This window comes from Streptomyces lancefieldiae, from assembly GCF_031845825.1.
Lineage (GTDB): Bacteria > Actinomycetota > Actinomycetes > Streptomycetales > Streptomycetaceae > Streptomyces > Streptomyces lancefieldiae.
On the sequence record NZ_JAVRFH010000001.1, the window covers coordinates 1 to 57,671 of the forward strand.

Here is a 57,671-nt window from a genome sequence, read left to right on the forward strand (position 1 = left end):
TCCACCGCAAACCCGGCTACGACCCGGTCGAGCTGTTCATGGACCCCCTCGACCCCTACGTCAAGGTCAAGGCGGCCGGCGCCCTGGCCCGCAAGAAGCTCGGCATGCGCTACCGCATGGCGGTCGTCCCCCTGGACCCCTCACCTATTCGCGGCAGCCACGGCCGCCTCCCCGCGAGCGACGACGACGGTCCGCTCCTCATCTGCTCCACCCCCCGCGCTGTCGGCGACCGCGTCGCGGCCACCGATGTCAAACAACTCCTGCTCCGGCTGGCCGGACTCGGCTGACGCACCACTCGGTACGCCCTCCCAAATCCAGCTACTGAGAGTGAAACACACGGCACTGACAACGGCCCGCCCGAGCCGCATCGGGGCAGGCCACGACACAGAAGGCAGGCACCCGTGACCCCGTTCACCGACCCCTCCCGCACCGACGCCGGCACGGACCCGGCCCTCGACGGCCCGGGCGAAGGCCTGCGCCGCTCCCTCGGCGTGGACCGGCGCCGCTTCCTCAGCACCTGCACCGCCGTGGCCGCGGGAGCCGTCGCGGCGCCCGTCTTCGGCGCCGCCCCCGCCCTCGCCCAGGACCGGGGCAGAGACCACGACCACGGTCATGGGCACGGACACGGCGGGCAGATCCTCGTCCCGGCCGACAAGCGCGGCATCATCCTCTACACAGTCCGTGACGCCACCGCCCGCGACCCCCTCGCCTCCGACCTGCCCTCCGGCTTCCGCGAGGTGTTCAAGCAGTTGGCCCGTCACGGCTACCGCCAGGTGGAGTTCGCGGGCTACCGCCAGCACGCCAACGCGCCCGGCGGCGCCGACCTGGAATCCGTCCAGGGCGCGAAGCTGCTGCGCGGCTGGCTCGACGACCACGGTCTGCGCGCCCAGGGCAACCACGGCTTCATCCCGTCCTCCTGGCCGCTGACCACGGCGGACCTGGACACCTTCAAGAAGCACCTGGAGATCGCCAACATCCTCGGCATGGACCACATGGGCACCGGCGGCGACCCCACCGGCAGCTCCTACCGCGCCGACTGGGACGTGGCCGCCGACAAGTGGAACGCCCTCGGCGCGACAGCCCGTCGCGAAGGCATCAAGCTCTACACCCACAACCACGACGGCGCCTACGGCTTCCTGCTCGACGGCGGCCCGCTGGACGACCAGGGCCGGCCGACCCGCAGCTCGGGCATCCGGAAGCTGGAGTACTTCCTTCAGGTCACCGACCCGAGGCTCGTCTGGCTGGAGATGGACATCTTCTGGGCGCACGTCGCCCAGTACAAGTTCCACACGTACACCGCGCACGACGGCTCCACCCGGAAGAACGTCTTCGACCCGGCCGGGCTGGTCGCCCGCAACAACAAGCGCTACCCGCTGTTCCACGCGAAGGACGGCGTCGTCAGCACGACCAACGGCATGGGCTACGACATGGTGCCCTTCGGAACCGGCGTCATCGACTACACGACGTTCTTCTCCCGGGTCGGGCAGCGGAACTACCACAACCCGATGATCGAGGACGACAACTCCCCGAGCGCCACCGATCCCGCGCAGTCGCTGCGGGAGGCCAAGATCAGCTACGACAACCTGGCCGCCCTGCGCAAGCGGCGCCACTGACCCGTGGCACGGACCGGGCGGCCCTCCCACGTGCTGTGGGAGGGCCGCCCGGTCCGTGCGAAGAAGACTCCGTCAGGTCATCCCTCACCGAGCGGCCGGGGATTCGGCGTGATGCGCTTGCCCTTCGGGCGTCCCGGCGGGTGCAGGAACAGGGCCACGAACCCGGCGAAGATCGAGATGCTGCCCGCCAGGCTGAAGGCGCCGTTGTAGCCCCAGACACCGACGACCACGGAACCCAGGCCCGCGCCGAGACCGGAGACGAGCTTGGAGCTGTAGACCATCCCGTAGTTGGTGGCGTTGTTGTTCTCGCCGAAGTAGTCCGCCGTCAGCGCCGCGAACATCGGGAAGATGGCACCGCCACCGAAACCGGAGACGGCGGAGAAGAGCAGGAACAACGGCAGGTTCTTGATCTCGGCCGACCAGATGATGCCGAACTGGGCGAGGCCCAGGATCGCGCACACGTAGAGCAGGCACTGCTTGCGGCCGTAGAGGTCGGAGAGCCAGCCGATGACGCCGCGCCCGGTGCCGTTGACGATCGCCTTCAGCGACATCGCCGCGGCCACGATCCCGGCCGCGAAGCCCGCCTCCTCGCCGATGTCGACCTGGAAGGCGATGCCGAAGATGTTCACGCCGGAGGTGCAGGCGAGACAGAACCACATCAGCGCCACCCGGCCGGTCCGCCAGGCCTCCATCGGAGAGTACTGCTTGACGGCCGGGGGATTCTTCTCCAGCGAACGCCGGGCCCGCGGGTCGGCCGGCGGGTTCAGCGGGTCGACGGCGGCCGGCCACCAGTTCTTCGGCGGGTCCCGGAAGTAGAAGCCGGCGAGAGCCACCGTCGCGGCGAGGAACACCCCCGCCGAGACCAGCACCCAGCGGAAGTTGGAGCCGTCCATGTAGCCGTGGAAGATGAAGACGAACGGCACCGAGCCGTAGGCGAAACCGCCGTTGACGAAGCCGGTCTTCCCGCCCCTGCGCTCCGGGTACCACTTGCCGACCATGTTGACGCAGGTCGCGTACACCATGCCCGCGCCCATGCCGCTGAACACGCCGAACCCGATGAAGGCGAGTGAGACGTGCGGCGCGAACGCCAGCGACAGATAGCCCAGCAGCGTGCCGACCGACCCCAGCATCATCGCCCAGCGCGCCGGCAGTTTGCCGCTCTCACGCAGCCGCCCCGCCGGGAACGCGACCGCGGCCTGACAGAACACCCAGGCGGTCATCATCCAGTAGATGCTGCCGCTGGACCAGTGGTGGGCCTCGTGGAGCGTGTCCTCGGCGGACGCGAACGCATACTCGGCGGAGGAGATGCCCATCATGCCGACCCACGGCAGGATCACCATCCACTTGCGCTTGCGCCCCATGATGTCGATGTCGGACTCGCCCACGCGAAAGACGCGTCCGTTCCTGTCGGTCACCTCCCGGTAGGCGGCGACCCGTGTGACATCAGTGGTTGTCATGTCGTCTGTACCCCTAGCGTCGAAAGTTCTGGCCAGCGCCCCCTGTCCATTTCCTTTCGTGCGCGCGCGGGTCCTGGGGCCGGCCGACGCGCACCGTCGGCCGGTCCCGTGCTCCCTCAGCTCATGAACCGCCCCCCAACAGACCCGCCGCTCGCGCCCAGCGGTACTTCGCGCCGAGCACCGCCACCGGTTTCTCGGTCGTGTACGGGTACGCCACGACCCCGCGTTCGAAGAGGTACTGGCACGCCTCCTCCACCTCCACGTCGCCCGCGAGGGAGGCCACCACGGGCTTCTCGACGCCCCGCTCGCGGAACTCGGCCACCACGCGCGCGGTGAGTTCGGCGAACACCATGGGAGGCGTGACGATGGTGTGCCAGTAGCCGAGGACCAGCGCGTGGATGCGCGGGTCCTCCAGCCCGAGCCGGATCGTCGCCTCGTACGTCGACGGCGGCTCGCCCCCGGTGATGTCCACCGGGTTGCCCGCCGCCCCGAACGGCGGGATGTACGCGCGGAACGCCGCGTCGAGGTCCGGCGGTATCTCCATCAGCGACAGCCCGTTGTCCGTCACCGCGTCCGAGAGCAGCACCCCGCTCCCGCCGGCCCCGGTGATGATGACCACGTTGTCGCCCTCGGGGGCGGGCAGCACCGGCAAGGCGCGCGCGTACTCCAGCATCTCGTTGAGGCCGGGCGCCCGGATGACCCCGGCCTGCCTGAGGACGTCGTCGTACACGGCGTCGTCCCCGGCGAGCGCCCCGGTGTGCGACCCGGCGGCCTTCGCGCCCGCCGCCGTCCGCCCCGCCTTCAGCACCACGACCGGCTTCTTCGGTACGGTCGCCCGCGCGGCCTCGACGAAGGCGCGCCCGTCCTTGAGGTCCTCCAGGTGCATCGCGATGCACTCGGTGTGCGGGTCCTCGGCGAACCAGGTCAGCAGGTCGTCCTCGTCCAGGTCCGACTTGTTGCCGAGCCCGACGATCGCCGACACGCCCGTCTTCGTGGTCCGCGCGAAACCCAGGATCGCCATGCCGATGCCGCCCGACTGCGAGGTCAGCGCGACGCCGCCCTTGACGTCGTACGGCGTGCAGAACGTGGCGCACAGGTCCTGCCACGTCGAGTAGTAGCCGTAGATGTTCGGGCCCAGCAGCCGGACGCCGTACCGCTCGGCGACCGCCACGATCTCGTCCTGGAGCGCGTGCTCACCGGTCTCCGCGAACCCGGAGGGGATCAGTACGGCGTTGGGGATCCTCTTGCGCCCCACCTCCTCCAGGGCAGCGGCCACGAACCTCGCCGGGATCGCGAAGACCGCCACATCCACCTCGCCGGGAACGTCGGTGACACTCTTGTACGCCTTGCGGCCCAGAATGTCATCGGCCTTGGGGTTCACCGGATGGATCTCGCCCGCGAAGCCGCCGTCGACGAGGTTGCGCATCACCGAGTTGCCGATCTTGCCGACCTCGGCCGAGGCACCGATCACGGCGACCGACGAGGGCTGCATCAGGCGGCGCATCGAGGTGAGGATCTCCTCGCGCGTGTAGCGGCGGCGTTCCCTGGGCGGTTCGGCCGCGAGGATCACCCGGATGTCGGCGGCGAGGGCACCCTCAGGGGTGGCGATCACCGGATTGAGATCCACCTCGGCGATCTCCGGGAAGTCCGCGACGAGTTCGGAGACCCGGCGGATCTGCTCGGCGAGCGCCCACCGGTCGACGCCGGCCTGCCCGCGCACACCGCGCAGCACCTCCGCCGCCCGGATCGAGTCCAGCATGGACAGCGCCTCGTCGGCGTCCACGGGCGCGAGCCGGAAGGTGACGTCCTTCAGCACCTCGACGAGCACCCCGCCCAGCCCGAACGCCACCACCTTCCCGAACGTCGGGTCGGTCACCGCGCCGACGATCACCTCCTGGCCCCGCGGCAGCAGCTCCTGGATCTGCACGCCCTCGATCCGCGCCCCGGCGTCGTACGCGCGCGCGTTGTCGACGATCCGGCAGAACGCGGCCCGTACGTCCGCCGCCCCCGCCACCCCGACGACCACACCACCCGCGTCGGTCTTGTGCAGGATGTCCGGCGAGACGATCTTCATCACGACCGGCCCGCCGAAGCGCGCCGCACACGCCACCGCCTCGTCGACGTCCCGCGCCAGCTCCTCGCCCGGTACGGCGATCCCGTAGGCGTCGGCGAGCACCTTGCCCTCGGGGGCGGTCAGCGCGGTGCGCCCCTCGGCCCGCACGGAGTCCAGGAGCCGGCGCACCCGCTCCACCCGGTCCTCGGCCATCACGTCAGATCACCCCGTTCGACTTGAGCAGGCGCAGCTCCTCGTCGCCGAGGCCCAGTTCGCCGACGTAGATCTCCTCGTTGTGCTCGCCGAGCAGGGGTGAACCGGTCACCTGCACGGGGGAGTCGGACAGCTTCAGCGGGCTGCCGACGGTGACGAACTCGCCGCGCTCGGGGTGGGGGACGGTGACGACCATCTCGTTGGCGACCAGCGAGCTGTCCTCGATGATCTCCCTGGTGGAGAGGATCGGCCCGCACGGGATGTTGTGGGCGTTCAGCCGCTCCAGCACCTCCCACTTGGGCAGGGTGGACGACCACTCCTCGATCAGCTGGAACATCTTGTTCAGCTTCGGCAGCCGGGCCTGCGGCGTCGCCCACTCGGGGTCCTCGGCCAGCTCGGGCCGGCCGATCAGCTCGCACAGCGGCTGCCAGCCGACCGGCTGGACGATGACGTACACGTAGTCGTTCGGGCCGCCCGGCGCGCACTTGACCGCCCAGCCGGGCTGCCCGCCACCGGAGGCGTTCCCCGACCTGGGAACCTCGTCGCCGAAGTCCTCGTTGGGATATTCGGCGAGTGGACCACGGGCCAGGCGCTGCTGGTCGCGCAGCTTCACCCGGCAGAGGTTGAGCACCGCGTGCTGCATGGCCACGTTCACCCGCTGACCACGTCCGGTGTGCTCCCGCTGGTACAGGGCGGCGAGGATGCCCGCCACGACGTGGACGCCCGTGCCCGAGTCCCCGATCTGGGCCCCCGTCGCCAGCGGTGGTCCGTCCTCGAAACCGGTGGTGGACATCGATCCGCCCATGGCCTGTGCGACGACCTCGTACGCCTTGAAGTTGGTGTACGGGCCTTCGCCGAACCCCTTGATGGAGGCGTAGACGATCCGTGGATTGATCTCATTGACGCGGTCCCAGGTGAAGCCCATCCGGTCGACCGCGCCCGGTCCGAAGTTCTCGACCATGACGTCCGAGCGCCGGATCAGCTCGGTGAGGATCTCCTTGCCGCGCTCGGTCTTGGTGTTGAGGGTGATGCTCCGCTTGTTGCAGTTGAGCATCGTGAAGTAGAGGGAGTCGACGTCCGGCAGATCGCGCAACTGCCCCCGCGTGATGTCACCGCTCGGCGCCTCCAGCTTGACGACGTCCGCGCCGAGCCAGGCGAGCAGCTGGGTCGCGGAGGGCCCGGACTGCACATGCGTCATGTCCAGGACGCGGATGCCCTCGAGGGCCTTGGCCGGCGTTCCGGTCGTGCCAGTCGTTCCACTCGTGCCAGTCATGGGGGTACCTCACTTGTACATCGTCTGGTTCATGGTTCCGGGGGCGTACGCGTCCGGGTCCACCCAGACGTTGATCAGGGACGGCTTGCCGGACTCGCGGGCCCGGCGCAGCGCGGGGCCGATGTCGGCCGGGTCGCGGACCTCCTCGCCGTGACCGCCGAGCATCCGCGCGAACTGGTCGTAGGGCACGTCGCCGAGGGTGTTGCCGACCCGCTCGCGCTCCTTGCCGTACTTGGCGGCCTGGCCGTAGCGGATCTGGTTCATGGAGGAGTTGTTGCCGACGACGCCGACGAAGGGGAGGTCGTAGCGGACGAGGGTCTCGAAGTCCCAGCCGGTGAGGGAGAAGGCGCCGTCGCCGAAGAGGGCGACGACCTCCTTGTCGGGCCGCGCCTGCTTGGCGGCCAGTACGAAGGGGACACCGACGCCGAGCGTGCCCAGCGGTCCCGGGTCCATCCAGTGGCCCGGCGACTTGGGCTGCACGACCTGCCCGGAGAAGGTGACGATGTCGCCGCCGTCGCCGATGTAGACCGAGTCCTCCGTGAGGAAGTCGTTGATCTCGCTGACCAGCCGGTACGGGTGGATGGGGGAGGCGTCCGACCTCAGCTGCGGTAGCCGCTTGTCCAGCGCGGTCTGCTCGGCCGCACGCAACTCGTCCAGCCACTCCTTGCGCCTCGACGCGCCCCCGTTGATCCGTCCGGACGCCGCCTCGGTCACCGACTTCAGCACGAGGCCCGCGTCGCCGACGATGCCGAGGTCGATGTCCCGGTTCTTGCCGACGGTGCGGTAGTCGAGGTCGATCTGCACGACGGTCGCGTCCGGGGAGAGCCGCTTGCCGTAGCCCATGCGGAAGTCGAAGGGCGTACCGACGATGACGATGACGTCGGCGTGGGAGAAGGCGTACCGGCGCGAGAGCTGGAAGTGGTGCGGGTCGCCGGGCGGCAGGGTGCCGCGTCCGGCGCCGTTCATGTACGCCGGGACGTTCAGCGCGCGGACCAGGTGGACGGCCGCCTCCGTCGCGCGGGTCGTCCACACCTGGCTGCCGAGCAGGATGGCCGGTTTCTCCGCATGGACCAGCAGGTCGGCGAGCTTCTCGACGGCCTCCGGGTCGCCGGCCGAGCGGGTCGAGGCGCGGTAGGCCCCGGCCTTGGGCACGCGCGCCCGGTCCGTCGGCACCTTGGCGTCCAGAACGTCGCGCGGGATCTCGAGGAAGGAGGGTCCGGGCGCCCCGTGGTAGCACTCGCGGAACGCCATCGACACCATGTCCGCGGCCCGCGCGGTGTCCGGCACGGTCGCCGCGAACTTCGTGATCGGCGTCATCATGTCGACGTGCGGCAGGTCCTGGAGGGAGCCCATCTTGTGCTGGGTGTGCGCGCCCTGGCCGCCGATCAGCAGCATCGGGGACTCGGCGCGAAAGGCGTTGGCGACACCGGTGACGGCGTCGGTCGTACCCGGTCCGGCGGTGACCACCGCGCAGCCGGGCTTCCCGGTGATGCGGGCGTAACCGTCGGCGGCGTGCGCGGCGACCTGCTCGTGGCGCACGTCGACGACCTCGATGCCCTCGTCGACGCAACCGTCGTAGATGTCGATGATGTGGCCGCCGCACAGTGTGTAGATGCGGTCGACCCCCTCGGCCTTGAGTGCCTTGGCGACGAGGTGACCGCCGGAAATGACGTCCTGGGTGTCGTCGGGCATGGCGAAGTCCTGTCCCTTCACGAGGGGTTGGGGCATTCTCCGTACATTGCATACAGTCGACGAATACTGTATGAAGCTTGTTATCCCGCATCCGGTGGGTGGTGTCCAGGGGGCGTGCGGCACTTTCAGACAGGAGCCGAAAATGGACCTGTACGAACACCAGGCAAGGGAACTCTTCGAGGAACACGGCATCGTGGTGCCGCGGGCGGAGATCACCGACTCGCCCGCCGAGGCGCGGGAGATCGCCCGCCGGCTCGGCGGACGCGCCGTCGTCAAGGCACAGGTGAAGACCGGTGGGCGCGGCAAGGCGGGCGGAGTGAGGCTCGCCGCCGACCCGGCCGCCGCCGAAGAAGCCGCACGCCACGTCCTCGGCATGGACATCAAGGGCCACCCGGTCGAAACGGTGATGCTCGCCGAACCGGTCGACATCGACCGGGAGTTCTACGTCTCCTACGTCCTCGACCGCGCGGCCGGCCGGTTCCTCGCGATCGCCTCCGCGGAGGGCGGCACGGAGATCGAACAGGTCGCGGCCGAGCGGCCCGAGGCCGTGGCACGCATCCCCGTCGACCCGGCCGTGGGCGTGAACACGGCCACGGCGGTACGCATCGCGGACGCCGCAGGCCTGCCCCCGCAGACCGTCGACACGCTCGTACGGCTCTGGAAGGCGCTGGTCCGCGAGGACGCCCTCCTCGTCGAGGTCAACCCGCTCGTGCGCACCGCACAGGGCAGGATCGTGGCCCTCGACGGCAAGGTCACCCTGGACGACAACGCCCGCTACCGCCAGGCCCGCTGGGGAGGCGAACAGACGACGCCCGCCGATCCCCTGGAGGCGCGGGCCGCGGCCAAGGGCCTCGACTACGTCAAACTGGACGGCGAGGTCGGCGTCATCGGCAACGGCGCCGGCCTGGTCATGTCGACGCTCGACGTGGTCGCCGGCTGCGGCGCCCGGCCCGCCGACTTCCTCGACATCGGCGGCGGCGCCTCCGCCCGGGTCATGGCCGACGGCCTGTCGGTCATCCTCTCCGACCCCGCCGTGAAGTCCGTCCTCGTCAATGTCTTCGGCGGCATCACCGCCTGCGACGCGGTCGCCGACGGCATCGTCCGGGCCCTGGACGAGGTCCGCCTGACCAAGCCGCTCGTCGTACGCCTCGACGGCAACAACGCCGCCCGGGGCCGGGCAGTCCTCGACGCCCGGGCCCATCCGCTGGTCGAACAGGCCACCACCATGGACGGCGCCGCCCGCCGTGCCGCCCGACTCGCCACCACGGCATGAGGAGACAGGACGACATGGCGATCCACCTCACCAAGGAGAGCAAGGTCCTCGTCCAGGGCATGACCGGCGCCGAGGGCATGAAGCACACCCGCCGCATGCTGGCCGCCGGCACCGACGTGGCCGGCGGCGTCAACCCGCGCAAGGCGGGCCGCACCGTGGACTTCGACGACCGCGCCGTGCCGGTCTTCGGCTCGGTGCGCGAGGGCGTCGAGCGCACCGGCGCCGACGTCACCGTCGTCTTCGTGCCGCCCGCCTTCGCCAAGGCAGCGGTCACCGAGGCCGCCGACGCCGGCATCGGCCTCGCCGTCGTCATCACCGAGGGCATCCCCGTCCACGACACCGTCGCCTTCACCACGTACGCCAGGACCAGGGGCACCCGGATCATCGGCCCCAACTGCCCCGGCCTGATCACCCCCGGCCAGTCCAACGCGGGCATCATCCCGCCCGACATCACCAAACCCGGCCCCGTCGGTCTCGTCTCCAAGTCGGGCACCCTCACCTACCAGCTCATGCACGAACTCCGCGACATCGGCTTCTCGACCTGCGTCGGCATCGGCGGCGACCCGGTCGTCGGCACCAGCCACATCGACTGCCTCGCCGCCTTCCAGGACGACCCCGACACCGAACTGATCGTCCTCATCGGCGAGATCGGCGGCGACGCCGAGGAACGCGCGGCGGCCTACATCCGCGACCACGTCACCAAGCCGGTCGTCGGCTACATCGCCGGCTTCACCGCACCCGAGGGCCGGACCATGGGGCACGCGGGCGCGATCGTGTCCGGCTCGTCGGGCACGGCACGGGCGAAGAAGGAGGCCCTGGAGGCGGCCGGCGTGCGGGTCGGGAGCACCCCGACCGAGACCGCGCGGCACGTCGTCGCCGTACTCGCCGGCGAGGCACGGGACGGAGCCCCCGCATGACGGCCGGTGCCGAGGGCGCTGCCGCCCTCACCCTCAAGTCCGGCACCTCCTGGGCCGACGCCTGGCGGCGCTGTCGCACCATCGCCCCCGAGGCCTTCCGCGACGACCGCGTCCTCAACCTCTGGAACGCGGGGTGGCGGGCGGACGGCCGTGTCCTGCCCGCCACCAGCCCCGTGGACGGCACCCCGATCACCGGCCCGCCCCGGCTGGACGGCGCGACGGCCCACCGAGCCGTACGCGCCTCGCTCGACCAGCACCGCGCATGGCGTCACGTCCCCCTGCCCGAACGCCGTGCCCGCGTCGCCGCGACCCTCGACGCCCTCGCCCAGCACCGCGAACTGCTGGCGCTGCTGCTCGTCTGGGAGATCGGCAAGCCCTGGCGGCTCGCACAGGCCGACGTCGACCGGGCCGTCGACGGCGTGCGCTGGTACGTCGACGGCATCGACGACATGCTCGACGGGCGAGCCCCCCTGGACGGCCCGGTCTCCAACATCGCGAGCTGGAACTACCCGATGAGCGTGCTCGTTCACGCAGTGCTGGTGCAGGCACTGGCGGGCAACGCGGTCATCGCCAAGACCCCGACCGACGGCGGCGTCGCCTGCCTCACCCTGGCCTGCGCACTCGCCGCCCGCGAGGGGATCCCCGTCACCCTCGTCAGCGGCAGCGGAGGCGAGCTGTCCCAGGCGCTGGTGCGGGCGCCCGAGATCGGCTGCGTCTCCTTCGTCGGCGGACGCGACACCGGCGCCGCCGTCGCCACGGCCGTCGCCGACCTCGGCAAGCGGCACATCCTCGAACAGGAAGGACTCAACACCTGGGGCATCTGGAACTTCACGGACTGGGACGCGCTCACGGCGGTGATCCCGAAGCTCTTCGACTACGGCAAGCAGCGCTGCACCGCCTACCCGCGCTTCGTCGTCCAGAGGCAGTCGTTCGACGCGTTCCTCGCGGCGTACCTCCCGGCGGTCCGCACGCTGCGCGTCGGCCACCCGCTGGCCGTCGAGGAGCCCGGCGCCCGCTGTCCGGAGCTGGACTTCGGGCCGCTGATCAACGCGGCCAAGGCCAAGGAGCTGCGGGACCAGGTCGCCGAGGCCGTCGATCGGGGCGCCGTACCCCTGCACCGGGGCAGCGCGGCCGACGCGCGGTTCCTGCCCGGCCAGGACACCTCCGCCTACGTCCAGCCGGTCACGCTCCTGAACCCGCCCCGGTCCTCACCGCTGCACCACGCGGAGCCGTTCGGCCCGGTCGACACCATCGTCCTGGTCGACACCGAGGCCGAGCTGCTCGCCGCGATGAACGCCTCCAACGGCGCGCTGGTCGCCACGCTGTCCACGGACGACCGGGCGACGTACGACAGGCTGGCACCGCAGATCCGCGCGTTCAAGGTCGGGCACGGCGTCCCACGCTCGCGCGGCGACCGCGACGAGCTGTTCGGCGGACACGGCGCCTCCTGGCGCGGAGCCTTCGTCGGCGGCGAGCTGCTGGTGCGTGCCGTCACACGGGGCCCGGCGGGGGAGCGGCTGCCCGGGAACTTCCCGGACCACCACCTCATGCCGCAGGAGCCACGGACACTCCCGATCACGGACCCTGGGTAACCGGCCGGTCGCTCACGGTGTAGCCCCGGACGCGGCGCTGCCGCCGTGCCCGGGACCACCCCCCAGGGGAAGGAAACGCAGGTGAAAGGCACTGCGAAACCTTGGTATGGTTGTCCATGTCGCCGCGGGGAACACCCCGCACGGCGACAGACACCTAGTCCGGGTGGCGGAATGGCAGACGCGCTAGCTTGAGGTGCTAGTGCCCTTTATCGGGCGTGGGGGTTCAAGTCCCCCCTCGGACACAACCACCGTGATGCGGTGACAAGGGCCCCGACTTGATGGTCGGGGCCCTTGTCAGTGCTGTGGTGGCTGATTGTCATGACCAGCCCGCTGGCCGACGACGAACGCGCGCTGTCGCGGGCGGTCGGGCCGCCCGCGACGCACTCCCGCGCTTATCCGCCTGGTTCGCTTGTTCCTTACCCCGGTCCCTCGGCCCGAAGGGTGCCGTCGCGCAAGGCCTTGTCGGTTGCCCGCCCGATGACGGCGGTCGATCCTGCGTCCACCGCCCCTCCGACCAGCCCACCCAGGATCGGGATCCCCTTGGCGAGCGTGATCGCGGCGCGCTTGGTGCCGTACTTCGCAACGAGATGGAACCCGGCCTTCTTGTTGATCGCGTGGATCACTGCCACCGGGAGCTTCTTGATCATCTGCTGGCCGATCTTCTGGCCAACCTTCACCCCGAGGGCTGCCATCGCGCTCTGTGCGCTCATCCCGATCGCGAGCATCATCACGACGGAGCGCACGTGCGGATCACGGATGTCCCAACCCCGTAGGTGCGCGATGGCACCAGCCATCCGCATGTTGACGGTGAAGGACGCGGCCACGTTCGCAGGGATCGTCACGCCCGCGGTGAGCAGGCCCCCGAGCCCGGTGACGAATCCCTGTGTCCCGGCCGCGGCCACGGACTCCTTGATGATGCGGGCGACGACCGCATCGATGTCGTCCTTCATGTCCTCGGGAGAACGCCGCTCATCGTCACCCGGCTTCCGGTAATCGGCGCCCTGTCGACGCGCAAGACGGTCCTCGGCGTAGGCCGCCGACCCGGTGAACGGCCCCACGCCGTTCACCATGACCTTCTCCGCGAGGTCGGCAACCCACCGGCCGGCCTTCTCGACCGCTCCCTTGTTGGGCACCTCGGATTCCTCGTCAGGTACCTCTTCGGGTCCTTCGGTGGGTTCCTCGTCAGGCCTCTTCCCGGCTTCCTCGTCGGGTTTTTCGTCAGGATTCGTCGTGACGGCCATCACACGCCCTTCCGCGAGCGCCCCGTCGAGGGCATCCCGCATTGTTGCCGGGCAGGAGAAGGGGTCGGTCGCAGGCATGCCCATAAGCCCGTCGGCGGCTCAAGCCGCACCCCCCCTCGCTACCGCCCGTCCACCCCTTGCTCCGCGACGTGATGTGCCGCGGAGCCTTCACGAGCTGAAGCGATGACATCCTTCCATGTGCGTGAAAGCGCCGTCAAACTACCAGTCCGGTCGCATGTGCCTCGTGGCGAGGGAGGCCGGACGGTGTCGGCTACCGCGCCTCGCAGCCTGCCTCCACCGGGAACGGGCCCGGCTGCCCGCTCCATGAGACGTCCAGCCCGTCCCCGGGCCCGGGTGCAGGCGACGAACAGCAGGCGGCGTTCCACGGCGAGGCCGGCCTTGTGCTGGAGCCTGTGGACCCCCTCCGCAGTGATGGCCGAAGGGTTCGGCAGGGCGCGGTCGTTGCTGGCTGATGAGGGGCTGGCCCAGCAGGTGCTCTACGGGTTCTCGTCCTTGGGACTGCCCCTTGACTCGTGGGTGGGGAGGCAGTGCCCGGGCGTGGGCCAGAGGAGAAGGACGATCTTCTTGGAGCCAAGTGATGAATGGCGTGTCGAGTGTCATGTCTGCGGGGTGAAATGGTCCGGGGGGAGTGACACGCTTTCGGAGCACGAAGACCGGCGGTACGGCTTCTGGTGGACCGTCCGGTGAAGCTCGGCAGCTGGCGTTTCGGACAGGGCCGTCCCGGTGGTCGGCCCAGACGGCTTCCGACTGACGACCCAGCGGAATCCCAGCCAGGGGGCGGGCTCTGTCTCGGCGCCCGAAGTCGCGTGTTCGGTTCCGGAGATGATGTGCGTGGCGGCTGGAGTGCGCGGTGCGCGCCCGCGGAACGGTCCTGAGAGTGGGGCGGCTGGGAAGCGGCGGAAGACCGGCTCCGGGACGTCGACGAGTTTCGCCTCTCTGTAGGCATTCATTGGGCGGCGGCAGCAGGGGCCGCAGCCGTTCGTACACCTGCTTGCACATCTGTCGGCCGCGCTTCGAGGAAATGGGATCTGTTCGTCCAGCCGGATCCTACGAGGGCGCAGAGGAAGGGCCGTGTCGCGCAACCGTGTACGCGGCCCAGGTTGTCTCGCCGGGGCCGTCTGGGCGTGGTTCAGAGTCCCAGCGAGCGGCGAGGGTCCCGACGAGGAGCAGACCGCGTCCGCCGGCACGAGCAGAACCGGGGGCAGGGGTGGCAGTGGGCGTGGGGAGCTTGTCGCCCCGCGTGCCGGTGACCTCCGCGCGGACGGTGAGGGATTGGGCGGCGGATGCTGAGAGGTCGAGGAGGGCGACCACCGGGAAGCAACTCGCCGAGTGCGAGATCGACTCCTGCGGCCCCGACGGCCCCCCACTGCAGCACGGCCTCGACAAGGAACTGACCCGCCTCTTGGCCCACATCATCCTCCCCGTTCGCCGAAGGCTCCTCCGACGTCCGACACATCTCGGCCATGGCCGCCGACAACGGTGCGCATGTCCGGACGCTCGTCGCCGCCCGGTCGACGCCCGCCCCATTGGGCGACCTCGCGGTGCCGCATCGCTCACGAGAGGACGGCGAGGCCGGAGGCGGCTGTGCGTCCTGAGCCGCTCGGAGCGGCGCAGTGGAAAAAGCCGTGCGCCACCCCTCCCGGCTTCCCTACACTCACCACGACATCGAGATCGAGTGAGGGGAGCCGGGCCGTGCGTACCCGCACCGCTGCCGTCGTTCCCCCCTCCCGGTACGAGGTGATCCTGGTGTCCTGGGCCGCCCGGTGTCCGCTGCGCGGCCGGCACCGGATGCCCGCGACGAGTATCTGACGTCCCGTCATACGGCCTGCCTCACGCACGGCAGGCCGTGTCACCGCTCCGTCCTCGTCCCGGCAATCGCGCCGCCCTGTTCACAGACCAGCGAAGGGCCACGGGCCGTGCGCACCCACACCAACCCCCTCACCACCGTCCGCAACCTGGGCATCCTCGCCCACGTCGACGCGGGCAAGACCACCGTCACCGAGCGGATCCTCTACACCACCGGCACCACCTACAAGCGCGGCGAGGTCCACGACGGCACGACCGTCACCGACTTCGACCCGCAGGAACGCGATCGCGGCATCACCATCTTCGCCGCGGCGGTCAGCTGCGCCTGGGACGGTCACCGGATCAACCTGATCGACACCCCCGGACACGTCGACTTCGCCGACGAGGTCGAGCGCTCGCTGCGCGTGCTGGACGGAGCGGTCGCCGTGTTCGACGCCGTGGCGGGTGTGGAACCGCAGAGCGAGTCCGTGTGGCGGCAGGCCGACCGGCACGGCGTGCCGAGGATCGCGTTCGTCAACAAGATGGACCGGGCGGGCGCCGACCTCGACACGGCCGTCGCCTCCATCCGTGAGCGGCTGCACCCGGTACCGCTGGTGGTGCAGTTGCCCATCGGTACGGAGGACGGCTTCACCGGCGTCGTCGACCTGCTGCGCATGCGCGCCCTGGTGTGGGCCGACGGCGCGGAGACGGCCGAGGAGGGGCCGGTGCCCGACGCCCTGAGCGAGGAGGCGGCACGCCGGCGGCGACTGCTGGAGGAGGCGGTGGCGGAACGCCATCCGGCCGCGCTGGAGGAGTTCTGCGACCGGGAGACGCTCACCGCGGCCACCCTCGCCGGCGCCCTGCGAGACCTGACGCGCGGTGGCGACGGCGTGGTCGTGCTGTGCGGCTCGGCCTACCGCAACCGCGGTGTCGAACCGCTGCTGGACGCCGTCGTGACCTACCTGCCGTCCCCGCTGGACGTACCGCCGGTGCGCGGCACCCACGACGGTACGGAGCAGGAACGGTGCGCGGACCCGGCGGCGCCGATGGCGGCACTGGCGTTCAAGGTGAACGCCACCCCGACGGGACGGCTGACGTACCTGCGGGTGTACTCGGGCACGATCGAGAAGGGGGACACCGTGTGGGACGCGGGTACGCGCCGCACCGAGCGGATCGGCCGCATCCTGCGGGTACGGGCCGACCGCCACGACCCGCTGGAGCGGGCGGTCGCCGGGGACATCGTCGCCGTGGTCGGGCTGAAGTCCGCCCGCGCCGGCTCGACCCTGTGCGCTCCGGGCGCCCCTCTGGTCCTGGAGCCTCCGGGCGTGGCCGAACCGGTCGTGCACGTGTCGGTGGAGGCCCGGCGTTCCACCGACACCGACCGGCTGGCCTCGGCGCTCGCCCGGCTGACGGAGGAGGACCCGTCGCTGGCCGTGCGGACCGACCCGGAGACCGGGCAGACCGTCCTGTCGGGCATGGGTGAACTGCATCTCGAGGTCGCGGTGGAGCGTGTCCGGCGCGAGCACGGCCTCGAGGTCGGCGTGGGCCGTCCCGGCGTGGCGTACCGCGAGACCGTCGGCGAGGGCGTGACGGGCTTCGTCCACCGGCACGTCAAACAGGACGGCGGCGCGGGGCAGTTCGCGCACATCGTGCTCGACGTGGAGCCGTGGGAGGAGGACATGGAGGAGGACACGGAGGTGGGATCGAAGGTGGGCTCCAAGGAGGGCGGGTTCGTGTTCCGCTCGACGGTGGTCGGCGGGCGCGTGCCGCAGGAGTTCGTGCGGGCCGTCGAGGCCGGCTGCCGGGACGCCCTGGCCGAGGGCCCGCTGGGCGGTCACCCGGTGACCGGCCTGAGGGTCACGCTCACCGACGGCCAGACGCATGTGAAGGACTCCTCGGACACGGCCTTCCGCACCGCAGGCCGGTTCGGCCTCCGCGACGCCCTGCGCGCCTCGGCGATGGTCCTGCTGGAACCGGTCGTGGACGTCACGGTCACCGTGCCCGAGGACGCGGTCGGCGGCGTACTCGGCGACCTGGCCGCCCGCCGCGGCCGGGTCACCGGCTCCGACACGCGGGGCGGCGCGGCGGTCGTCTCGGCCACCGTGCCGCTGGCCGAGCTGTTCGGCTACGCGACCCGGCTGCGCAGCCGCACCCAGGGCCGCGGCACCTTCACCGCCCGGCCCACCGGTTACGCACCGGCGCCGGCCGGGACACCGGCCCGATAGCGTGCCGGGCTGCCCCCTCCCGACCGGAGACCGGAGACCGAGGGAGGGGGCAGCCACCCTGCGGCGCCGGTCAGGGTTGGAGGGACAACACCGTCGACGGCACGGCCGGGGTCCCGGAGTGACGGGAGTACCTGCCCTGGGGGCTCGGACGGGGGACTCCGCGCCCACCACGATCGGCCTCGCGCCGCTGGGCCCGCAGGCTTGGTCAGCGCCGGTCAGCGCCGGTCAGCGCCGGTCAGGGCCGGTCAGGCGTTCTTCCTGGCCACCCCGCCGTAGATGCCGATCGGCGGGGCGTCGCGCCGCGGCGCCTCGTCGGGGCGCCAATCGGTGACCCGGACCAGTCCGGGCTCGACCAGCGCGAAGTCACCGAAGAGGTCGAGGACCCTGGCGTGCGGGCGCAGGTGCAGGGACGCGGTGGCGTCGTTGTAGACGGCCGCCGCGTCCTCGCGCCGGTCCTCGTGGACGTCGCCCGTCGCGTGCGACAGCACCAGGTAGGAGCCGGCGGGCAGCGCGTCGCGCAGGGTGGCGACGACGCCGTCCGGGTCCTCCGCGTCGGAGACGAAGTGGACGACGGCCACCAGCAGCAGGGCCACCGGCCGGTCGAAGTCGATGACCCCGCGCACCTCGGGGTGGTCGAGGATCGCCCGGGGGTCGCGAAGGTCGGCCAGGACGACGGAGGTGTCGGCGCCGTCCGCCAGGGTCCTGGAGTGGGTGCTGACGATGGGGTCGTTGTCGACGTAGGCGACCCGCGTCTCCGGTGCGACGGCCCGCGCGATCTGGTGCACGTTGGGTTCCGTGGGCAGGCCCGTGCCCACGTCGAGGATCTGCCGGACGCCGCCCTCGGCGACCACGTGCCGGACCGCGCGGTGCATGAAGTGCCGGTTGGCGAGGACGCCCGCCCGTACCTCGGGGGCCGCCTTCATGAACTGCTCGGCCGCCTTCTGGTCGACCTCGTAGTTGTCCTTCCCGCCCAGGAAGTAGTCGTACATGCGGGCCGGATGGGGCTTGCTCGTGTCGATCAGGTAGGGGTGGGCGGTGCTCTCGCCGCCGCTCAGGGAGGTCATGCTGCCTGACTCCGTCCTCAACTCGCTTGCCACCCACGGGAAAAGCGCGGCGAGTGACTGTCGGAGCATCATCTTGGCATGGCCGCGGGCGTCCGGCAGGGCAGACCACGGACAACGCCGCCCGCGCGCTCGCGCACCGTGCGGCCTCGCCGCTTCAGCCCGTGACCGGGCCGGATAGGGTGGCGGCCCCGGCCCGTGGAGCGGGTTCTGCAGGCATGCGGTGTTCGGTGGCATGCGGTGTTCGGTTCTTCCACGCCCGGCCGAGAACTCAGTTGCCCGTGGTTCCGTTTACGGAGGAGCGTCCTGTGACCGCCGGAACACCCCGAGTCCACATCGACACCAGCAAACCCCACCCCGCGCGCGTCTACGACTGGCTGCTGGGCGGAAAGGACAACTATCCCGTCGACCAGCAGGTCGGGGAGACGCTGCCCGAAGAGGCGCGGGGCAACGCGGCGCGCAACCGGGCGTTCATGCACCGCGCCGCCGCCTGGCTGGCGAAGAGCGGCGTCGACCAGTACCTCGACATCGGCACCGGCATCCCCACCGAACCCAATCTGCACCAGATCGTGCAGGCGATCACGCCGGGCGCCCGCATCGTCTACGCGGACAACGACCCGATCGTCCTGCGGCACGCGGAAGCCCTGCTGACCAGCACCCCTCAGGGCGCCACCGGCTTCCTCCACGTGGATGTGCGGCAGCCCGCGACGATCCTCGAGCGCGCCGGTGAACTGCTGGACCTGGAGCGGCCCGTGGCCCTCTCGCTGATCGCACTCCTGCACTTCCTGCCGGACGACGAGGACCCGTACGGCGTGGTCCGCACGCTGGTCGACGCGTTGCCGACCGGCAGTTTCCTGTTGCTTTCGCACGGGACGGCCGATCAGCACCCGGAGCTGAAGCAGGAGACCGAGGCCGCGTACAAGAAGGGTGCGATTCCGCTGAGGATGCGCACCCGGAGCGAGGTCGAGCCCTTCTTCGACGGACTGGAACTCGTGGCGCCGGGCCTGGTGTTCGCCACCGAGTGGTACCAGGAGGAACCGGCACCGGTGCAGGAGCGCAGCGGCTTCTACGTCGGCGTCGCCCGGGTCCCCTGAGCCGGACTCTCCGCCGACGGTGGGCAGTTCTTGACGTGAGCCGGAACCGGTCGATACTTGTGCGCAGCGTGGGTTGGCGGGTGTCCATGGTCGGCACGGGGCGGGGCGGATGAAGAAGAGACTGTGTGCCACGGGTGCCGTTCTCGGCGTCCTCGCCACCTTGGGCGCGCTGCCGGCTCAGGCTTCCCCGCAGCCGCAGCCGCAGCCGCAGCCGCACCCACACCCACCCTCGAGCCGCCCCGCCCTGCCCCTGGGCCCCGCCGGCCTCCCCGAGAGCCGCACCACGACAACCCTCCAGCCGGGCGTCACCCTCACCCGCATCGTGCGCGGGAACGCCGCCGACCCGGCACTCCACTGGACGGTCGAGGTCTCCATCCCCGGCGGCGACACCTCACCGGACCCCGACGCACCGCCGACGGCCCTCAAGGACAGGGCGAGCGCCGACGAACTGACCGCCGAGCTGCGGCAGGACGGCTTCGAAGCCCGGGCGGAGGAAGTGACGACACCGGCAACGGCCGACCACCCCGGTGGCACACTCGGCTGGCGGGTCCGCGTCGGAACGTTCGCCGCGCAGTCCGCCGCGACGTCCGAACGCACACGCCTGAGGGCGGCCGGACACACGGGTTCCGCCGTGTACACCGGCTGGGACGGCGAGGCCGCGGACCGCGGCCCCTGGCACGTCGACGTACTCACCATCGACCCGCGCACCTTCCGCGGCAGCCTCGACGCGTCGTACGGGCCGAACCTGGAGAACCGGGAGACGACCAGCGCACTGTCGGCGTCGGCGCACGCGACCGCCGCGGTCAACGCGGGCTTCTTCGTCCTCGACCCCAAGGCGGGCGCACCGGGCGACCCGGCCGGCGTGGGCGTGTACGACGGACGCCTGCTGAGCGAACCGGTGGCCGGGCGCCCCGGCCTGGTGATCCAGGACAACGCCCGCGGGACGGAGGTCACCCGCCTCACCTGGCAAGGCCGGGTCAAGGGCCGCACCTCCTCCCTCCACCTGAACGGCGTCAACCGCGTACCGGGCCTGGTCAGGAACTGCGGCGGGAGCAAGGGCGACGCCCCCACCTCGCTGCCCCTGCACGACGTGACCTGTACGAACCCCGACGAACTGGTGACCTTCACACCGGACTACGGCCGGCACACCCCGCAGGGCGCGGGACTGGAGGCCGTACTCGACGCCCACGACCGGGTGGTCGAGTTGCGCTCACCACGGGGCGGGTCACTCCCGCCGGGCGGCAGCTCCGTCCAGGCGACCGGCACCCGCGTAGCGGACCTGACCGCCCTGGCCCGCGTGGGCGTCCGCCTGCGCGTCAGCGCAACCCTGCTGGACGAGCACGGCCACCGGGTCTCCCCCTCCCCCCGGACCGACATCCTGAACGCCGGCCCCGAACTCGTCCGTGACGGGCGGATCCACGTGACGCCCGCCACCGACGGCATGGTGCACCCCGGCGACCCGAGCTGGTACTACGGCTGGGTCCACAAACGCAACCCCCGCACCCTGGCCGGGGTGGACGCGGCCGGCCGCACGGTACTCGTCACGGCCGACGGACGCAGCACGGCGTCCCTCGGGCTCAGCATCGGCGAGAGCGCCGAGGTCGCCAAGTCACTGGGACTGCACGACGCGGTCAACCTGGACGGCGGCGGCTCGACGACGATGGTGACGGACGGCACCGTGATCAACACCCCGTCGGACGCCGCCGGCGAACGCCCCGTCGGAGAGGCGCTGTTGATCCTGCCCCGCGCGCACCACCAGCGACCCGCACCTGCCACCCACTGACGTACGAAGCCCCGCACCACAGCACGACGAACAGCAACCCACCCCAGGGAGCCGCCGTGTTCGCGAACGTGCCCACCGCCCTGACCCTACGAGCCCGAGTCCTGCTCGTCCTGTCCGTACTGCTCGCCACCCTCACCCCGACCGCCCCGGCCCTGGCCACGGGGAAAGCGGGCAACCCCCGTCCCGGCGCCGAAGTCGTCGCCGTCACCCAGGTCGCGGACCGGCAGGTCGACCTGTCGGTACGGTCAACGGCCCTGGGAGGCCGCACGGTCAACGTCCGCCTGCTCACCCCGGACGGCTGGAACCCGGACGACCGACGCCGACAGCACTGGCCGACCCTCTGGCTGCTCCACGGCTGCTGCGGCGACTACACCTCGTGGACCGCGAAGACCGACGTCGCGCGGACCGAGAGCCTGCGCGACGTCCTCGTCGTCATGCCCGAGGCCGGCTGGAACGGCTGGTACAGCGACTGGTGGAACCACGGCAAGGGCGGCGACCCCGCCTGGGAGACCTTCCACACGGTGGAACTGCGCCGCCTCCTGGAACGTGACTGGGGCGCCGGCAGCAACCGCGTCGTGGCCGGCCTGTCGATGGGCGGCCAGGGCGCCCTTCTCTACGCCGCCCGCCACCCCGGAATGTTCAAGGCGACGGCGGCCTACTCCGGCTCCGCGCACCCCCTCCTGAACGACGAGTCCATCAACCGCATCCTGGGCTTCTTCGCCGGCCAGGACAACGACCCGCTCCGCGTCTGGGGAGACCCGGTCGCCCAACGCCGCATCTGGCAGTCCCACGACCCGTTCCACCTCGCGAAGCGCCTCCGCTCCATCCCGGTGTACCTGTCCTGCGGCGACGGCACCACCGGCCCCCTGGACCCACCGGGCAGCACGAGCGCCCTCGAGGCCGACTTCTACCGGCAGAACCACGCCCTGGCGGCGGAGCTGCGCCGGGTGGGGGCCAGGCACCTGACCACCCACTTCTACGGTCCGGGGACGCACGGGTGGGCGTACTGGGAGCGGGAGTTGCACGCCTCGCTGCCGATGTTGCTGGGGGCGTTGGGGGTCGAGGGCTGACCATCTCGCGGTGTGGATCTCGAAAATACGTACCCCTCTTCCCCGCGGCCTGGCACCATGAGGGGCTGCACCGACGTGTCTTTTTGCGGGCCGAGTGGCCCTGATCGAGAGGGATTTCATGGCGGACTGGATCTACATCCTCAATCCGCTCAAGGACACGCTGGACGGGGAGCCGTCCGACAAGGAGACGATGCGCCAACTCGCCGAGGAGGAGCCGGAGCTGGATTTCTGGCTCAGCCGCCGCAACCGCATGCGGCCGGGCGACCGCCTCTGGTTCTTCTTCACCCACCCGGAGTCGGCGGTCGCGGCGGTGGCCGAGGTCGACGAGGAGCCCTGCGAGGACCCCGACGACCCCGCCAACTCCTACCTGGTCGCGGTGTCCTTGCTGCCCGAGGCGACGAAGGCGCTGTACCGCGACCCGGTGGGCCGTGAGGAACTGGCGCTGGGGCAAGTGCGGTCGGTGCAGAAGGTCAAGCCGGAAGCCCTGCCGGTCCTGCTGGCGCGGGCGGGTCTCTGAGACCGCGCCGACAGGCTGGTGGGCGGTCTTTCGTGGAGGCTCCCGCCCGGAGCTTTCCGGCCGGGCTCCGTTCCGCGACAGCCTCGTCCGAGGGACCTGGTACCGCGGTTGTCGACCTTCCACGGTCCACTGGGGGGTATCGCGTGCCGGCCTGGGCCCACAGGCCTACCGCCGCAGGCGGTCCGTGACGGTTCCGGCCACTCCCTCGAGCCACTGTCGGACACCGACCCCCGAGAGGTACCGGCCCTGCATGGCGCCCCTTAGTGAAACGTGCATTGACAGTGCTTTCAAACTCTGCTTGCCTGGGAGGGCTTTCAGGTGGGTGCTTGCGGCCTGCCGGGAGCGAGCAGGGGCTCTGCCCGGTGAATGAGCCGGGCTGTGAACTGGGGCGCGCAATTGCGGCGCGCGCCCCTGTTGAGTGCGCATACCACCGGAAGGGCCGTCGCGAGGGCTGACGCCCCGTCACGCCGTTGCCACCATGGACGCGGTGAGCCCCGGACCGTGCGCCGGTGTTCAGCGATCGTGTCCTTGGGGGGACCATGGGTGGGGATCAGTACGGGTGGCTTCGTGCTGCCGTGTCGCGGTTCGGTGGAACGTGTAAGGACAAACTGGCGGGGGGTGGCGGACAGGAGGCTGCGATTCGGGGCCCGCTGGAAGTCCTGTTGCGAGCGGTGAGCGAGCACCACGAACAGCACCGGGTGAGCTGGTACGACGAGTACCCGCTGCCGGACCTCGGCGTCCGGCCCGACTACGCGGTGAGTGTGAACGGGAAGATCAGCGGCTATGTCGAACTCAAACGTCCAGGGCTGTCCGTCGATCCGGACACCTTCGGCCGCGGCAACCGGGAGCAGTGGGACAAACTCCGGGACCTGCCGAACCTGTTGTACTCGAACGGCACGGAGTGGCGGCTCTTCCGTGGCGGCAGGCAGGTCGGCGAGACCGTGTTCTTCGCCGGTTCGCTGGGCAGTGCGGGCGACAAACTCGCCGTACCCGACCCGCTGGCCTTCGACGCGCTGCTCCAGCAGTTCCTCGGGTGGAAACCCTCGCCGATCAGACACGTCGACCGTCTGGTGCAGGAGATCGCCCGCCTGTGCAGACTGCTGCGCGCCGCCGTGCAGGAACAGTTGTCGGCGGAGGCCAGATCGTCCGCACCCGACGACGACGTGCGCGCACGGCCCTTCACCGGCCTCAAGAACGACTGGCGCCGCTACCTCTTCCCGTCTGCCGACGACGCCACCTTCTCCGACGGTTTCGCCCAGACCGTCACCTTCTCGCTCCTGTTGGCTCGCACGGAAGACATCCCGCTCGCGCCCGACTCCTTTCACGAGATCGGCCGCCGCCTCGACGACGGCCACGCCCTCATGGGCAAGGCACTCCAGCTCCTGACGGACAACGTCAACGCGCGCTTCACCATCACCCTCGATCTGCTGACGCGTACGGTCGAGCAAGTGGACTGGCCGGCAGTCCGCAGCGGGAACCGGGACGCCTACCTCCACCTCTACGAACACTTCCTCACGGTCTACGATCCGGCCCTGCGCCAGCGGAGCGGCTCCTACTACACACCGCGCGAAGTGGTCGAGGAGATGATCCGTCTCACCGAGGACGTCCTACGCACCCGACTCGGCCGGGAACACGGCTTCGCCGACGACGACGTACGGATCGTCGACCCCGCCATGGGCACCGGTACCTTCCTGCACACCGTCATCGAGCGCGTCGCCGAACAGGCCGCCGAGTGCCACGGGCCCGCGATGGCCCGCGACGCCGTGCAACGGCTCGCCTCTCGCCTGTACGGCTTCGAACTGCAGACGGGCTCCTTCGCCGTCGCCGAACTGTGCGCCTCGGACCTGCTCAAGAAGTACGGCGTGTCGGTGCCGGAGGGCGGCCTCAACCTCTTCGTCACCGACACCTTGGACAACCCGTACGCCGAAGAGGAGTACCTGGCGTCCACTTACGAGGCGCTCGCTCAGTCGCGTAGACGCGCCAACAAGGTCAAGGCGCACACCCCGATCACCGTCGTCGTCGGCAACCCGCCGTACGACGACAAGGCCGAGGGGCGCGGCGGCTGGGTGGAGAAACGCGCGGACCGCGGAGAAAGGCCACTGCTCGACGACTTCCGTCACGCGGGCAACGGCCGCTACGAGCACATGCTCAAGAACATGTACGTGTACTTCTGGCGGTGGGCGGCCTGGAAGGTGTTCGACGCCCATGCCGAAGACCGGCACGGAGTGGTCTGTTTCATCACTCCGTCCGGGTGGGCCACAGGTCCCGGCGGACGGGGGATGCGTGACTATCTGCGGCGGACCTGTGACGAGGGCTGGATCGTCAACCTCTCTCCGGAGGGCCAGCGTCCCGATGCAGCCACTCGCGTCTTCCCAGGCGTCGCACAGCCGCTCGCCATCTTCGTCTTCGCCCGCCGGGCGGGAATCGAGCGAGGACCGGAGCACCGGGCACACGTGCACTACCGGGCCTTGTCGGGGATGCGTGCGGACAAGTTCCGCCGGCTGCGGGCGATCCGGCTGGACGACGACGGATGGCGGGACACCCACACGCACCCGACACGGCCGCTCACGCCCGTGACGGAGTCGGGCTGGGAGGACTACCCCGAGCTCAACGATCTGTTCCCCTGGGGCAGTCTGGGCATCACGTCGAACCGTTCATGGGTGAGCGCCCCCTCGGAGGAGACCCTGCGCCGCCGGTGGGCGACGCTGATACGCGAATCCGACCCGGCCCGCCGGGCGGAACTCTTCAAGGAGACAGGGGACCGGACGCTGACCGGCAAGCGAGACCCGTTGCCCGGCCAGACCGCCCGCAGAAAGCCGCTTGCCGAGGAAGGCGACACCACCCCGCACCTCGTACGCATGGCCCTGCGCAGCTTCGACCGGCAGCACATCATCGCAGACAACCGCGCACTCGACCGTCCCCGCCCCGACCTGTGGGCGGCCGCCCAGCGTGACGGGCAGCTCTTCCTCAACCAGCAGTCATCGCACTCGATCGACTCGGGCCCCGCGCTGATCGCGACGCACCTGATCCCCGACACGCATCACTTCAACGGCCGCGGCGGCCGCATCATGCCCCTGCTGCACCCCGACGGTTCCGCAAATACCGCGGTCGGCCTCCTGCCGTACCTCGCACGGGCACTCGGCCGCGCACGGATCGTGGCCGACGACCTGGCGGCGTACGCCGTCGCCGTCGCGGGGCATTCGGCTTTCACCCAGAGGTTCACGGAGGAACTCCTGACGCCGGGCACACGGCTCCCGCTCACCCGTGACGGCGCACTCTGGGACGAGGCCGTCACCCTCGGCCGCCAGGTCCTGTGGGCGTCCACATACGGAGCCCGGTGCGCCGACCCGGCGCAGGAACGCCCTGTCGGCAAGGTGGAGTTCCCGCCCGGGGACCCATGCAGGGTGCGGTACGTCAGCCACATCGGCGACACGCTTCCCGAGCGGATACGGCACGATGCCGAGTCGGCGACGCTGCACGTCGGCGAGGGGGAGTTCGCCCCCGTGCCGGAAGCGGTGTGGACGTACGACGTCGGCGGAATGCCCGTCATCAAGAAGTGGTTCGGCTACCGGAAGGCCTCACCCAACAGCAAGAAGACCAGTCCCCTCGACGACATCCACGTCGAGGCCTGGCCTTCCGAGTGGACGAGGGAACTCATCGAGTTGCTCTCGGTCCTTCGCCGCCTGACCGACCTCGCCCCCGTTCAGGATGCCTTGTTGTCCGCGTTATTGGCCGGCCCGGTGGTGACGGAGGAGGAACTGGTGGCGGCTCGGGTGCTGCCCGTGTCTCCCGCGGCACGCAAGGCCCGGCATCCGGCGGTTGACGGGCTCTTCCCCGAGGGGTGAGGGGAAGCCGAGCCCCGCTTCAGCCGTACTGCTGCTCCGAGGAGCCCACATCAGCGACCGCTGCCCGCAGAGTGATGTCGCCCTGTGCCAGCAGACGAAGCGTCCGGGCGATCCGGGGATGCTCGCTCTCGACGGCACCGGCGAAGCGGATCACGTCCCCGAGGCGGGCGTGCGCGTCGCCGAGCTGTACCTCATAGTGCACAGCCGTCCCGAGGTCGGTGATCTGCGCGGAGTGGGCCTCCCGTACGACAAGCCCGAGGACGGCAAGGAGGGACAAATCCACAAGCGTCACCTCGTGATCAAGACCTCGCGCCGCCGTCACCTCCTGGTCCACGGCGAAGTCGCTCCCCTCCCGGACGGGGAGGGGAGCGAGTACGAGCTCCGCCAGCAGGCGAAGCTGTGACTCCGTGAGCACGATGTGCGGCAGCGGCATGGGAACATGCCTAGCACACCCGGGCAGCGTGGGGCCGTATCGCGGTGGCCGCTGTCTTCCCGTCCTCGACCCGCGCGTCGATTCGCAACGCAACGACTGGTTGACTGCTTTCGTTCGGGCTGTCGACGGCGGGCCCACCGGGTGGGTGGCGCACCGGCATGCCACTGGGTGCGTCGAGGGAAGTGAACGTGGAACAGTTCGCCGCGGGCAAGGTTCTGCGCAACAGGTACCGGCTGGACCGGATTCTGGGCAGAGGGGCGATGGGGCATGTCTGGCAGGGGACGGACGTGTACCTGGAGCGTCCTGTCGCGGTCAAGACCGTGGCTGCCGACCTTCTGGCTTTGCAGGACTGGCGTGCCACAGCCCTGGCACGCTTCGAGAGGGAGGCCAAGGCCGCAGCTCGTCTGGATCACGCCAACATCACCACCGTGTACGACGCCGCCGTCACCGAGGACGTCTGCTGCCTGGTGATGCAACTCGTCGACGGGACGACTCTCGACAATGTCATCGACGGTGCCGACGACGGGTGCCTGCCCGTGCCCGCCGCGGTCTCCGTGGCCGCGCAGCTGTGCTCGGGGCTGTCGGCAGCGCACGCGGCCGGTCTCGTGCACCGCGACCTCAAGCCGCAGAACGTCATGGTCGGCTCCAGCGGTCTGGTGAAGATCCTCGACTTCGGTCTGGTGAAGGTTCTCTCGGACACCGACCCGCAGCTCACCATGACGGGCGAGACGCTCGGCAACGTCGCCTACGCCTCGCCCGAACTCCTCGCCGGCGAAAAGTTGTTGGACGGGCGGAGCGACTTGTACGCCGTGGGGTGCCTGCTGCACCACATGCTCACCGGCCACCCTCCCTTCCGCAGCGAGCGCCCCGCCGAGCTGGTCACCCAGCACCTCACCGCGCCCCCGCCCCGGACGGCCGAGTGCGGTGTCGAGGTCCCGACGGCTCTCCAGGACCTGGCGCACGCACTGCTCGCCAAACGTCCGGAGGACCGCCCCGGCGACGCGGCGGAAGTGTACGCGGCCCTCGCCCCGTATCTGCCGGCCCCCGATCCGGCGCTGGCGATCCGCAGGATGCCACCGGAGGATCCCCGACGGCCCTTCCTCGTGCCCCAGGGACCGATCGCGCCCCGGGGGCCGATCGTGCCGCGTTACTAGCCGAAGCCGTCCGCGGCACGATCGCGTGGCGGGTCATGCCGCGGCCGGGGGCCTGACCCTGATCAGCGCTTCGAGGAACGGGCTGGGCTCCCCGTGCCAGAAGACGTCCAGGCTGTCCCGGGCCCGCGTGGCCGCCACGAAGAGCAGGGACCGCGCGCGCTGCATCTCCGTTCGGTGGCGCGCCGGGTTCGTGGTCCGCCGCTGCTGGACGTCCGCGCGGGGCACCAGCCCGTCGGTCACCCCGGCGATGATCATGCGCTGGTACTCGAGTCCCTTGAACCGGTACATCGTGCCGATGTGGACGCCGCTGTCGTCGCGGGGCCCGTCCGGGCCGATCTCCAGAGCGTGGATGCCGTGCTGCATCAGTGTGTACGCGACTTCGGTCGCCATGCGGTTGGTGGGTACGGCGATCGCGATCTGCTCGTGCGGCACCTGACCCCAGGACTCGATCAGCGCGGCGATCGCCTCGCGTTCCTCCACCCAGTCGTTGCGCCGGTGCAGATCCGGGACCGCGCCACTGAGTACGGAGCGGTACCCGGCCAGCGTCTCGCCACCGCCGTCGAGGTCGTCGTACGTCTCGTCACCGAGCACGTTCAGCGCGGAGCGCAGGATCTGCCGGGTGGTGCGGTAGCTCAACGACAGCTTCGACGACCGGCCGCGGATGTTGATGCCGAGGCTGCCGAGGGTCACCTGGTTCTTGTAGATGCGCTGGTGTGTGTCACCGACCAGGAAGAGGTCGTTGCGGTCCGGGGCGGTCATCGCGCGCAGCATCTTCCAGTGGGCGGGCCGCAGGTCCTGGGCCTCGTCCACCACGATGTACCGGTACCGGTAGCGCAGCCAGCCTCCCGAGCCGTCGGCCACGTGGACGTTGTCCAGGCCGCCCGCTTCCTCCCGGCGGCGCTCGATGGCCTGGATGCGCCGGGCCCGTTCCGCCTCCAACTGTGCTGCCCGCTCCGCGATCTGGTCCCATGTCTGGACTCCGAGCCGGTCCAGGCGCTGGGTGAACCGCTCGACGAGCTGCCAGATCTCGGCGCGCTCGGCACGGGTGACCGTGCCTCCACGTCCGGCGCGGCGCGCCCGGAAGTAGTCCGTGCGTGAGGTCACGGCCTGGCCGAGGACCACCTGGGTCCACTCGTCGTGCAGGAACTCCGCGTCCCAGCTGTCCTCGCCGAGCTCGTCGAGGAGCGAGCGCCATTCCCGGACCGCCTGTGCCTCGTCGACGATGCGCTTGCGGTTGCCCGGTTCCGCCTCGCGGACGGTGCGCAGCGCGAGCTGGTCGACGTGACTGATCTCGACGCGCGACAGCAGCGTCTCGCCGCCCAGGGCGAGCAGCCGTGAACGCAGGTCCGCCGCGAGGTTCTTGTTGTACGTGGTCAGCAGGACCGGCTTGCTCCGGCCTGCCGGGAGCCGCTCGACCAGGTGCTTGACCCGGTGCAGCGCCACGATCGTCTTGCCGGTGCCGGGTCCGCCGCCCACGCGTGCCGGGCCGCTGTAGTCCCGGGTGACCAGCTTGGCCTGAGTGGGGTGCAGGAACACCTTCCAACGGCCGAAGTCCTCACCCTCCAAGGCCTCGCGCAGCGCGTCGTCCGTGGTGGTGACGATGGTGGCAGGACGTTCGACGGCGGCACGGAAGTCCTCGACGTCCACCGGCTCCGGCGTCGCGACAGGCGCGGTGACCTGCTCCAGGACGTCGGCGTACGCCTTCCCGTCGTAGAGGGCCAACAGGACCTCGCCGGTGAGCTGCGGCGCGTACTCGACGAGTCCGAGGAGCTGGTCCTCGGTGGTCAGCGCGGCGACGACCGGAACCAGGGACGGAGCCACACCCAGGTCGGTGAGCTCCTGTTCCGACCACTTCGCGAACAGCGGCTCGGGGCCGGTCGGCTCGGCGGGAAGGGCAGGTTCGACGGGCTGAGCGGGCTCTGCGGGCGTGGCCGCCCGCGGTGCCCGGGCACTGAGTACCTCCTCCTGCACCACCTGCAGGTCGACGTACTCGATGCCGCCGGTGACGCGGTTGACCGAGTACGTCAGCCGGTCCAGATGCGCGTACACGTCCTTGCGGTGCTTGACCGAGACGATCAGCCAGTCGTCGTCGGCCAGGCGCAGCAGCAGCGCGCGGTACTCGTCGTTGACGCGCGCCGAGTACAGCTTGTCGTGCCCCTGTAGCTGCTTGAGGCGCAGCCCCGCGGAATCCGGATTGGTCTTGAATTTGTGCTGGAAGTCGTAGATCGCGCCCTTGACGGGTCGGGGGAGCTTGAGGATCTCCCGGTCCGCCTTGTCGAGCAGGCGCAGCGTCACGTTCTTGCCGGTCACGGCTGTGTGTTCCCCCCGTTTTCCGTGGTGGTCCGATCAGGCTGGTCAGGTGGCCTCCGGCTGCCGGCCGGTGGTGCGCCGCCGAGGCGGTCCGCGAGGGCGTCGGCGGTCCAGCCGGCGGCGGGTCGTACCTCCCAGCCGGCCACGGCGAACGCGCGGTCGCGGTCGACCGCCTCCGGATCCTCGTCCTCACCCTCCGGCGGGCGCGGGGCGAGCACGACGCCGACCCGTGCGGCGGGCCACGCCAACTCGGCCAGCCAGCCGTTCTCGTCGAGTTCGTAGCCGTCCTCGGGCACCGCGACGCCGCGCGCCGCGAGGGCTTCGGCGAGCGCGAGCAGGCCGGGCTCGTCCGGGTCGAGGTATTCGATGACCCGGTCCCACTTCCCGCCCCGGACAGGAGGGGGAATGTTCACGGGGGGCGCTTCGGCGGTTGCGGGGGCCGGTGGCGCAGGCGTGGTGGTCTTCTCCGTCGCGGGTGTGCCGTCGGCGGCGGCTGTGCGGGGGAGGGTGGTGCGGACGCTCTCCAGGACGCCACTGCCGCCCGTGACCGCCAGGGCCTCGACGGGGAACCCGTGGAGGCGGCCAGTCGTGAGCTGGACGGCGTCTCCGCCGCCGGTGTCCAGGAACTGCAGCAGGTTGGACCAGTACAGCCAGGCCCGCCAGCGGCGCTTGTGTGCCTCCTCCTGCGTGTGGGCGCCGGGCGCGTCGTCGAGGAGGACGATGCCTGTCCACGCGGGGGGCTTGGCCCGGCCGTCCGCGGCGAAGACCAGCGGCAGCCCCGCGCGGTCCGTCACCGTGAACAGTTGCACGGGGCCGCGCGGTCCTGCGGGAGTCCTGCCGCGCAGCGCCGCCGTGATCTGCTCGCCCAGCACATCCGGTGGCAGCGCGACGGGGCGGGCCCCGGCCCCCATGAAGCCGGCCAGGGCGGCCTCCGCCCGCCACCGCCAGCGCTCCGCGTCCGGGCGGCGCAGATACTCCACGAGCTGTACGGCCGGATTGACCCACACCGTCTCCGCGAGTTCACCGGGCAGGGCGTTCCACACCGTGGCGTAGTAGCCGCGTGCCTTGCCGCGGGCCTGGTCGCCGTACGGCTCCCACACCGGGTCGGCCGGTCCCGCGCCCGCGTGGCCGATGTCCCGGACACGGCGCTGCCAGTCCCGCACGTCGCCGTAGGTGAGCTGGAAGACCCTGAGCCCTTCCGCGCGCAGCCGCGTGCGCTTCTCCGCGTCGTCAGCGACCCGGTTGTGCTCCCGGCCGGCGTGGAATTCGTAACCGTCCAGGTAGAGCGCGACACGGGGGCCGGGCGCGTCGACCCGCTCGAAGAGGACGTCGGGGCGGGTGCCGTCGAAGACGCGCTGCTGCGACACCCGCCAGCTCAGTGTCGTGCCGTCGGCGGCGGTGAGTCGCAGGTCCAGCGCATGGGTGCCGGCCGGCGTGATGTAGGCGTCACCGCTCGCACGGCTCTCCGGCAGTTTGGCCCATTCGCGCAGCGTGTCGATGAACAGGACCTCGAGATCGCTCTCGGCCTGCTGGTGCATCGGGATCTGCTGGGTGGTGGCGATGGGCGAGGTGCGCCAGCGTTCACCTTCCGCGCCGAGCAGCTCGTCGAGCATCTGCCGGACCTCGTTGCGGCTGACCTTGTCGTAGTCGGCCGGCGGCACGCGGCGCAGCAGGCAGCGGTGACAGCCGTCGAGACCCTTCTCCCGACAACCGCAGCCCTCGATCACCTCGCGAGCCTTCAGCAGGACCTCGCGGAAGCCGTCGGACGTCGCCAGACGATGCAGGTAACCGGTGCCCCCGGGCAGCCGGTCGTAGACGACGAGGAACCGGCGCGGCCAGTCGCGGTCCTCGCCGTCCGGCATGGACGCGGCGGTGATGTCGATGTGGTCGGGGTCGCCGCCGTAGCGGGCCGCTATGCCCGCGAACAGCGCGGCGGTGAACGAGGCGAGCCGCTCCTTGGCCCGTGCCACGGACGCCGGCAGCAGGATACGGACGGCCTCCGTCGTCAGCTCGTGCGCCAGCAGCAACGGCACGTCCTGCCCGGCGCCCTGCTCCTCCCCGCTGCCGCGCAGCCGTCGGCGCGGACACCACAGCTGGTGGTGGGCGCTCGCGCGGGTGGAGCGGGCGAGCGAGGCGGTGAGCGCGTGCTGCGACTGGTCGACGACCGGCCGCCCGTCGGCCGTCGCCCCACCGCAACTGGCGCACACGTAGAACGGGTTCAGCCGCACGTCGTCCCCGGCCAGCGGGACCGTGCTGCTGCCGTCCTGCCGGTCGACGCCGAGATTCAGGGTCCGGACGACGGCCTTGCGCGTGAAGTCCGCGCCGAAGACCGCGCTGTCGTGCCGCCACGACCCGGTCGCCAGATGCGCCGGATCGATGTCGACGGTGGTGAGCACCGCGTACCGCTTCCGGTCCCGCTCGTCACGGTCGTCCCGCACCCGGGCGTCGTCCCGCTTGTCCCGGGCCATCACGCGCCGCGGCTCCAGCACGTGGTGTACGCACCCCGCGTCGGCGATCTCCCGGGAACCGCACCGCGGGCACGGCGAGGTGTCGTTCTTCGGATCGCCGTGCGTGCGCGCGTAACCGCAGGCCGGGCACAGGCGCCACACCGCCCAGGCGCGCCGTTCCGGGCTGCCTGTGTCGAGGGCGCGCACCACGTGCCGGTAGCCGTTGACGTAGAAGGAGTTGCCGGGCGCGAGTTCGGTGAGCGCCAGTTTGCGGGACCGCTCGTAGTCGCGCACCTCGCTGCGGTAGGTCCACTCCCGGCGTTCGTCGTCGCCCTGCGGGCTCTCCGTGCCCTCCTCGTCCCCGGCGGCCTCCTTCCAGTAGAGGGTGGCCTCCAGCGACGTGGTCGTGTCGGTGAGGCTGTAGTTGGGCAGCAGTCCCAGTTCGACGAGGGCGCCGTGCGCGCTGGTCTGGCTCAGCTCGCGCAGCAGCTCGCCCGTGGCGCGCCGTTCCGCGAGCAGCTCGCGCCGCTCGGCGCCCTGCTCACGGTCGTCGGCGAGCAGCCCGTCCACCGCGGTGTCGATGGCGGCGATACGACGGCGCAGCTCCTCGCGGCGCGCCGTCCACTCCTCCTCGGCCTCCTGCAGGGTGCGCGCGATGCCGCCGGTGGCGTAGGCACGCAACTCGTCCGCGGCATGGGCGGACACTCCCCGGCCGTCCTCCGCGCCGTCGGAGGCCTGCGGGAACAGTGCCAGGAACTCCTCCACCAGCCGCGCCCCATGGGTGAGCGCCGCGTCCGAGAGGTCCTGGCACCAGCCGGTCGAACCGAACAGCGCCGACGACAGGCGCGGCACCGGCATGAGCAACTCTCCGTCGGCGGTGGTGAGCTCGCCGCGCGCCGCCCGGTCCAGCAGGTGCGCCGTGTACTGGCGGCGCAGGATCTCGACGGCCGACAGGTAGCAGCCCGGCGGCACGATGTCACCGGCGATCATCTCGGTCGGGGCGTCCAGGTAGTAGCGGTCGCGGGCCCGTCGCCCACCGAAGGCGACCACCAGGGCGTTGCCCGTCCGGCGTCCGGCCCGCCCCGCACGCTGCACGTAGTTCGCCGGTCCGCCCGGCAGCGAGCCGAGCAGTACCGCCGACAGGTCGCCGATGTCGATGCCCAGCTCGAGGGTGGGCGTGCAGGAGAGCACGTTGGGGTCGGTGTAGTGGGTGCCCTGCCGGAACGTCCGCTCCACGCGCTCCCGTTCGGGCCGGGTCAGCATGCCGGTGTGCTCGGCCGTGACGACCCGGTAGGTGCCACCGGTCAGATACAGGCGGCGGTAGTAGTCGGTCCGGTAGTCGCGTTCCAGTTTCCCGCCGAAGCCGCCGCTGCCCGCGCCGGTCGACGACACGCCGGGCTGGGGAGGGGTGAGAACGCCGGTGCAGCGCCAGCGCGGACAGGGATGCCCGTACCAGCGGGTGCGCCGCTCGGGCGGCACCACCTGCTGCCAGCCGCACTCCTCGCAGGACACGAACGCCTTGTTGACCAGGTCGTCCGCCAGGAGCCGCACCTGGATGTGGCCCGGCTGCAGCCCGTACACGCGGGTGGTGCGGTCCTTGGCGGTGCGCACCGACAGCACGCCCTCGTCCGCGAGGACCGGCAGCAGCCCGCGCAGGTACTCGGTCGCCCGCGCCGCGTCCAGGCCGAGGCAGCGCCGTGTCCAGTCCTGGTACCAGTTGCCACGACCGGTGATCGTGTCGAACTTGGTCTTCTCCTTGGGACCGGCGAGCAGGAACCTCGGCGGTGCGACGTACCCCTCGGGAAAGGCCGGCATCCCCTCCGGCCGCTGCCCGGAGATGAGGTACTGGTTGACGCCCGCTTCCTTGATCCAGGTCTCCAGCCACCGGTGCCGGACGCCGCCGCGCAGCCGCAGTCGCTCCAGCAGCCCCCGTACGTACGCCAGGTACCGGTCGGGTGTGGGCAGGCCGCCGTCCAGCCCCAGTTGTCCCGGCAGCGTGAGGTGCAGGTCACGGGCGAGCGTGACGATCCGGTCCGGATCGGCGAGCACCACCTCCGCGGCCGTGGTCCGGGTCAGTTCCAGGGTGCGCCCGAGTCGCGACCGCAGCCCGAACTCCATGACGGTCGCGAACGCGAGCCGCTCACCGATGAGCTTCCAGGTCCGCGCGTCCCCGGTGCCGCGCCCGGACAGGAGCCGGTCCACGCCCGGTTCGTCGTGCAGGTCGGGCGGCACGACGGCGGCCAGTGCCTGCGGGTCGTCCACGGAGTCCAGGACGTCACCGATGAGGTCGTTGAGCGGGAGGGGCGTACCGGTGTCGTCCAGTCGGTGCGCCAGCAGCGAGCGCAGCGAGAACTTGTACGAGGCGTTGGCGACGTATCCGGCCCGGTGCGCCGCGTCCTGGGTGGAGTCGTTGAACAGCAGCGTCTTGCGCTCCTCCGGCGCCAGCGCGATCTCCTGGCCGCCGGTGAACAGTTGGGTGACCGTGGCGGAGGCCAGCGCGGCGAGTGCGGTACCGAGGAACCTGATGCCGTTGTCGGTGTCGCACGCCGGGCAGGTGTCGTCCTTGGCGGCCTGGTCGGCGGTCTTCTTGTCGAGGACGGCCCGCGCGAACCAGGCGTCCTGCAGCCCGTCCCCGTCCTCGGCGACGGGCATGCGGTAGGTGCTCTGCGCTCCGTCCAGCACCACCACGGACTGCGGATCGACACCGCCCGCCTGTTTCGGCGCCGTGCCGGTGAGCGCGGCGAGGGCGTCCCGGGCCTCGGCAGGCGTCGCCGAGATGAAGTACCGCAGTCGCCGCCTGTCGCGTCCGACGGCGGCCTGCCAGATCCGCAGCGGGCTGGTCTCCAGCTTCTGCGGGTCGGCTTCCGGGGACAGCGCCGCCCACCCCGAGCGGCCGCACACCCGGCAGTAGACCGCGGGCAGGTGGGCCTGCGCCGGCCGCTGCACGGTGTCCGAACCCGGCAGCGCCTGGGGCCGCCGCGCGTCCGGCGTCGGCCATTCGTCGCCGTCGGACGAGTCCTCGGACGCGGTCGCCGCGGTGAGCGCGGAGCGCCGCGCGACGGTCCGCTCGTCCTCGTACCAGCGGAACTCGGGCCGGGCGCCCACCCCGCTCAGCACCCGCCCCACCGGCCGCACCCACAGATGCGCCTCGATGTGCAGCAGCGGACGCGGCCGGCGCTCGTCGGACTCCGGGTCCCGCGCGGACGACAGCAGGGCCACGAACCGCGACAGCGCCTCCAATGCGAGCCGCGGATTCTCCCGCGCGGTGCGCGCCCACGCGTACCCGAAGCGGGCCATGCGGTCCCGCAGCCCCCATTCGTCGAGCGGATCGCCGTTCAGCAGCGCGAGCACGCCGTGGGTGAAGTCGTGCTTCTTCAGCAGCCGCCCGATCTGGAACGCGTCCAGGCCGCGCCGCCCCAGCAGCCGCTCGGCGAGCCCGTCCAGGTCGAGCCGGTCCGGGTCGGACTCCACGCCCGGCCCGCCCGACACGTCGATGACCTCCTTGGGGCTCGGAGGCTCGGGCAGCTCGTAGTCGATGTCGCCGACGAAGTCGTCGGCGCTCAGCCGTTCCTCGCCGATCACCGAGTCGGGCCCGAAGGGCACGCCGAACACCTGCTCGGCGACGGTGAGGATGCCGCTGGTGTCGCCCCCGCCCTCGCCGAGGGTCGCCGAGGTCGCCACCGGGCAGATCGAACCGAGCGGCCGCCCGGGCTTCGAGGCGCCCACGGCGGACGCCAGCCGCCGCAGCAGCATCGCCACGTCCGTGCCCTGCGCACCGTCGTAGGTGTGGAACTCGTCCAGCACCACGTACGCCGGGTCCGCGCCCTCCCACAGCAACCGGTCGTCGGCCCGCTGGAGCAGCAGGTCCAGCATCTTGTAGTTGGTGATCAGCACGTCCGGGGGCGACTGGCGCATCTCCTCGCGACGCGTCATCACCCGCCGGAAGTCGGTGTCCGGCTTGTCGCCGATGTACAGACCTGCCGTCACCTGGGCCAGTTCCGGCTGCGCCAGGTAGTCGCCGATGCGGCCGGCCTGGTCGGTGGCGAGCGCGTTCATCGGGTACAGCAGTACGGCCTTCACCCCGCGCCGGCCCAGCGCCTTCTGTCGCCGGCAGTGGTCGAGTACGGGGATCAGGAACGACTCGGTCTTGCCGGACCCGGTGCCGGTGGTCACGAGCGTCGGCTCGGCCGCCCCCCGGTACGTGCTCAGTCGCTCCCACGCCTTCGCCTGGTGCCGCCACGGGGTGAACGACGGCTGCCACTCCAAGGCCGACCGCCATCCGTCGTCGGCCGGGTGGAACGGCGTCCTGATCCGCAGGTACGGACCCCGGAAGATGCCCGTCTCCGGATCCCCGAGGAACCGCTCCAGTGCCAGCCGCGTGTCCTCGTCGGCGAGCGCGTACGTCGTCGTGAGGTACTGCGTGAGACTGCCGCGGAGTTGCGCGGCGGCCAGGGTGGGCTTCACGAGGACCTTTCGGGCAGGACGGCAACCACGACCGCCGGGCACGCGACGCCATGACAGCCGGCGAGGGCGCCGTGACGATCAGCGTCAAAAATACCGCCCACCTCGCACATCGTTACCCACCTGGTCGAATCCCGGCCTCCGCCGCGGGGCGCGGACGAGGTGCGGATGCCCGGTGATGTCCATGCCCCGCGGCACCGACCCGCCGCCTGCGACACCTGCGATCAGGTCCAGCCCTCGAGCTCCCCGACGAAGTCCGAGTACGAGCGGTTCTTGCCACGCGGGGAGGGGATCAGCCGGTGCTTCAGCGCCTCGCGGGCGACGGCCGGGCCGTCGCTCTCCCGGAACACCGGCAGGCCGAGTCCCCGCTTGAGCTCCTCCTTGGCGTCCTTGACACGACCGGTGTCCTTGTCGAGCAGCCGGTCGGGGACCTTCCACCGCGGACGCACGCAGGGGAAGGCGTCCGGGAAGAGCAGCAGCCAGCCCTCGCTCTCCCACGCGGCGAGCGCGAGTGCCGTCCGGAACTCCTGGCAGTGACGCGCGAACTCGTCGGTCAGTGTCCTGCGGACTCGGTCGTAGTGGTCGTCGGTGTAGCCGTCCAGGTCCTCGTGGACGACGAATCCGAGCAACTCGGCGCGCTGCTGGCGTGCCTTGGCCCGTGCCTTGCCGGTCAGCGTCCTCACGGCGGCGGCGAGATCAGGACCGGTCTTCTTGCGCAGCCGCACCGGGTCGTTGATGCGGACCAGCTTGGCCATTGCATCGAGGTCGGGCCTATTCGCGCGTATCAGCGCGGCCAGGATTTCGCAGTCGTTCTGGTCCTCACCGGCCAGCACGATGACCCCCCCGTTCCCGAGCTCCGGTCGCCCACCTCCCACCCTGCCGCCCCTTCGGGGTCACAGCTCACCCCCGGTGAGGTCGCCGCCCAGCACGCCGGAGAACCACAACTCCCCGAGCGGCTGTTCACCGGACTCCTGGACGATGTCCTTCACCTCGTCGACGCTGAGGGCCGGGATGATCGACGCGCCGTCCTCGTCGCGGTCGCACACGACGAACTCCTCCGGACGGAGCCTGTTCACGAGTGCGGGGGAGTGGGTTGCCACGATGAACTGCGTCCGCTCGGCGGCCTCGCGCAGTCGCTGCACGACGAGTTCCAGGGCCTGCGGATGCAGCCCGTGGTCGATCTCCTCGATACAGGTGAACGCCGGAGGATTGGGGTCGTAGAGCAGGGCGAGCAGCCCGAGCAGCCGGACCGTCCCGTAGGAGGCGTCGGCCAGCGGCGTCAGACGGCGCAGGCCATGCTCGCGCAGCACGACGGTCAACTGGTCGGTGGCCCCGCCGACTTCCTCGAACTCGATGCTCTCCAGCTGGGGCAGGACCGTACGGGCGTCAGATACCAAATCATCCCAGATCTCCTCGCGACCGCTGAGGTGGATCAGGAATCCGGCCAGGTTCTCGGCGTGCGGGGAGAGGGTGGCGAAGTCCGCACCGCGCAGGCGGGTCGGCTGCCGGGCCGCCTCCACGTCGACGTCGAAGACCCGGAAGGACGACAGCCGGTCGGCGACCCGCGTCACCTCGTCCCCGCCGTCCGCGGGACCGAGCCGGGGAAGGGTCGACAGTCCGCTGCTGAGCCTACGGATACCGAAGCTGCCGCTGTCCTTGCTCTGGCCCGCCCGCACGTCGAGGATGCGCGCCTCCTCGCCCTTGATGGTGATGCGCCGGCCCCGCCCCTGCTTGCGCTTGAACGCGAAGCTCTCCTCACGGGAAAGAGCGTAGTAGGGCGAGCGCTCGCTGGTTTGTTTGGACCGCAGGGAGCGGCGCCGGATGGTGAGGCCGTACTCGTCCGGCGCGTTGCGGGTGGAGTTGGTCGTCCACGTGGCCTTGAGGTGGATACGCATGGTGGTCGGCGGCTTGTTCCCGCCCCAGAACGCCACCTCGTCGAACCCGCCCCGCGTGTCGAGCGCCGGCTGGAGGTCGGTGCGGATGATGTCGGCGAGGAAGTCGAACACCTTCAGCACATTGGATTTGCCTGCCCCGTTCGGGCCCACCAACACCGTGAGAGGACCGAGCGGCACGGTCACGTCGCGCAGACTGCGGAAGTTCTCGACGTGCAGTTCGAGAAGACGGCCAGGCATGGGGGAACCTATCGAGTGCGAAGGACGGCTTCCGTGCGCGGTCGGTACGTACCGTGCGTGGAACATCGTGGCTCAGCGTATCCGGGCCGGCTGACACCGGATGGCGTGTTCGGTGTGGTCATTCCGCCGAGGGCCGGCACGTCCGGTAGTTGGCACGCACGGGCTGACCGTCCCGCCACCTCATGGACTCCTGTGCTTCCCCGGGAAGCGCGTCGCGGGACAAGGTGGCCACCTCGCGCTTGCCCAGTCCTGCCGCGCACCACAGTCCGGGACGCGAGGAGCACCGCGTCGCACCGCGATGCGACCGGCCACTCGGCGCGAGGCGCCTGGTCCGCGCCGCCGGTTCAGCTCTCCGCTGCGTGTGTGCAAGGCCCGGGCGGTGGTGTGGCGTCGGGCCGACGGTTCAGGGCGGTGCCCACCGTCGCCCACACGGTCTTGCCGGGGCCGCAGCGGCGGTCGGTGACGCCCCAGTCGTCGGCAAGGGCGGAGACGAGGAGGAGGCCGCGGCCGGACTCGGACTCGGGATCCGCGGGGGCGGTGACGACGGGCCGGCGCTCCGCGCGCGTGTCGGAAACCTCCACGCGCAGCCGCCCACCGTCCTCCTCGGCGGCCAGCCGGACGTGGAAGTCCCGACCGGGGACGTGCCCGTGCCGTACGGCATTGGCGGACAGCTCGGCGGTGATCAGGCTCAGCGTCTCGTTGACGTCGCCGTCGTAGGGGTGGCCCCACGAGTCCAGGCAGTGGGAGACGAACAGCCGGGCCAGGCGGGCGCCGCGCCGTGTGGAGGTGAACACCATGGCGAGCTCGCATTCTGTCGTGGACGTGAAGGGTGGGTGATGAGGGGAGGACGAAAGGTGCATGGCGGTAGCGTCTCGGTCGCCACGGGCCCGTCACCAGGGGTGACGCCTGTACGACGGGTCGCTGTACGTGATGAGGCACGCTCGTGCACGGGAGCGGAGTCGCCCCTCAAGTGGCGGGCCGCTGACCGGCCTTGTTGCCGTCGCGGACCAGGCGGACGCGTCGGCCCCCGTACGGCCGATTCCGTACAGGGAGGAGCCCGTGACGAAATGCCAGGCACCAAGCGGGGGCCATCACCTTCACGTGGTGGGGGACGGTCATGACGACGGCCGGGGCATCGGACGAGAGACCGGAGCCACAGTTGGGTGGTAGCAACCGGGGCACGGGCTGCTCATCAGCGGCCGACATGACGCATGCACGTTCGGCGCCCCGTATTCGAAGGGTGTTGGAGTTCCGTGAAAGGGTCACAAGGAGACAGAAGCAGTGGTACCACTGCTGCATGTCTTCCAGTTATCGCACGAAAGACGGCCACACTGTGGGCCTCGGCAGCACTGTGTGGGCGGTGAACGGGGAGGGCCCCTTCACACTCATGAAACCCGATTCCGCTCCGCCCGGGTGGGTCTGCATGGTGAGCCCCGACGGCGAGGACTTGCGCCTGCACGCTCCGGAGGACGTCGCGATCTACTACAACCGGGTCCGGCGCTAGAAGTCGGAGAGGACGTTCTGCTCTCCAGCGTGTGGGAGCGGACGGATCGAGGACCTGACAGCGAAGCAGGTCCGCCGCGGTCGGCCTCTTGACCGGCTCCGTGGGCCTGGTTGCCGGGCGTCTTCGATGTCATCGCGCGCAAGGTGACGGTGGACGCCGTGCGCGGACGACCGGCTGCGGACGCTCATGAGATGAACGCCCGCGCACCACGCGGTCATACGGCCTGAGCGGCCCATCGAATTGGAGGCACCGATGCTTGAACCGAACCCTCCCCAGGAACCGGCAACCGCCGGGGCCCCTTTCGAAGTCGCCCTGACGGTGTCCGAGCAGGCCGACGTCGGTCCCTTGTTCCGCCGTCTCAGCGCCATCCCGGAAGCGACCGTCTCCCGAAGGCGCTCTGGCCCGGGCGAGGGTGAGCTCGGCGTCGTCGAGACGCTGCAGCTGCTCGTGCCTTCCGCGGCCGTGCTCACTGTTGCGATCCGGACGCTGCCGGCGTTCATCAGGTCCCGGCGGTCGTCCGTGACCGTGACGCTCACCCAGGGGGACCGGTCCGTGACCATCACCGGTGCGAACTTGGACGACCCCCAGATGGTCCTCGAGATCACCGATCGCCTGCTCGGTCATGACTGACCTGGGGAGCCGGGACTACTCCCGTTCGCGTGCGGTCCTCATGGGTACCTGGGACTACACGGACTTCGAGCAGGTCTTCGCGGTCAAGCGCAGCTTCAACCGGATACGGGACCTGCTCCTTGACCCGGTGTGCGGTCCGTGGCCCGAAGAGTCCATCGTGCAGATCGAGAACCGCCGCACGCTCGGCACGAGCCGTGTCGAGATCATCGACGCGCTCACGGCGGTTACGGATGTCGCGTTCTTCTACTACGTCGGACACGGGATCTACGACCACCGCGAGCGGCTGTGCCTCACCGTGGGCGACACGAGGATCGATGCGCGCTACACGGCCGCCACGGGGTTGCCGTTCGAGGCCGTGCGGGACGCGTTCCGCTTCAGCCCGGCCGCGGTCAAGATCGCCGTGCTCGACTGCTGCTACGCGGGGCTCGCCACGGAGGAGTACGGCCGCCTCTCCGCCGACCGCATGCCCCCGGTGTCCGGCGCGTACGTGCTGATGAGCAGCGGCGCCTTCGAGACCTCCTGGTACGAGAAGGAGGCTGTCGCCGAGGCACAGACCTACTTCACCAAAGCCCTCGTGGACACCGTGCACGAAGGCATCAGCGGCGCACCGGCCGGCCTCACGTTCGATCACATCTTCGGCGTGGTCGCCGACCGGCTCGTCGGGGACGGCAGACCCGAGCCGGGCCGCCGTATTGAGGACCACGCCGCCGGCTGGGTGTTCGCCCGCAACAACGCCCCCGACGCCCCGCCCGAGCCCGGCGCCGACCCGGACGCCGTCTACCGCGAGGCGTACCGCCGTGAGACCAAGGAGGGCGTCGAACGGCTGCCCGTGATCACCGCGCTGTACCGTGCGGCGGCCGCGACCGGGCACACGCCCTCGATGAACCGGCTCGGGCAGATCGCCGAAGGCCGGGTCCAGGCGAGAATGCAGGGGATCGAGCCAGGCCCCGTCGACGGTGCGGCGCTCTCGGAGGCGACGCAGTGGTACACGAAAGCCACGGAAGCCGGCGATCCGGTCGGCCCGCTTCACCTCGGACAGCTCTACGAAGAGCAGTACAAGGAACAGAACCAGGCGTTGTACTGGTACGCCCTCGCCGCCCGCCGGGGCAACGGCGCGGCACGAGAACGGCTGACCGGACTGGAGCAGCGCATCCGCCTCGGGATCGACACGACCCGACAGCTGGGGGGCGAGAACGACGGGGAGCCGGAACCGGCGCGTCCGGCACCCTCGGCCGACGGCACCATCGGCAGCCTCGCCACCAACGTGGCGCGGCAGCGGTGGCTGGCCGACTGGGACGGCATGGGGTCGCTGGCGCTCGCCCAGTGTCTCGATGTCCTCATCGATGCCTGCGGCGGGTCCCACGGTGAGTGGGCGTCCCTCGACGAGGCGGAACAAGAACTCATCCTCGCCGACTTCACGGCGCGGCTGCCCCGCAGGACGGAGTTCGCGAGCGCGGCGCGCCGGTACTACAAGGATGTCGGTCCGGGGAACCTCCGTGCTCACGCCGCCCGGCTTCGCCGTCGGGAGAACTGACCTGTCCCGAACCACCAGACAAGGGAGATGCGGCATGACGACGTCAGAAGTCAGCACGGCACTCCGGCAATCCCTCGAACGCCACCGGTTCTCGCTCCGGCCGCAGCCCGAAGCGCGCCCCGGTGAGGAGACTGTCCACCTCGTCCTCGACAACGATGAGGGGACGTTCCACGCCGGTCGTGTGGGTCACCACCTTGGGCTGTGGAGTGCCTTCGCCGTCGTGCGAAATCACGGGCTCTTCCGTGCCGACGAGGTCGGCCAGTACGACTCGTTCGAGGATGCCGTGCTCGCGGTCCTCATGAGTTTCACCTACGTCGAGTAGGAGGCGCCAGAATGCGTGTCGAACCACGATTCCGCGACCAGATCAGATGCCTCGTCCTCAAGGACCGCAGGGCGAAGGCGCTCGACGAAGCCCTCTCCCCGGCAGACAGGATCGCCTTCAACGATTTCCTCGTCTCGGTGGTCGCCGTGCTTCTCGCGCCGCGGCTGGGCGACCGGTGCGACATCGAGGACCTCGCGGTGTTCAGCGACGAGGTCGCCGCCCGGCACCGAAGCGAGCGGCGACCGGTCAACGAGTTCGTCGTGGAGGAGATCCTCCGGCACATCTACGGAGTTCCCCGGCTTTTCCGAACGGTCCCTGTTCCTCCCGCAGTTGTGTCAGGGGCGGGTGCGGCGATCGTGCGGCACCTGAACAACACGGACGTCGGCGTCGTCGCCGACATCGACCGCGTCCTCGATGCGGCTGAGGACCTCCACCGACGCCGCAACCGGCAGTGATGTTCGTACGGCCGTTGTTCCGGATACGGGTCGATACGTGGGGCGGCGCACCCGTGCGCGGTGCGGGGGCCGTGGCGACGGGCACGGGAAGGCCGACACGTGAGCGTCGGCCTTCCGCGAGCATGTCCCTCGTCCCGGCCCGCCGCAGCCCCTCACAGGCGGCCCGCCTCCACGATCCGCCGTAGGAAGCGCCGTGTGCGGTCCTGCCGCGGGTCGCCGAAGACCTGCTCAGGGGTGCCGCGCTCCAGGACCACACCTCCGTCCAGGAAACAGACCTGGTCGGCGACCTCGCGGGCGAAGCCCATCTCGTGCGTGGCCAGCACCATGGTCATGCCGTCGCCCTTGAGGTCGCGCACGACGTTCAGCACCTCGCCGACCAGCTCGGGGTCGAGGGCCGCGGTGATCTCGTCGAGCAGCAGCAGCCGGGGCCGTACGGCGAGGGCGCGCGCGATCGCCACCCGCTGTTGCTGGCCGCCGCTGAGCCGGTCCGGGTACTCGCCCGCCTTCGCGCCCAGCCCGAGCCGTTCCAGCAGCTCCCGGGCCTGCTCCTCGGCCCGGTCGCGGGGGACGCCGTGCACCCGTCGCGGGGCGAGCGTGATGTTCTCCAGCACCGTCATGTGCGGGAACAGGTTGTACGCCTGGAAGACCACGCCGATCCGGCGCCGTACCGCGTCCTGGTCGGCGCGCGGGTCGGTGATCTCCTCGCCGTCCAGCCAGATCGCGCCGTCGTCGATGTCCTCCAGGAGGTTGGCGCACCGCAGCAGCGTCGACTTGCCGGAACCGGAGGCGCCGATCAGCGCGGTCACCGTGTGCGGGGCGACCTCCAGGTCGACGTCCCGCAGGACGACCGAGCCGCCGAAGGTCTTGCGCACGGACTCCATCCGCAGCACCGGCACGTCGCCGCTCACGTCGTTCCTCCTTGCGCCCGCCGGCGGTCCGTCCGGGCCGTCACCCAGTCCGTGAAGCGGGTCATCGGGATGGTCAGGGCGACGAACACCAGCCCGGCCACGATGTACGGCGTGTAGTTGAGGCTGCGGCCCACGACGATGTCCGCCGCGCGCACGGCGTCGACCACGCCGCCGATCGACACCAGACCGGTGTCCTTCTGCAGGGACACCAGGTCGTTCAGCAGCGGCGGCACCTGGCGGCGCACCGCCTGCGGCAGCACCACGAACCGCAGCGCCTGCCGGTTCGACAGGCCCAGGGAACGGGCCGCGGCGCGCTGCGAGGGGTGCACCGACTCGATGCCGGCACGGAACACCTCGGCGACGTACGCCGAGTACGTCAGCGTCAGCGCCGTTCCGCCGAGGAGCACCGGGTCGACCGTGACGCCCTGGAGCCGCAGCGCCGGGACGCCCAGGACCACGATCATCAGGTTGATGATCAGCGGCAGCCCGCGGAAGAAGTCCGTGTACGCCGCCGCCAGCACCCGCAGCGGGAAGAACACCGGGCCGCGCAGGGTGCGGGCGACGGCGATCAGCATGCCGAGGACCAGCACGGCGGCACCGCACACCAGCAGCAGCCGCAGGTTCAGCCAGAGGCCCTCCAGGACCTTCGGGAACGCCTCGCGCGCGTACTCCGGGCTGAAGAACGTCTCCTTGGTGCGCTGCCAGCCGGGCGCGCTGACGACGAGCAGGTACAGGGCGGCCCCGGTGACCAGGGTCGACAGCGCGGCGATCGCCGTGGCCCGGCGGGCCCGGACGCGCCGGTACCGCTCACGTTCCAGCCGGCGCGGCGACGGGACGTACGGGTCGGCGGCGCCGGACGAACCGGCCGTGCCGTCACGGCCGTGTCCGCCGCCCTTGCCGCCCTCGTCCTCCTCGGTCCTGCCGTCCGCGCCGTCGTGGCCGGACCCGCCCTTGACGACGGTCACGTGAGCACCGGTACGTCGACCGCGTCGGAGAGCCACCGCTGCTCGATCCTCGTCAGGGTGCCGTCCTCACGGAGCGCGTCCACGGCCTGCGTCACGCAGGCGGTGAGCGCGCTGCCCTTGTCCAGCACCAGGCCGAACCGCTCCGGAGCGCCGCCCTGGTTCTCGAACTGGCCGACGATCTCCGCGTCGGTCACCTCGGCGGCGGTGATGTAGAACGCGGTCGGCAGGTCGACCACGATCGCGTCGACCTGGCCGTTCTTCAGCGCGGACTTGGCCTGGTCGTTCTTGCCGTAGACGGCGGCGTCCCGGGCCGGCCGCACGACGCTCTCGATGTAGTCGAGGCTCGTCGTGCCCACCTGGGCGCCCAGCTTGAGGCCCTTGAGGTCCGCGACGCCGGTCGCCTTCGCGGCCTTGGAGTCCTTCAGCGCGACGACGGCCTGGCGCACGTCGTAGTAGCCGGACGAGAAGTCCACGGCCTTCTTGCGCTCGTCGCTGACGGAGACCTGGTTGATGTCGAAGTCGAAGGTCTTCTCACCCGGGGCGAAGGCCTTGTTGAACGGCACGCTCTGCCAGACCACGGCGCCCTCACCGTAGCCGAGCCGCTCCGCCACGGCGTACGCGACGGCCGACTCGAAGCCTTCGCCGTTGGACGGGTCGTCGTCCTTGAACCACGGCTCGTAGGCGGGCTGGTCGGTGGCGATCATCAGCTTGCCGGAGGTCTCCGTGGGGAGCTTGCCCTTGGCGCACGAAGCGCCGGCCGGACCGGAGGAGGTGGCGGACGCGTCGGCCTCGGGCTGCGGGGCGCAGCCGACCGCGGTCGCGAGGAGGGCGACGGTGACGCCGGCGAGGACGCGGCGCAGAACACGAGGGACGAGGTGCATGGCGGGAGGGTGGCAGTGAGGTCCCCGGTTTGTCGAGAGCACGCCGTGATAATCCGCATGGTGGGAACGGGTGTTGCCATTCTGTGAACAGACAGGCGCGGGCGGATCCCCTGGCGCCGGTGCGTGTACAGGAGGGTGCTGTACGCGGGCGGGCACCCATCGGGCTGTCGGGCTCCGGCGGGTGCCCGGCCCTACGACCCGTCCCGGGGCATCGAGCCGAGGGCACGGGAGATCTCGTCGGCCGTCGAGTGATCGCCGAGGCCGTGCAGGAGGTCGACGAGGAAGCGGTGGGCGAGGGCCATGTCCTGTCCGAACGTGGCCGGTGCCTGCTCCGCGAGTTCCTCGTAGAGCCGTACCGCCTCCTGGGCGGGCCCGAGTGCCAGGGGGAGTTCCGTGCCCGCCGTGAGGCGGATGCCCACGTTCGCCAGGAGAACGGCGGCCAGGGCGGGAACGGCGACGGGGTCGGCCCGCACGAGCGGTCGCAGGAGCCGGGTCGCCTCCGCGTTGTGCGCCAGGGCCGGGCCGAACTCTCCCAGTTTGGCTTCGACGAGCGAGACCAGGTGCAGCGCGTTCGGCAGTTCGTGCCCGTACGTCTGCGAATCCTGCCTGGCGAAGCCCCGGTACCGCTCGACGGCGTCGGTGGCCAGGTCACGGCATTCGTCGAACCGTCCCTCGGCGAGGCACCGTTCCGCTCGGTGGACCAGGAGGGCGGCCGCCAGGGCGTGTGCGCCGTCGGGGGTCACCGAGACGTGGTGGACTCCCTGCTGGACGGCGGCCCGTCGCAACTCGGCCGGGAACGAGGTGTCGTCGAGGTCCTCCTCCAGCCGCAGGCTGGACCGGAGGGCGTCGGCGAACCGGTCCTGCCGTACGCCGGCCAGGTCGGCGTACGTCTCGGTGGCCTCGGCCACGGCACCGGCCGCTCGATCGGTCTCGGCCTGGAGCGCCTCGCGGACCGCCGCGTACCTGTGCAGGCTCTCCGCCAGTCCCGGTCGGTGGGAGGCCGGATCGGCCTCGACGAGCCGCCGGTGGATCTCCACCGACTCGGCGGTGGTGGCGAGTGCCCTCTCCGGTTCCCCCGTCTGCAGGAGCATCATGCCCAGATTGCCCAGCGCGGCGCCGCGGGCCGCCTCGGCCTCGTGCGTGACCTGGCCGTCGTCCCGCGGTCCGCAGGCTCCGACGGCCTCCTCGGTGGCCGCCACCGCCTCCTGCCGCCGTCGCAGGTGCCACAGCTGACCGCCCTGGTTGATCAGGGTCCTCGCCAGCACCGGCCCGTGAGTGGTGGGAAAGACCGAGGCCAGCGCGCGGTAGGCCTCGACCGCCGACGTGGTGTTCGTCAGCGCCTCCTCGTACCGGCCCAGCGCGGCCTGGGAGTTGCCGAGACCGCCGAGGGCGATCGACAGCCCCTCGGCCTGGTCGAGCGTGTAGTCGGCGGGGTCGAGCCCGCGGTAGATCGCGAGGGCTTCCTGGTATTCGACCACTGCCTGGCGATGGAGGTCCGCCGAGGAAAGCCGGGCGCCGAGTTCGGTCCGCAGCCAGGCACGCGTCGCGGCGTCGTCGGTGCGGGCCAGCCGGTCCCTGGTCAGGCGCTGGGCGAACGCGGCGATGCCGACGTCGAGTTCGAGGCTGGGACCGACGGGGACGTGGGCGCCGATCGCCTCCAGCAGGGCGCTGTCGAGGAAGTCCAGTTCGGCCAGCGCCATGAGCACGCCGCTGCCGCCCCGTACCGCGAGCCAGGGATGCGCACGGAGCACCCGGCACAGCCGCTCGGCCATGTGGGGCCAGCGGCGCGCGGTTTCGATCAGGGTGGTCAGGGACGGCGGGACCCAGGCGGGCGCGGAGTCCTCGGGGGCGCCGGACAGCAGCTCCGCCGCCGCCTCGTCCGCCCACGGATCGGCCGGATACGCGGACGCGTGTCCGGGGGTGGAGAGGGCGAGGAAGTCCTCGCCGAGGCGGTCCGGATACAGCGGTTGGAGGACGGTACCGGTCGCCGCCGGGGGATAGCAGACGCTGTGGTCGGCGAGGACGTGGTCGAGTGGGACGGAGTGCACGCCGGTCTTCTGCAGGGCGCGCAGGCCGACGCGGTAGGGCAACGGGCCGGTGAGCGTCGCGGTGTAGACGGCCCGGGCCATGGTGTCCGGGTCGGTGGGGAACCGGCGGTCGACGCCGTTGTGCAGCTCCCGCCAGTGGTCGCGTTCGCGGGCGAGGAGGTAGGAGGAGACCTCCGTGGGCCTCGTGGGGGCGGTGGTCCCGTCGAGGTGGGCGAGGACGGCGGTGAGCGCGGCCATGTGCACGCTGAGGACCAGGCCGTACGCCTCGTGCCGCAGGAGAGCCGCGGGCGGTGTCACCGACTCCGGGTCCGGCACACCGAGCCGCTCGGCGAAACCGGCGCGTGCCGCGGTGAAGAGGTGGACGCGGTGGACCGGGTGCTCCGCGAGCGGCCCGAGCGCCTGGGCGTCCGCGGGCATCCCCAGATCGCGGTCGATCCGGTACCGGAGGACCTCCCACCACTGGCCGGCCGAGCGGGCGAGGAGGAGCACCCGCACGCGGACGTCGGGTACGCGGAGGTCCTTCAGCAAGGTCACCAGGTCGAGCAGGTCCCATCGCTCGGCGTAGTCGACCACCACCAGGGTTCCGCGGACGCCCGCCACCGGTTCGGTGGCGTCGGCGACGGGTGCGGACAGGTCCCGGCGGTGATGGGCGACCAGCACGGACCACCCGTCGGCCGACCACAGCCGTGCGGTCTGCGCGGCCAGCCGGGTCTTGCCCTGCCCGCCGGGGCCGTGCACCAACCGGACCGCCGCCCCGGTCAGGGCGTCGTCGTCGCCCCACCGGCGGAGGTTCTCCAGTTCCGTCCCACGGCCGGTGAAAGGCACCACCGCGTGGCTCGTGCGCAGCAGCAGACTGGGGTGTGCGCGTGCCTGCCCGGGCGGCACGACGGGCAGGTCGGCCGGCCACGCCGTGAGGTGGTACGGGGGCGGCGCGTCGTGGACCGTCATGTCCCCGGCGGCGATGTAGGTGCGGCTGAAGCCGCTGGAGGTGGCCGTGATGAACACCTTGGAGCCTTCGTCGCCCGCGGACGCGGAGGAAGGGGCCGCGTGCGGGCCGGTGCCGCCGGTGCCGCCGGTGTCATCGGTGCGTCGGGCCGACGACGACGGCGGACGCCCGTCGTCCGGCGCCTCCTTCGGCGAGTACGGGTGCGACACCTCAACTCCTCTTCCCGGGTGGCCCCACCGACGGCGGAACGGGGCGTGCGTCGAGGCCGGCCAGGGGGAACATCCCGACCGGCGCCCGCGCCTAAGCGGTGGATGGCCCTGTGCGTCCGTCCGGCCAGGACGTCCGGCGCCGACAAGCGCCGACGTTCTTGCTCAACCGGTGATGTGCTGGTCGCGCCCCGCCACGAACATCCTGGAGTTCCCGGAGGCGTTCGCATTGATCACGGTCGACGCGCCGTCGGCCTGTGTGTGCGTCGTCATCGCGGGCGTCAACTCCTGGTCGAGGAGCCTTCGCAGCTCGTCGGTCAGGGCGGGGTTCTCGGCGAGCAGTTCCTGCAGCCGCAGCCGCCAACTACCCGCCAGGGCCTCCTCGGTGTCGGCGTCCCCCGCGTTCCGGGCGACGAGGAGCTGGGCGCGGACGGCGGCGAGTTCCGCGCCGACCGTGTCCGCCTGCTCCGGGCGCGCGCGCCGCCACAGTGAGACCAGAGCCGTCCGGGCCCGCTCCCAGCCGTCCGTGGCCATCGCACCGACCAAGGCCGACCCCGCCGACACCACGATGGGATCCATCGCGCCCTCCCTTTTGCCGGTCCTACGACTGTGAGAGGAGCGTAGGCATGCCCGTGCCGTCTCGGTGCCCTCACGGCGATACCGGGGGAAAGAGGTCGATGTGTCGCACTTGGGCATCCCCGATTCGGCGGGGGGGGGAGGGCGTCCGGGGAACGCGGGGGTGTGGACCGGGGTCCGGCGGGATTCGCGCTCCACGCAGAGCACCGGGAGGGACGGTCCAGGCCCGCCGGACCGCGCGAATCTCAGGCTCGTCCCTTGATGAATTCGGTGATCCGGGGGGCGATCTTCTTCGGGGCCATGACGACGGCGCCGTGGTTGAGGCCGGGCAGGGTGCGGTGGTCGGCCTGCGGGAGGATCTCGGTGACGGCGCGGGCGGCGCGTTGGAAGGCTGCCGGACTCCTGCCGCCGGTCAGTACACGAGTGCGCACGGTCGCCCCCTTCCACTCCTCGGCGTCGAGCGGTTCGCCCTGCTGCGTATCGCCCATGACCGCGATGTCGTAGGGCAGGGTGCGGGCCAGCTCGGTGAGGTTCGCCCATGTCTTCGGCATGCACCTCATGAAGGTCACGGCGATGCCGGGCATGCCCTGCACCTTGGTCATGAAGTACTTGACCGCGTCACCGTGCCGGCCTTCCGCGAGCAGCGCGGTGATCTGCCGCGCGAGATCCCTGGGCGGTCCGGCGTCGCCTTCGGCGACCACGAACGGCGGCTCGTACAGGGCCAGACGGTCGACGTTCACTCCGGCGGCGGCCGCGCGAAGGGCGAGGACTGCTCCGGAGGACGACCCGAACAGCGACGCCGAACCGCCGACGTGTTCGATCAGGGCGGCGATGTCCTCGACCTCGCGGTCGGGGGCGTAAGCGTCGGCGTCACCGCTGGCACCCCGTCCACGCCGGTCGTAGTTGATGACGGTGAAGTCCTGGGCGAGGAGAGCCGCGAGTTTGGCGGTGTCGGAGCGGTCGGCCAGTGCTGAGGCAACCAGGACGACGGCCGGCCCGCTTCCCGACTGCTCGAATGCGATCTCGGTGCCGTCGGCGGAGACGACGCGGGCCTCCACTCTGACGGACTGCTCACGGGCTGTCGACATATCCATCTCTCCGGTTCACTCAGGGGCTGTACCGCCGTGACGTGCACTGCTGCCGATGAGACTCCCGGGGGACAGAGAACTCATCGGTGCCCAAGGGAGACTGCGACCCGCCCGGCTTCGGCAACCACTGTCACGACGACTGCTACGGCAACGGCGACCGAAACCGTCTCGGCAGTGGACTGGGTTGTGCTTCGGCCCAGACCGACAGCAATGGCACTTGCCGTGACCACAGCGACCACGGATGAGTGGATCGGTGACTCCCGCCGGCCCGACGCCTCTTGGCTGGTTCACACCCCCGCCTCGACCAGGAACGGACTGGGCTTGCCGGACCAGGAGACGTGCAGGCTGTCGCGGGCCCTGGTGCAGGCCACGAAGAGCAGGCAGCGTTCGGACATCATGTCCGTCTCGTGCTGCTTGGGGTCCACCTCGGGCGGCGTGACCGCCTTCGGGAACGGCAGAGCCTCGTCGTTGACGGCGATGACCGCCACGCAGCGGAACTCCAGCCCCTTGAAGGAGTGCATGGTCCCGACCCGTACGGTCGTCGATTCCCCGGCGGCGTCGGTGGAGCGGAGCGCCGCGGCGGGGATGCCGGCGTCCTTCAGGCGGGCCACCGCCTTCGCGCACGTCTTGTTGAACCGGGCGCTGACCCCGATCTCCCCGGCGCCGACGCCCGCGTCCATCCACGCCCGCACCTGGGCGACCAGCGCGTCCAGTTCCGCCTCCTCGGACTTCGCCGGATGCACGGTGGGCCCGTCGCCGTGCAGGGCGGAACGGTAGCCGAGCAGGGTCTCGTTGCGGCCCTCATCCTCGAGCTGGGCGATCGGGCGGCCGATGAGCAGCGCCGTGGACCAGCGCAGGATCTCCTGCGTGCTGCGGTAGTTCTTGCGCAGCTTCACCGACCGCCCGGCCACCTTGATGCCGAGCGACTTCAGCGACACTTTCGCGTCGTAGATGCGCTGGTGCGGGTCGCCCGCGATGAACAGGTCGTCCGGGCGGGCGGGGACGGCCGCGCGCAGCAGACGCCACTGCGCCGGATGCAGGTCCTGTGCCTCGTCCACTACTACGTGCCGGTACTGCGGCCCCTTCTCCTCCAGCAGCCGCGCCGCCTCCGCACACGTCTGCAGCCAGGTGCGGCACCCGTCCTCCGCCAGGTCGGCCGTGAAGCGTTCCACCGTCTCCCACACCAGCGGCCGCTCGGCCGTGGCCAGCCGGCTGCCGCGGCCCCGCCGGTCCGCCGCCTCGTACTCGGCCAGGGTGCCGATGCCCTGCGCCAGGATGACGTGCCGGTACTCCTGCGCGAGGAACTGCGCGCTGCCGGTGAAGCCGGTCGCCTTGGCGGCCTTGCCCCAGCGGCTCACCTCCTCGTTGCTCATCAGCGGCCGCAGCGGCACCGCGCCCGGTGCCTCCGCGACGACGCGGCTGGCGAAACCGTCCACCGTCGAGATGTCCACCCGTTCACGCAGCTCCGGATCGTCCACCAGGGACTCCAGACCCGAGCGGAGGGCGTTGACGAGCGCGTTGGTGTACGTCGTCAGCAGGATGCGGTCGCCGTCGCGCAGGTACCCGAGCAGGTGCTTGACCCGGTGCAGCGCGACGACGGTCTTGCCGGTGCCCGGCCCACCGGTGACCTGCGCAGGCCCCGAGTACGACGCGCGGTACGCCACCTTGCGCTGCGAGGGATGCAGGAAGACCCGCCAGGCCGCGAAGGGCTTCTCCAGGATGTCCCGCAGTTCCTCGGGAGCCGTCACCAGCGCGATACGTGCCCGGGTGTACTGGATCGCGGTCTCGTAGTCCCGCGTGTCCACCGGCTGCGTGGACGCCTGCAGCGCCGGCGCCACGATGTCCTGCCATACCTCCTCCACCGTGCAGCCCGCGGCGAGGTACTGCAGCACCTCTCGCTGGTCCTGCGGCAGCAGCGGTGCGAAGACGTCCAGCTGGTCCTGGTCGACGAGCGACCGGGCCTGCCGCAGCGTCTCGTCGTCGATGCCGAGCGCCTTCAGGTCCCCGTCGGAGAACTTCGCGAACAGCCGCTCCTTCGACGAGGCCTCGGCCACCCGCTCGTAGGCCGGCGTGATCTCGTCCAGGGTCGCCGCGTCCCGGATCTCGACGGTCCGCGTCACCTCGTTGATGCTGGACTTCTGCTTCATCGCCCAGGAGATGGCCTTGTCGTGCGGCATCACCCGCAGCAGGACGAAGGTGTCCCCGGAAGGCGGTGCGAGCACAACACCGCGCCAGAACTGGTCGATGCGGATCGTCCGGACCTGCTTGTCCTTCGCCTTCGTGAGGCTCTCCAGCTTCAGTCCCGGGTCCTTGAAGAGCTGGTCGAGGGTGAGCCGGTTGAACTTCTCCCAGGCGTCGAGTACGCCCTTGCGGACCGGGGGCTGGAGCTTGGGGAGTTCGGCGAAGAAACCGATGTCGAAGGCGAGCTGCGGCATGCGGAGATCCTAGTGCCCGGCCGGCCCGCGGTGCGGGCGAAGGCCAGGTCAGGGCAGGGAACCGGCACTGTCGCCGTCGAGATCCAGACGGATCACCGCCAGGGTCTCGGCCACCTCGGCGGTCAGCTCGTCGTCCGGGCCGAACACCACGCACAGGTCCTCGTGCAGCGGCTCCAGGACGTCGAAGGCCTCCGCCGCCCGCTGTTGGGCGAGCAGCAGCATGCCGATGTCGCGGCGCAGCTCCACCGCGTTCTCGCTCACGTCGCCGTCGACGGCCCGCACCGCGTCGAGCACGCCGTTCAGCCCGGCCAGCGCCTCGGTCACCTGGCCGAGTTCACCACGGCAGCGCGCCGCCTGGGCCCGGCTGTCCAGTGCCTCCTCGCTGCTCGGGCCGCTCACGCGTGCGTAGGCATCGGCCAGTGCCTCGAACTCGGGCAGCGCGGCCCGGTGGTCGCCGGCCAGCTGACGGCTGACCGCCCTGCGCATGCGCAGTCCGAGCACCGCCTTGTTCTCCGCCCCGAGGGCACGCGCGGCGGGCTCGATCATCTCGCCCACCACCTCGGCGGCCTGGGCGTACCGCTCTTCCTCCAACAGGGCGCGGTAGTGCGCGTAGACGTCGAGGATCTGTTCCCGCAGTGCCTCCCGCTCGGCCGCGGGGACGACGGGCGGCACGCCCGGGCCGACGGCGGGGGCGGGGGACCGCGCGCCGCCCGCGGCACCGGCGCGCGAGCGGGGCGCGTAGGGCCGACGGAAGATCCCGGTCGGGTCGGGCACCCCGACGGGCCCCGCCTCCTGCGGTGCGGCCTCCTCCCCGGGCACCGGCAGGAAGGACCGCAGCCGCTCGTACACCTCCTGCACGTCCGCCGGGCGCGCCTCGGGCGCCTTGCGGAGCAGGTGCAGGACGAGCTCCTCCAAGGCCGCCGGCACGTCGCCGCGCAGCTGCCGCAGCGGCGTCGGGGCCGCGTTGACGTGCTGCATCATCAGCTGCCACTCACTGTCCCCGCTGAACAGCGTCCGCCCGCAGAGCAGTTCGTGCAGGACGCAGCCCAGCGCGTACAGGTCGGTGCGCGGCGTGACCCGCGCGCCGCGCACCTGCTCCGGCGCCATGTACTGATGTGTCCCGATCGGACTGCCCGTCGCGGTCAGCTTGGTGACGTCCGTCCGCAGGATCGCCGCGATACCGAAGTCCAGCACCTTCACCGTGCCGTCCCGGGCGACGAGGATGTTGCTCGGCTTCAGGTCACGGTGCACCACCGGCACGTCGTGCGCGTACGACAGCACGGTCGCCACCTGCGCGGCGACGGCCACCGCCCAGCTGACGGGCAGCGGATGGTCCGGGTGTACGTACGCGGTCAGCGGCACGCCGTCGACCAGCTCCATCACCAGGAACAGCTGCTCGTACGACTCGTCCAGCACCGCGTCGTACACCTGCGGCACGCCCGGGTGCTGGATCCGTGCGGTGACCCGTGCCTCGCGCCGGAACCGCTTCTCGAACTCCTCCGCCAGATGCGGCGACGTGACGGCCTGCGGGCGGATCAGCTTGACGGCGACCGGCCGGTCCAGCACGGCGTCGTAGCCGCGCCAGACGTCCCCCATGCCGCCGTGGTTGAACTGCTCCAGCAGTTCGTAGCGTCCCGCGATCCGCTGCACGTCCGGCACCTGTCCCCGCCCTCGCCCCGTCGCGTGTCCGAAGTGATCTCCGCTGTGGTCGGGATCAGTCTCGCGGGTGGGGGTTTCGTGCGTCCAGCCAGGATGCCGGGGAGGTAAGTGATCAGGTCAGGCCGTGAGCGGTGCACTCCGCCCAGACGGTCTTGCCGGGCCCGCCCGTGGAGCGGGGTGAGCACCCCCAGCGGTCGGCCAGCGCCTCGACGAGGAGCAGTCCGCGTCCGCCGTCGCCGTCCTCCGGTACGGCGGTGGCGAGCCGGGGGAGGCGTTCGCCCCGCGTGTCGGTGACCTCGATGCGTACGGTGCCGGTGGCCGGGTCGGCGGTGAGCAGGACGTGGAAGTCCCGGCCGGCGACGCGTCCGTGCCGTACGGCGTTCGCGCACAGCTCTGACGCGATCAGTGTGACGACGTCGTGCGCGTCGCTGCCGTGCGGGATCCCCCAGGCGTCGAGCCGTTTCGCGCACAGTCGCCGGGCCAGACGGGCACCGCGCGGGGTGGAGCTGAAGCACATCGCGAACCTGTGCACCGTGAGGGGTGGTTGTGTTGCGGTCATGCACTCACAGTGGCGTTCCGTGGCCTAGCGTGACCAGTGGTGACGCACTGACGCCGACCCTTCGTACGGGGCGGGTGCGGGCGCTGTACGTGGTGGTACGCGGGGAGCGGAGGCAAGGCGGTGACTGTGGTGAGGGACGAGGAGACGGCGCAGCGGCAGCTGCGGCCGGAGGACGAGCCCGGGACGGGTGTGGTGACCGCGTTCGGACGGCAGTTGAAGCTGCTGCGGACACGGGCGGGGATGGAGAGGGCCGAGCTCGGCAAGCGTCTCGGGTATTCGGCGGACACGGTGGCGTCCATCGAGCAGGGAAGGCGGATCCCGCAGGCCCGGTTCATCGAGAAGGCGGACGAGGTGCTGGGGGCCGGTGGGGTTCTTACGGCGCTGAAGGAGGAGGTGGGGCGGGCTCAGTATCCGGCGTTCTTCCGGGACATGGCCCGGTTGGAGGCAGAGGCGGTCACCCTTCACGTGTACGGTGCCTTGGCCGTTCCTGGTCTGTTGCAGACGGAGGAGTACGCGAAGGCTGTTTTCACCATGCGTCGCCCGCTTCTCGATGAGGAGACCGTGGAGCAGCGTGTTGCAGCGCGACTGGCACGACAGGAGATCTTCTCGCGGCGACCGCTTCCCACGCTGAGCTTCGTCATCGAGGAGTCGGTGTTGCGACGGCCCGTTGGAGGACGGTTGACCCTGCAAGGGCAGTTGGAGCAGATCCTTCTGCATGGGCAGCGCAGGAATGTGGAGATCCAGGTCATGCCCACTGATGCAGCCGAGCACTGCGGACTGGCCGGACCGTTCACCTTGATCGAAAAGCGGGACGGGCGGAGGATGGCGTATGTGGAGGTGCAGCGGACCAGTCGCCTCTATACCGAGCGCGGAGAAGTGCGGGACGCTGAGGAGCAGTACGGCATCCTGCGAGCTCAGGCCCTGACTCCACGCGAGTCGCTGGCCTTCGTTGAGGGACTCCTGGGAGAGAGATGACCCACCGAGTGAGTGAGCTGACGGTTGCCGAGTCAGCGTGGTTCAAGAGCAGCTACAGCAGCGGTGAGGGCGGGGAATGCGTCGAAGTCGCCGCCCATGCAGCCACCGTCCTGGTACGGGACTCGAAGCGTCCGACAGAAGCCAGTCTGTGCTTCACGGCCGAGACGTGGGCCGGCTTCCTGCGGATGACCGCAGAGCACTGAACCGACGAAACGCCCTGGGGCTCGGTACGCGCGCCGTACCGAGCCCCGCTCACGTCAGATGTCGTCCAGCCCCTCCTCCCGGCGGATCATCCGCCAGGCCGCGCGGCGGGCGCTG

At 70.9% G+C, this 57,671-nt stretch carries 38 protein-coding genes, 1 tRNA gene and 2 pseudogenes (1 of these 41 running past the window's edge); 19 read left to right on the plus strand and 22 right to left on the minus strand.

The window, feature by feature from the left end; translation table 11 throughout:
* Together RM812_RS00005 and RM812_RS00010 are read left to right on the plus strand one after the other, a co-directional pair.
* Positions 1–287: pseudogene (locus RM812_RS00005) on the plus strand (alkaline phosphatase family protein); the annotation flags it as partial.
* A gap of 114 nt (positions 288–401) precedes the next feature.
* Complete coding sequence (locus RM812_RS00010; RefSeq protein WP_311570236.1) at positions 402–1,613, plus strand: sugar phosphate isomerase/epimerase family protein; 1,212 nt, start codon at positions 402–404, stop codon at positions 1,611–1,613.
* A 77-nt stretch (positions 1,614–1,690) separates the two neighbouring features.
* Here the strand turns inward: RM812_RS00010 and RM812_RS00015 are convergent, their stop codons facing one another.
* From RM812_RS00015 to RM812_RS00030, 4 genes are all read right to left on the minus strand, one after another.
* A complete protein-coding gene (locus RM812_RS00015; protein WP_311570237.1) occupies positions 1,691–3,070 on the minus strand; it encodes an OFA family MFS transporter in 1,380 nt (459 codons plus the stop codon).
* 121 nt (positions 3,071–3,191) lie between these two features.
* Complete coding sequence (locus tag RM812_RS00020; protein WP_311570238.1) at positions 3,192–5,336, minus strand: acetate--CoA ligase family protein; 2,145 nt, start codon at positions 5,334–5,336, stop codon at positions 3,192–3,194.
* Positions 5,337–5,340: 4 nt separating this feature from the next.
* Complete coding sequence (gene frc / locus RM812_RS00025; RefSeq protein WP_311570239.1) at positions 5,341–6,609, minus strand: formyl-CoA transferase; 1,269 nt, start codon at positions 6,607–6,609, stop codon at positions 5,341–5,343.
* Between the two features lie 9 nt (positions 6,610–6,618).
* On the minus strand, positions 6,619–8,301 hold the full coding sequence (locus RM812_RS00030) for a thiamine pyrophosphate-binding protein (protein WP_311570610.1): 1,683 nt from the start codon (positions 8,299–8,301) through the stop codon (positions 6,619–6,621).
* A gap of 142 nt (positions 8,302–8,443) precedes the next feature.
* On the opposite strand from RM812_RS00030, the gene sucC reads away from it, so the two are divergent.
* From sucC to RM812_RS00050, 4 genes are all read left to right on the plus strand, one after another.
* Complete coding sequence (gene sucC / locus RM812_RS00035; RefSeq protein ID WP_394816406.1) at positions 8,444–9,574, plus strand: ADP-forming succinate--CoA ligase subunit beta; 1,131 nt, start codon at positions 8,444–8,446, stop codon at positions 9,572–9,574.
* Positions 9,575–9,588: 14 nt separating this feature from the next.
* Positions 9,589–10,491, plus strand: coding sequence for a succinate--CoA ligase subunit alpha (sucD, locus tag RM812_RS00040; protein ID WP_311570241.1), 903 nt, complete (start codon positions 9,589–9,591; stop codon positions 10,489–10,491).
* Positions 10,488–12,083: an aldehyde dehydrogenase family protein gene (locus RM812_RS00045; RefSeq protein ID WP_311570242.1), complete on the plus strand. Its 1,596-nt coding sequence runs from the start codon at positions 10,488–10,490 to the stop codon at positions 12,081–12,083. Before sucD ends, RM812_RS00045 begins: the two co-directional genes overlap by 4 nt.
* A gap of 157 nt (positions 12,084–12,240) precedes the next feature.
* Positions 12,241–12,325 (plus strand) — tRNA-Leu (locus tag RM812_RS00050).
* 174 nt (positions 12,326–12,499) lie between these two features.
* Here RM812_RS00050 and RM812_RS00055 read toward each other — a convergent pair.
* Positions 12,500–13,402, minus strand: coding sequence for an EcsC family protein (locus tag RM812_RS00055; RefSeq protein ID WP_311570243.1), 903 nt, complete (start codon positions 13,400–13,402; stop codon positions 12,500–12,502).
* A gap of 1,859 nt (positions 13,403–15,261) precedes the next feature.
* On the opposite strand from RM812_RS00055, the gene fusA reads away from it, so the two are divergent.
* A complete protein-coding gene (fusA, locus tag RM812_RS00060) occupies positions 15,262–17,355 on the plus strand; it encodes an elongation factor G (protein ID WP_311570244.1) in 2,094 nt (697 codons plus the stop codon).
* Between the two features lie 245 nt (positions 17,356–17,600).
* Here fusA and RM812_RS00065 read toward each other — a convergent pair whose 3' ends face one another.
* Complete coding sequence (locus RM812_RS00065; protein WP_311570245.1) at positions 17,601–18,419, minus strand: SAM-dependent methyltransferase; 819 nt, start codon at positions 18,417–18,419, stop codon at positions 17,601–17,603.
* Between the two features lie 305 nt (positions 18,420–18,724).
* On the opposite strand from RM812_RS00065, the gene RM812_RS00070 reads away from it, so the two are divergent.
* The 5 genes from RM812_RS00070 to RM812_RS00090 all read left to right on the plus strand — a co-directional run bounded on the left by RM812_RS00070 (position 18,725) and on the right by RM812_RS00090 (position 26,725).
* A complete protein-coding gene (locus RM812_RS00070; RefSeq protein WP_311570246.1) occupies positions 18,725–19,510 on the plus strand; it encodes an SAM-dependent methyltransferase in 786 nt (261 codons plus the stop codon).
* A gap of 109 nt (positions 19,511–19,619) precedes the next feature.
* Positions 19,620–21,293 carry a phosphodiester glycosidase family protein gene (locus tag RM812_RS00075; RefSeq protein WP_311570247.1) on the plus strand — a complete coding sequence of 558 codons (1,674 nt, stop codon included), beginning with the start codon at positions 19,620–19,622 and terminating at the stop codon, positions 21,291–21,293.
* A gap of 56 nt (positions 21,294–21,349) precedes the next feature.
* Entirely contained in the window at positions 21,350–22,363 is a 1,014-nt protein-coding gene (locus RM812_RS00080) for an alpha/beta hydrolase (protein ID WP_311570248.1), read from the plus strand.
* Between the two features lie 118 nt (positions 22,364–22,481).
* Positions 22,482–22,880 (plus strand): hypothetical protein, encoded by a 399-nt coding sequence (locus tag RM812_RS00085; RefSeq protein WP_311570249.1) that lies wholly within the window; start codon positions 22,482–22,484, stop codon positions 22,878–22,880.
* 671 nt (positions 22,881–23,551) lie between these two features.
* On the plus strand, positions 23,552–26,725 hold the full coding sequence (locus RM812_RS00090) for a type ISP restriction/modification enzyme (RefSeq protein ID WP_311570250.1): 3,174 nt from the start codon (positions 23,552–23,554) through the stop codon (positions 26,723–26,725).
* Between the two features lie 19 nt (positions 26,726–26,744).
* Here the strand turns inward: RM812_RS00090 and RM812_RS00095 are convergent, their stop codons facing one another.
* The gene (locus RM812_RS00095; protein WP_311570251.1) at positions 26,745–27,158 is read right to left on the minus strand and encodes a hypothetical protein; all 414 of its coding nucleotides are present in this window, start codon (positions 27,156–27,158) and stop codon (positions 26,745–26,747) included.
* A 188-nt stretch (positions 27,159–27,346) separates the two neighbouring features.
* On the opposite strand from RM812_RS00095, the gene RM812_RS00100 reads away from it, so the two are divergent.
* On the plus strand, positions 27,347–28,312 hold the full coding sequence (locus RM812_RS00100; protein WP_311570252.1) for a serine/threonine-protein kinase: 966 nt from the start codon (positions 27,347–27,349) through the stop codon (positions 28,310–28,312).
* 33 nt (positions 28,313–28,345) lie between these two features.
* On the opposite strand, the gene RM812_RS00105 is transcribed toward RM812_RS00100, so the two are convergent.
* The 5 genes from RM812_RS00105 to RM812_RS00125 all read right to left on the minus strand — a co-directional run bounded on the left by RM812_RS00105 (position 28,346) and on the right by RM812_RS00125 (position 40,459).
* Positions 28,346–30,622, minus strand: a complete 2,277-nt coding sequence (locus tag RM812_RS00105) for a UvrD-helicase domain-containing protein (RefSeq protein WP_311570253.1) — start codon at positions 30,620–30,622, stop codon at positions 28,346–28,348.
* Positions 30,619–37,533: a DEAD/DEAH box helicase gene (locus RM812_RS00110; protein ID WP_311570254.1), complete on the minus strand. Its 6,915-nt coding sequence runs from the start codon at positions 37,531–37,533 to the stop codon at positions 30,619–30,621. The genes RM812_RS00105 and RM812_RS00110 overlap by 4 nt, the downstream gene beginning before the upstream one ends.
* Before the next feature lie 221 nt (positions 37,534–37,754).
* Positions 37,755–38,363: a hypothetical protein gene (locus RM812_RS00115; protein WP_311570255.1), complete on the minus strand. Its 609-nt coding sequence runs from the start codon at positions 38,361–38,363 to the stop codon at positions 37,755–37,757.
* 60 nt (positions 38,364–38,423) lie between these two features.
* Positions 38,424–39,662, minus strand: a complete 1,239-nt coding sequence (locus tag RM812_RS00120) for an AAA family ATPase (RefSeq protein ID WP_311570256.1) — start codon at positions 39,660–39,662, stop codon at positions 38,424–38,426.
* A gap of 344 nt (positions 39,663–40,006) precedes the next feature.
* Positions 40,007–40,459, minus strand: coding sequence for an ATP-binding protein (locus RM812_RS00125; RefSeq protein WP_311570257.1), 453 nt, complete (start codon positions 40,457–40,459; stop codon positions 40,007–40,009).
* Positions 40,460–41,484: 1,025 nt separating this feature from the next.
* On the opposite strand from RM812_RS00125, the gene RM812_RS00130 reads away from it, so the two are divergent.
* Genes RM812_RS00130 through RM812_RS00145 form a run of 4 tightly spaced genes read left to right on the plus strand, consistent with a single transcriptional unit; the run spans position 41,485 to position 44,107 of the window.
* A complete protein-coding gene (locus RM812_RS00130) occupies positions 41,485–41,796 on the plus strand; it encodes an effector-associated constant component EACC1 (protein WP_311570258.1) in 312 nt (103 codons plus the stop codon).
* Positions 41,789–43,330 (plus strand): caspase, EACC1-associated type, encoded by a 1,542-nt coding sequence (locus RM812_RS00135; RefSeq protein ID WP_311570259.1) that lies wholly within the window; start codon positions 41,789–41,791, stop codon positions 43,328–43,330. The genes RM812_RS00130 and RM812_RS00135 overlap by 8 nt, the downstream gene beginning before the upstream one ends.
* A gap of 34 nt (positions 43,331–43,364) precedes the next feature.
* Positions 43,365–43,652 (plus strand): hypothetical protein, encoded by a 288-nt coding sequence (locus RM812_RS00140; protein ID WP_311570260.1) that lies wholly within the window; start codon positions 43,365–43,367, stop codon positions 43,650–43,652.
* Between the two features lie 11 nt (positions 43,653–43,663).
* Positions 43,664–44,107: a hypothetical protein gene (locus RM812_RS00145; protein ID WP_311570261.1), complete on the plus strand. Its 444-nt coding sequence runs from the start codon at positions 43,664–43,666 to the stop codon at positions 44,105–44,107.
* A gap of 152 nt (positions 44,108–44,259) precedes the next feature.
* On the opposite strand, the gene RM812_RS00150 is transcribed toward RM812_RS00145, so the two are convergent.
* The 9 genes from RM812_RS00150 to RM812_RS00190 form a co-directional block, all read right to left on the minus strand.
* Positions 44,260–44,988 carry an amino acid ABC transporter ATP-binding protein gene (locus tag RM812_RS00150; protein WP_311570611.1) on the minus strand — a complete coding sequence of 243 codons (729 nt, stop codon included), beginning with the start codon at positions 44,986–44,988 and terminating at the stop codon, positions 44,260–44,262.
* A gap of 23 nt (positions 44,989–45,011) precedes the next feature.
* Complete coding sequence (locus RM812_RS00155) at positions 45,012–45,980, minus strand: amino acid ABC transporter permease (RefSeq protein ID WP_311570262.1); 969 nt, start codon at positions 45,978–45,980, stop codon at positions 45,012–45,014.
* Positions 45,977–46,861 (minus strand): ABC transporter substrate-binding protein, encoded by an 885-nt coding sequence (locus RM812_RS00160; RefSeq protein ID WP_311570263.1) that lies wholly within the window; start codon positions 46,859–46,861, stop codon positions 45,977–45,979. Before RM812_RS00160 ends, RM812_RS00155 begins: the two co-directional genes overlap by 4 nt.
* 191 nt (positions 46,862–47,052) lie before the next feature.
* Positions 47,053–50,064 carry a tetratricopeptide repeat protein gene (locus RM812_RS00165; RefSeq protein WP_311570264.1) on the minus strand — a complete coding sequence of 1,004 codons (3,012 nt, stop codon included), beginning with the start codon at positions 50,062–50,064 and terminating at the stop codon, positions 47,053–47,055.
* Between the two features lie 162 nt (positions 50,065–50,226).
* The gene (locus RM812_RS00170) at positions 50,227–50,640 is read right to left on the minus strand and encodes a hypothetical protein (protein ID WP_311570265.1); all 414 of its coding nucleotides are present in this window, start codon (positions 50,638–50,640) and stop codon (positions 50,227–50,229) included.
* A gap of 242 nt (positions 50,641–50,882) precedes the next feature.
* Positions 50,883–51,725, minus strand: a complete 843-nt coding sequence (locus tag RM812_RS00175; RefSeq protein ID WP_311570266.1) for an alpha/beta fold hydrolase — start codon at positions 51,723–51,725, stop codon at positions 50,883–50,885.
* Between the two features lie 287 nt (positions 51,726–52,012).
* On the minus strand, positions 52,013–54,160 hold the full coding sequence (locus RM812_RS00180) for a UvrD-helicase domain-containing protein (protein WP_311570267.1): 2,148 nt from the start codon (positions 54,158–54,160) through the stop codon (positions 52,013–52,015).
* 48 nt (positions 54,161–54,208) lie between these two features.
* Positions 54,209–55,819, minus strand: a complete 1,611-nt coding sequence (locus RM812_RS00185; RefSeq protein WP_311570268.1) for a serine/threonine-protein kinase — start codon at positions 55,817–55,819, stop codon at positions 54,209–54,211.
* 112 nt (positions 55,820–55,931) lie between these two features.
* A complete protein-coding gene (locus RM812_RS00190; RefSeq protein ID WP_311570269.1) occupies positions 55,932–56,378 on the minus strand; it encodes an ATP-binding protein in 447 nt (148 codons plus the stop codon).
* Positions 56,379–56,498: 120 nt separating this feature from the next.
* Between RM812_RS00190 and RM812_RS00195 the strand changes: the two genes are divergently transcribed.
* Both RM812_RS00195 and RM812_RS00200 read left to right on the plus strand, forming a co-directional pair.
* Entirely contained in the window at positions 56,499–57,353 is an 855-nt protein-coding gene (locus RM812_RS00195; protein WP_394816407.1) for a helix-turn-helix domain-containing protein, read from the plus strand.
* Positions 57,350–57,556, plus strand: a complete 207-nt coding sequence (locus tag RM812_RS00200; protein WP_311570270.1) for a DUF397 domain-containing protein — start codon at positions 57,350–57,352, stop codon at positions 57,554–57,556. The genes RM812_RS00195 and RM812_RS00200 overlap by 4 nt, the downstream gene beginning before the upstream one ends.
* A gap of 54 nt (positions 57,557–57,610) precedes the next feature.
* On the opposite strand, the pseudogene RM812_RS00205 reads toward RM812_RS00200, so the two are convergent.
* Positions 57,611–57,671: pseudogene (locus tag RM812_RS00205) on the minus strand (type I restriction endonuclease subunit R) (it continues 3,122 nt past the right edge of the window).

Coding starts and splice junctions, on each gene's coding strand:
- RM812_RS00170 (WP_311570265.1), bottom strand. CDS start 50,640: ATGGATCCCATCGTGGTGTCGGCGGGGTCGGCCTTGGTCGGTGCGATG.
- RM812_RS00135 (WP_311570259.1), top strand. CDS start 41,789: ATGACTGACCTGGGGAGCCGGGACTACTCCCGTTCGCGTGCGGTCCTC.
- RM812_RS00015 (WP_311570237.1), bottom strand. CDS start 3,070: ATGACAACCACTGATGTCACACGGGTCGCCGCCTACCGGGAGGTGACC.
- RM812_RS00125 (WP_311570257.1), bottom strand. CDS start 40,459: ATGGTGTTCACCTCCACACGGCGCGGCGCCCGCCTGGCCCGGCTGTTC.
- RM812_RS00030 (WP_311570610.1), bottom strand. CDS start 8,301: ATGCCCGACGACACCCAGGACGTCATTTCCGGCGGTCACCTCGTCGCC.
- RM812_RS00160 (WP_311570263.1), bottom strand. CDS start 46,861: ATGCACCTCGTCCCTCGTGTTCTGCGCCGCGTCCTCGCCGGCGTCACC.
- RM812_RS00045 (WP_311570242.1), top strand. CDS start 10,488: ATGACGGCCGGTGCCGAGGGCGCTGCCGCCCTCACCCTCAAGTCCGGC.
- RM812_RS00145 (WP_311570261.1), top strand. CDS start 43,664: ATGCGTGTCGAACCACGATTCCGCGACCAGATCAGATGCCTCGTCCTC.
- RM812_RS00095 (WP_311570251.1), bottom strand. CDS start 27,158: ATGCCGCTGCCGCACATCGTGCTCACGGAGTCACAGCTTCGCCTGCTG.
- RM812_RS00120 (WP_311570256.1), bottom strand. CDS start 39,662: ATGCCTGGCCGTCTTCTCGAACTGCACGTCGAGAACTTCCGCAGTCTG.
- RM812_RS00065 (WP_311570245.1), bottom strand. CDS start 18,419: ATGACCTCCCTGAGCGGCGGCGAGAGCACCGCCCACCCCTACCTGATC.
- sucD (WP_311570241.1), top strand. CDS start 9,589: ATGGCGATCCACCTCACCAAGGAGAGCAAGGTCCTCGTCCAGGGCATG.
- RM812_RS00180 (WP_311570267.1), bottom strand. CDS start 54,160: ATGCCGCAGCTCGCCTTCGACATCGGTTTCTTCGCCGAACTCCCCAAG.
- RM812_RS00175 (WP_311570266.1), bottom strand. CDS start 51,725: ATGTCGACAGCCCGTGAGCAGTCCGTCAGAGTGGAGGCCCGCGTCGTC.
- RM812_RS00150 (WP_311570611.1), bottom strand. CDS start 44,988: ATGGAGTCCGTGCGCAAGACCTTCGGCGGCTCGGTCGTCCTGCGGGAC.
- RM812_RS00020 (WP_311570238.1), bottom strand. CDS start 5,336: ATGGCCGAGGACCGGGTGGAGCGGGTGCGCCGGCTCCTGGACTCCGTG.
- frc (WP_311570239.1), bottom strand. CDS start 6,609: ATGACTGGCACGAGTGGAACGACTGGCACGACCGGAACGCCGGCCAAG.
- RM812_RS00190 (WP_311570269.1), bottom strand. CDS start 56,378: ATGACCGCAACACAACCACCCCTCACGGTGCACAGGTTCGCGATGTGC.
- RM812_RS00140 (WP_311570260.1), top strand. CDS start 43,365: ATGACGACGTCAGAAGTCAGCACGGCACTCCGGCAATCCCTCGAACGC.
- RM812_RS00200 (WP_311570270.1), top strand. CDS start 57,350: ATGACCCACCGAGTGAGTGAGCTGACGGTTGCCGAGTCAGCGTGGTTC.
- RM812_RS00055 (WP_311570243.1), bottom strand. CDS start 13,402: ATGCCTGCGACCGACCCCTTCTCCTGCCCGGCAACAATGCGGGATGCC.
- sucC (WP_394816406.1), top strand. CDS start 8,444: ATGGACCTGTACGAACACCAGGCAAGGGAACTCTTCGAGGAACACGGC.
- RM812_RS00085 (WP_311570249.1), top strand. CDS start 22,482: ATGGCGGACTGGATCTACATCCTCAATCCGCTCAAGGACACGCTGGAC.
- RM812_RS00075 (WP_311570247.1), top strand. CDS start 19,620: ATGAAGAAGAGACTGTGTGCCACGGGTGCCGTTCTCGGCGTCCTCGCC.